58 protein-coding genes (1 of these 58 only partly in view) are annotated in these 56,181 nt (G+C 59.9%); 31 read left to right on the top strand and 27 right to left on the bottom strand.

The features are described from left to right. Positions 1–73 precede the first annotated feature (73 nt). The 5 genes from AWM79_RS11280 to AWM79_RS11260 form a co-directional block, all read right to left on the bottom strand. Entirely contained in the window at positions 74–712 is a 639-nt protein-coding gene (locus AWM79_RS11280) for a LysE family translocator (RefSeq protein ID WP_060782846.1), read from the bottom strand. Positions 713–794: 82 nt separating this feature from the next. Further along, entirely contained in the window at positions 795–1,952 is a 1,158-nt protein-coding gene (locus AWM79_RS11275; RefSeq protein WP_060782845.1) for a phospholipase D-like domain-containing protein, read from the bottom strand. A gap of 1 nt (position 1,953) precedes the next feature. Continuing rightward, positions 1,954–2,532 carry a YceI family protein gene (locus AWM79_RS11270; protein WP_060782844.1) on the bottom strand — a complete coding sequence of 193 codons (579 nt, stop codon included), beginning with the start codon at positions 2,530–2,532 and terminating at the stop codon, positions 1,954–1,956. A gap of 64 nt (positions 2,533–2,596) precedes the next feature. Next, positions 2,597–2,926, bottom strand: coding sequence for a hypothetical protein (locus tag AWM79_RS11265; protein ID WP_026013071.1), 330 nt, complete (start codon positions 2,924–2,926; stop codon positions 2,597–2,599). Then, entirely contained in the window at positions 2,923–4,020 is a 1,098-nt protein-coding gene (locus AWM79_RS11260) for a serine hydrolase domain-containing protein (RefSeq protein ID WP_017131002.1), read from the bottom strand. Before AWM79_RS11260 ends, AWM79_RS11265 begins: the two co-directional genes overlap by 4 nt. Before the next feature lie 228 nt (positions 4,021–4,248). Between AWM79_RS11260 and olsB the strand changes: the two genes are divergently transcribed. Together olsB and AWM79_RS11250 are read left to right on the top strand one after the other, a co-directional pair. Next, a complete protein-coding gene (olsB, locus tag AWM79_RS11255; protein WP_060782843.1) occupies positions 4,249–5,004 on the top strand; it encodes an L-ornithine N(alpha)-acyltransferase in 756 nt (251 codons plus the stop codon). After that, positions 5,004–5,816, top strand: a complete 813-nt coding sequence (locus tag AWM79_RS11250) for a lysophospholipid acyltransferase family protein (RefSeq protein WP_060782842.1) — start codon at positions 5,004–5,006, stop codon at positions 5,814–5,816. Before olsB ends, AWM79_RS11250 begins: the two co-directional genes overlap by 1 nt. Positions 5,817–5,889: 73 nt before the next feature. Here AWM79_RS11250 and AWM79_RS11245 read toward each other — a convergent pair whose 3' ends face one another. Further along, a complete protein-coding gene (locus AWM79_RS11245; protein WP_017131005.1) occupies positions 5,890–6,471 on the bottom strand; it encodes an acyl carrier protein phosphodiesterase in 582 nt (193 codons plus the stop codon). Positions 6,472–6,625: 154 nt separating this feature from the next. On the opposite strand from AWM79_RS11245, the gene AWM79_RS11240 reads away from it, so the two are divergent. The 4 genes from AWM79_RS11240 (at position 6,626) to AWM79_RS11225 (ending at position 9,898) form a co-directional block, all read left to right on the top strand. Beyond that, a complete protein-coding gene (locus tag AWM79_RS11240) occupies positions 6,626–6,928 on the top strand; it encodes an ArsR/SmtB family transcription factor (protein WP_017131006.1) in 303 nt (100 codons plus the stop codon). A gap of 14 nt (positions 6,929–6,942) precedes the next feature. After that, positions 6,943–8,109, top strand: coding sequence for an MFS transporter (locus AWM79_RS11235; protein ID WP_060782841.1), 1,167 nt, complete (start codon positions 6,943–6,945; stop codon positions 8,107–8,109). Between the two features lie 20 nt (positions 8,110–8,129). Further along, the gene (locus tag AWM79_RS11230) at positions 8,130–9,179 is read left to right on the top strand and encodes an alkene reductase (protein WP_060782840.1); all 1,050 of its coding nucleotides are present in this window, start codon (positions 8,130–8,132) and stop codon (positions 9,177–9,179) included. Positions 9,180–9,448: 269 nt separating this feature from the next. Next, the gene (locus AWM79_RS11225) at positions 9,449–9,898 is read left to right on the top strand and encodes a hypothetical protein (RefSeq protein ID WP_060782839.1); all 450 of its coding nucleotides are present in this window, start codon (positions 9,449–9,451) and stop codon (positions 9,896–9,898) included. 346 nt (positions 9,899–10,244) lie between these two features. Here AWM79_RS11225 and AWM79_RS11220 read toward each other — a convergent pair whose 3' ends face one another. Both AWM79_RS11220 and emhR read right to left on the bottom strand, forming a co-directional pair. Next, on the bottom strand, positions 10,245–11,180 hold the full coding sequence (locus AWM79_RS11220; RefSeq protein ID WP_060782838.1) for a DMT family transporter: 936 nt from the start codon (positions 11,178–11,180) through the stop codon (positions 10,245–10,247). Positions 11,181–11,338: 158 nt separating this feature from the next. Beyond that, positions 11,339–11,971, bottom strand: a complete 633-nt coding sequence (gene emhR, locus AWM79_RS11215) for an efflux system transcriptional repressor EmhR (protein ID WP_017131011.1) — start codon at positions 11,969–11,971, stop codon at positions 11,339–11,341. Between the two features lie 253 nt (positions 11,972–12,224). On the opposite strand from emhR, the gene AWM79_RS11210 reads away from it, so the two are divergent. From AWM79_RS11210 to AWM79_RS11200, 3 genes are read left to right on the top strand one after another with little or no spacing between them, the layout of a single operon-like run. After that, on the top strand, positions 12,225–13,385 hold the full coding sequence (locus tag AWM79_RS11210; RefSeq protein ID WP_017131012.1) for an efflux RND transporter periplasmic adaptor subunit: 1,161 nt from the start codon (positions 12,225–12,227) through the stop codon (positions 13,383–13,385). Between the two features lie 3 nt (positions 13,386–13,388). Beyond that, on the top strand, positions 13,389–16,541 hold the full coding sequence (locus AWM79_RS11205) for an efflux RND transporter permease subunit (RefSeq protein WP_060782837.1): 3,153 nt from the start codon (positions 13,389–13,391) through the stop codon (positions 16,539–16,541). Beyond that, complete coding sequence (locus tag AWM79_RS11200) at positions 16,538–17,989, top strand: AdeC/AdeK/OprM family multidrug efflux complex outer membrane factor (protein ID WP_060782836.1); 1,452 nt, start codon at positions 16,538–16,540, stop codon at positions 17,987–17,989. Before AWM79_RS11205 ends, AWM79_RS11200 begins: the two co-directional genes overlap by 4 nt. 249 nt (positions 17,990–18,238) lie before the next feature. On the opposite strand, the gene AWM79_RS11195 is transcribed toward AWM79_RS11200, so the two are convergent. From AWM79_RS11195 to pcaR, 9 genes are all read right to left on the bottom strand, one after another. Then, entirely contained in the window at positions 18,239–19,138 is a 900-nt protein-coding gene (locus AWM79_RS11195) for a polysaccharide deacetylase family protein (protein WP_208599938.1), read from the bottom strand. A 168-nt stretch (positions 19,139–19,306) separates the two neighbouring features. Then, entirely contained in the window at positions 19,307–19,699 is a 393-nt protein-coding gene (gene pcaC, locus AWM79_RS11190) for a 4-carboxymuconolactone decarboxylase (RefSeq protein ID WP_026013073.1), read from the bottom strand. Positions 19,700–19,710: 11 nt separating this feature from the next. Beyond that, positions 19,711–20,505 carry a 3-oxoadipate enol-lactonase gene (gene pcaD, locus AWM79_RS11185; protein WP_060782835.1) on the bottom strand — a complete coding sequence of 265 codons (795 nt, stop codon included), beginning with the start codon at positions 20,503–20,505 and terminating at the stop codon, positions 19,711–19,713. An 11-nt stretch (positions 20,506–20,516) separates the two neighbouring features. Beyond that, positions 20,517–21,875 (bottom strand): 3-carboxy-cis,cis-muconate cycloisomerase, encoded by a 1,359-nt coding sequence (locus AWM79_RS11180; protein WP_060782834.1) that lies wholly within the window; start codon positions 21,873–21,875, stop codon positions 20,517–20,519. Between the two features lie 47 nt (positions 21,876–21,922). Then, on the bottom strand, positions 21,923–23,218 hold the full coding sequence (locus AWM79_RS11175; protein ID WP_060782833.1) for an MFS family transporter: 1,296 nt from the start codon (positions 23,216–23,218) through the stop codon (positions 21,923–21,925). Between the two features lie 126 nt (positions 23,219–23,344). Further along, on the bottom strand, positions 23,345–24,550 hold the full coding sequence (gene pcaF / locus AWM79_RS11170; protein ID WP_176986624.1) for a 3-oxoadipyl-CoA thiolase: 1,206 nt from the start codon (positions 24,548–24,550) through the stop codon (positions 23,345–23,347). Beyond that, positions 24,547–25,329: a CoA-transferase subunit beta gene (locus AWM79_RS11165; RefSeq protein WP_176986623.1), complete on the bottom strand. Its 783-nt coding sequence runs from the start codon at positions 25,327–25,329 to the stop codon at positions 24,547–24,549. Before AWM79_RS11165 ends, pcaF begins: the two co-directional genes overlap by 4 nt. Continuing rightward, positions 25,326–26,183 carry a CoA transferase subunit A gene (locus tag AWM79_RS11160; RefSeq protein ID WP_017131021.1) on the bottom strand — a complete coding sequence of 286 codons (858 nt, stop codon included), beginning with the start codon at positions 26,181–26,183 and terminating at the stop codon, positions 25,326–25,328. Before AWM79_RS11160 ends, AWM79_RS11165 begins: the two co-directional genes overlap by 4 nt. Positions 26,184–26,427: 244 nt before the next feature. After that, positions 26,428–27,270, bottom strand: coding sequence for a pca regulon transcriptional regulator PcaR (gene pcaR / locus AWM79_RS11155; protein ID WP_017131022.1), 843 nt, complete (start codon positions 27,268–27,270; stop codon positions 26,428–26,430). 754 nt (positions 27,271–28,024) lie between these two features. On the opposite strand from pcaR, the gene AWM79_RS11150 reads away from it, so the two are divergent. Continuing rightward, a complete protein-coding gene (locus tag AWM79_RS11150; RefSeq protein ID WP_017131024.1) occupies positions 28,025–28,225 on the top strand; it encodes a hypothetical protein in 201 nt (66 codons plus the stop codon). A 387-nt stretch (positions 28,226–28,612) separates the two neighbouring features. After that, entirely contained in the window at positions 28,613–30,088 is a 1,476-nt protein-coding gene (locus AWM79_RS11145) for an inorganic phosphate transporter (RefSeq protein WP_017131025.1), read from the top strand. Between the two features lie 213 nt (positions 30,089–30,301). Here the strand turns inward: AWM79_RS11145 and ccoM are convergent, their stop codons facing one another. The 3 genes from ccoM to AWM79_RS11140 form a co-directional block, all read right to left on the bottom strand. Beyond that, entirely contained in the window at positions 30,302–30,418 is a 117-nt protein-coding gene (gene ccoM, locus AWM79_RS25885; protein ID WP_017131026.1) for a cytochrome c oxidase subunit CcoM, read from the bottom strand. Between the two features lie 143 nt (positions 30,419–30,561). Next, entirely contained in the window at positions 30,562–30,723 is a 162-nt protein-coding gene (locus AWM79_RS25275) for a hypothetical protein (protein ID WP_017131027.1), read from the bottom strand. 258 nt (positions 30,724–30,981) lie between these two features. Next, on the bottom strand, positions 30,982–31,323 hold the full coding sequence (locus tag AWM79_RS11140; RefSeq protein ID WP_017131028.1) for a hypothetical protein: 342 nt from the start codon (positions 31,321–31,323) through the stop codon (positions 30,982–30,984). A 257-nt stretch (positions 31,324–31,580) separates the two neighbouring features. Between AWM79_RS11140 and rapA the strand changes: the two genes are divergently transcribed. The 3 genes from rapA to AWM79_RS11125 all read left to right on the top strand — a co-directional run bounded on the left by rapA (position 31,581) and on the right by AWM79_RS11125 (position 37,517). Then, a complete protein-coding gene (rapA, locus tag AWM79_RS11135; protein ID WP_017131029.1) occupies positions 31,581–34,427 on the top strand; it encodes an RNA polymerase-associated protein RapA in 2,847 nt (948 codons plus the stop codon). Between the two features lie 235 nt (positions 34,428–34,662). Continuing rightward, positions 34,663–35,031, top strand: a complete 369-nt coding sequence (locus tag AWM79_RS11130) for a YkgJ family cysteine cluster protein (RefSeq protein WP_017131030.1) — start codon at positions 34,663–34,665, stop codon at positions 35,029–35,031. Positions 35,032–35,342: 311 nt separating this feature from the next. Beyond that, positions 35,343–37,517, top strand: coding sequence for a hypothetical protein (locus AWM79_RS11125; protein ID WP_060782831.1), 2,175 nt, complete (start codon positions 35,343–35,345; stop codon positions 37,515–37,517). Between the two features lie 320 nt (positions 37,518–37,837). Here the strand turns inward: AWM79_RS11125 and AWM79_RS11120 are convergent, their stop codons facing one another. Next, a complete protein-coding gene (locus AWM79_RS11120; RefSeq protein WP_060782830.1) occupies positions 37,838–38,143 on the bottom strand; it encodes a DUF2288 domain-containing protein in 306 nt (101 codons plus the stop codon). Positions 38,144–38,490: 347 nt separating this feature from the next. On the opposite strand from AWM79_RS11120, the gene AWM79_RS11115 reads away from it, so the two are divergent. From AWM79_RS11115 to tsaA, 14 genes are all read left to right on the top strand, one after another. Next, positions 38,491–39,609, top strand: coding sequence for a branched-chain amino acid ABC transporter substrate-binding protein (locus AWM79_RS11115; RefSeq protein WP_017131033.1), 1,119 nt, complete (start codon positions 38,491–38,493; stop codon positions 39,607–39,609). Positions 39,610–39,654: 45 nt separating this feature from the next. Then, positions 39,655–39,843, top strand: a complete 189-nt coding sequence (locus AWM79_RS24940) for a hypothetical protein (RefSeq protein WP_156430100.1) — start codon at positions 39,655–39,657, stop codon at positions 39,841–39,843. Further along, the gene (gene livH / locus AWM79_RS11110; RefSeq protein WP_017131034.1) at positions 39,836–40,759 is read left to right on the top strand and encodes a high-affinity branched-chain amino acid ABC transporter permease LivH; all 924 of its coding nucleotides are present in this window, start codon (positions 39,836–39,838) and stop codon (positions 40,757–40,759) included. Before AWM79_RS24940 ends, livH begins: the two co-directional genes overlap by 8 nt. Continuing rightward, the gene (locus AWM79_RS11105) at positions 40,756–42,009 is read left to right on the top strand and encodes a high-affinity branched-chain amino acid ABC transporter permease LivM (protein WP_060782829.1); all 1,254 of its coding nucleotides are present in this window, start codon (positions 40,756–40,758) and stop codon (positions 42,007–42,009) included. Before livH ends, AWM79_RS11105 begins: the two co-directional genes overlap by 4 nt. After that, positions 42,006–42,773 carry a high-affinity branched-chain amino acid ABC transporter ATP-binding protein LivG gene (gene livG, locus AWM79_RS11100; RefSeq protein ID WP_017131036.1) on the top strand — a complete coding sequence of 256 codons (768 nt, stop codon included), beginning with the start codon at positions 42,006–42,008 and terminating at the stop codon, positions 42,771–42,773. Before AWM79_RS11105 ends, livG begins: the two co-directional genes overlap by 4 nt. Beyond that, entirely contained in the window at positions 42,774–43,475 is a 702-nt protein-coding gene (locus AWM79_RS11095; RefSeq protein ID WP_017131037.1) for an ABC transporter ATP-binding protein, read from the top strand. A 226-nt stretch (positions 43,476–43,701) separates the two neighbouring features. Continuing rightward, a complete protein-coding gene (locus tag AWM79_RS11090) occupies positions 43,702–44,001 on the top strand; it encodes a BufA1 family periplasmic bufferin-type metallophore (RefSeq protein ID WP_017131038.1) in 300 nt (99 codons plus the stop codon). A gap of 26 nt (positions 44,002–44,027) precedes the next feature. Beyond that, positions 44,028–44,918 carry an MNIO family bufferin maturase gene (gene bufB, locus AWM79_RS11085; protein WP_017131039.1) on the top strand — a complete coding sequence of 297 codons (891 nt, stop codon included), beginning with the start codon at positions 44,028–44,030 and terminating at the stop codon, positions 44,916–44,918. Further along, a complete protein-coding gene (locus AWM79_RS11080; RefSeq protein ID WP_017131040.1) occupies positions 44,915–45,691 on the top strand; it encodes an HvfC/BufC N-terminal domain-containing protein in 777 nt (258 codons plus the stop codon). The genes bufB and AWM79_RS11080 overlap by 4 nt, the downstream gene beginning before the upstream one ends. Further along, complete coding sequence (locus AWM79_RS11075; protein ID WP_017131041.1) at positions 45,688–45,879, top strand: hypothetical protein; 192 nt, start codon at positions 45,688–45,690, stop codon at positions 45,877–45,879. Before AWM79_RS11080 ends, AWM79_RS11075 begins: the two co-directional genes overlap by 4 nt. A 31-nt stretch (positions 45,880–45,910) precedes the next feature. After that, positions 45,911–46,510: a short chain dehydrogenase gene (locus tag AWM79_RS11070; protein ID WP_060782828.1), complete on the top strand. Its 600-nt coding sequence runs from the start codon at positions 45,911–45,913 to the stop codon at positions 46,508–46,510. Positions 46,511–46,591: 81 nt separating this feature from the next. Beyond that, complete coding sequence (locus AWM79_RS11065; protein WP_060782827.1) at positions 46,592–47,263, top strand: COG3650 family protein; 672 nt, start codon at positions 46,592–46,594, stop codon at positions 47,261–47,263. Positions 47,264–47,371: 108 nt separating this feature from the next. Then, entirely contained in the window at positions 47,372–48,985 is a 1,614-nt protein-coding gene (locus AWM79_RS11060) for an NAD(P)/FAD-dependent oxidoreductase (RefSeq protein ID WP_060782826.1), read from the top strand. Between the two features lie 11 nt (positions 48,986–48,996). After that, the gene (gene tsaA / locus AWM79_RS11055; protein ID WP_017131045.1) at positions 48,997–49,692 is read left to right on the top strand and encodes a tRNA (N6-threonylcarbamoyladenosine(37)-N6)-methyltransferase TrmO; all 696 of its coding nucleotides are present in this window, start codon (positions 48,997–48,999) and stop codon (positions 49,690–49,692) included. Between the two features lie 18 nt (positions 49,693–49,710). Here tsaA and AWM79_RS11050 read toward each other — a convergent pair whose 3' ends face one another. Then, the gene (locus AWM79_RS11050; protein WP_017131046.1) at positions 49,711–50,490 is read right to left on the bottom strand and encodes a ferredoxin--NADP reductase; all 780 of its coding nucleotides are present in this window, start codon (positions 50,488–50,490) and stop codon (positions 49,711–49,713) included. A 136-nt stretch (positions 50,491–50,626) separates the two neighbouring features. Here AWM79_RS11050 and AWM79_RS11045 point away from each other — a divergent pair, with 136 nt between their 5' ends. Further along, positions 50,627–51,553, top strand: coding sequence for a LysR family transcriptional regulator (locus AWM79_RS11045; RefSeq protein WP_017131047.1), 927 nt, complete (start codon positions 50,627–50,629; stop codon positions 51,551–51,553). 86 nt (positions 51,554–51,639) lie between these two features. Here the strand turns inward: AWM79_RS11045 and AWM79_RS11040 are convergent, their stop codons facing one another. The 3 genes from AWM79_RS11040 to AWM79_RS11030 all read right to left on the bottom strand — a co-directional run bounded on the left by AWM79_RS11040 (position 51,640) and on the right by AWM79_RS11030 (position 53,695). Next, positions 51,640–52,005: a diacylglycerol kinase gene (locus AWM79_RS11040; protein ID WP_017131048.1), complete on the bottom strand. Its 366-nt coding sequence runs from the start codon at positions 52,003–52,005 to the stop codon at positions 51,640–51,642. A gap of 77 nt (positions 52,006–52,082) precedes the next feature. Further along, complete coding sequence (erdR, locus tag AWM79_RS11035; protein WP_017131049.1) at positions 52,083–52,730, bottom strand: response regulator transcription factor ErdR; 648 nt, start codon at positions 52,728–52,730, stop codon at positions 52,083–52,085. Between the two features lie 239 nt (positions 52,731–52,969). After that, the gene (locus AWM79_RS11030) at positions 52,970–53,695 is read right to left on the bottom strand and encodes a tRNA-uridine aminocarboxypropyltransferase (protein ID WP_017131050.1); all 726 of its coding nucleotides are present in this window, start codon (positions 53,693–53,695) and stop codon (positions 52,970–52,972) included. Positions 53,696–53,919: 224 nt separating this feature from the next. On the opposite strand from AWM79_RS11030, the gene AWM79_RS11025 reads away from it, so the two are divergent. After that, positions 53,920–54,345, top strand: a complete 426-nt coding sequence (locus tag AWM79_RS11025) for a PA3611 family quorum-sensing-regulated virulence factor (RefSeq protein ID WP_017131051.1) — start codon at positions 53,920–53,922, stop codon at positions 54,343–54,345. Here AWM79_RS11025 and AWM79_RS11020 read toward each other — a convergent pair whose 3' ends face one another. Next, positions 54,346–54,540: a hypothetical protein gene (locus AWM79_RS11020; protein WP_017131052.1), complete on the bottom strand. Its 195-nt coding sequence runs from the start codon at positions 54,538–54,540 to the stop codon at positions 54,346–54,348. Between the two features lie 323 nt (positions 54,541–54,863). Between AWM79_RS11020 and AWM79_RS11015 the strand changes: the two genes are divergently transcribed. Next, positions 54,864–55,982 (top strand): LOG family protein, encoded by a 1,119-nt coding sequence (locus AWM79_RS11015; RefSeq protein WP_017131053.1) that lies wholly within the window; start codon positions 54,864–54,866, stop codon positions 55,980–55,982. Here the strand turns inward: AWM79_RS11015 and recX are convergent, their stop codons facing one another. Further along, a protein-coding gene (gene recX / locus AWM79_RS11010; protein WP_060782825.1) for a recombination regulator RecX crosses the window boundary here: on the bottom strand, positions 55,983–56,181 show its 3' portion. Its footprint extends 269 nt past the window's final position; the window shows 199 of its 468 coding nt (coding positions 270–468); its start codon lies off the right edge, out of view — the gene reads right to left on this strand; its stop codon occupies positions 55,983–55,985.

The raw sequence follows: 56,181 nt of genomic DNA, 5'->3' as shown, positions 1-56,181 counted from the left end.
GATCGCCAGAAAAATTAAGCGTCAGCATCGATCCATGGAAAACCGTGGCTCCCTGCCCCTTCTTGCCGGTGACTCACGCCTTGTTGGGCAGCAACCCCGGTAGCGCGTGAGCCAGAGCATTTATGGCAAAGCCGATGAACATCACACCACACAAACGGGTTATCAGCACTTCGTGCCGTTGATACAGCACCCGAACCCGCTGGGCACCGACAACACCGATGAGAATAGCGTATGCCAGTACGCCGCCAAGGAAACTGAGAAAAATCAACCCCGGCAGCATCGACCAGCTCAGCAACTCGGCGCGGCTGGAGAGCAAGGCGGTAAAAGTCGCGACCGCCACCGGATAGGCCTTGGGGTTGGTCAGGCCGAACAGGATGCCGTGCCAAAACGGTTGCCGGGCCGTGCCCTGGAGTGGTTCATCATTGGCGTGCTGGCGGCGAAGCGCCCGCCAGCCCAACCAGAACAAATAAAGGCCACTGATAACACCCAGAGCATCGAAGGTGGTGCTGCCGATTTCTCGGGCGCCGACAATCGCAATCAACGCCGTGCTGCACCAGACCACATCCCCCAGCAAATGACCGCAGAGAAACCCGGCCCCGGCCCGCCGGCCGTGCGCCGCACCGATGCCGAACACCGCCAGCACGCCGGGACCGGGGGTGATGCCGTAGATAAAGCCCGAGGCAAGCACGGCCATAAGCAACGATGGAGTCATGGACGAATTCCTGAACAGGGAACGAATGGCCTGGAGTCTATCTCAGGCGAACAACGGGCAATACCCTGACATGCGCAATCGATCAGCCACGGCGGTCCAACAGGTTCACCACCAGGCGGTCGACCCAGCCCCATAGTCGCTGCTTCACACGACGCCACCACGGTCGCGCTTTCCAGGCTTCGAGGCTGACTGGCTGGCTAAGGGCGAAATCGGTGATAAAGCTGGCCATCGCCGCCTCGGTCAAAGACGGGTCAAGCGCTTCAAGATTGGCTTCCAGGTTGAAGCGCAGGTTCCAGTGATCAAAATTGCACGAGCCGATGCTGACCCAATCGTCGACCAGCACCATCTTCAAGTGCAGGAAACACGGCTGATACTCGAAGATCCGCACGCCCGCCCTGAGCAGCCGTGGGTAGTAGCGATGGCCAGCGTAACGTACCGAAGGATGATCGGTATGCGGCCCGGTCAGCAGGAGCCGCACGTCGACTCCGCGCCGGGCGGCCCGGCGCAACGAACGGCGAACCTTCCAAGTCGGCAGGAAATACGGGGTCGCCAGCCAGATCCGCTGCTTGGCGCTGTTCAGCGTGCGGACCAACGATTGCAGGATGTCGCGATGTTGCCGGGCATCGGCGTAAGCCACCCGACCCAGGCCCTGCCCTGCCAGCGGTGGCCGTGGCAGGCGCGGCAGACCAAAACGGGCGGCGGGTTTCCAGGCAGCGCGCTGTTCGTTGGCCAACCATTGGCGGTCGAACAGCAACTGCCAGTCGAGCACCAACGGACCCCGGATTTGCACCATGACTTCATGCCATTGGCAACGATTGTCGCTGGGGGTCCAGAACTCATCGGTGACGCCCGTGCCGCCAACCACCGCCATGGACTGGTCTACCAGCAGCAGCTTACGGTGATCGCGGTACAGGTTGCGCAGGCCGCTACGCCAGCGCAGGCGATTATAGAAACGCAGTTCGACACCGGCCTCGATCAACCGTCGACGCAACCCCAGAGTAAAAGCCAGGCTGCCAAAGTCATCAAACAGGCAGCGCACCCGCACTCCACGCTCGGCCGCCTGGATCAGCGCCTGGACCATGGCCTCGGCGCACTCGCCGGCCTCCACCAAATACAGCTCAAGCTCGACCTGACAGTTGGCCCGGGCAATCGCCACCAACATGCGCGGAAAGAAATCCGGACCGTCGATCAGCAGCTCGAAGGTATTGTCGCCGCGCCAGGGAAAGACCGCGCCGGTCATGTCAGCGCGCCGTGAAAATCAGCACCGCGCCCACCGGTACGGATAGGCTGATGGCCGACAGGCCTGCCACCTTGCGCAATGCCGCGAGACTCGACACCCAGTCAAAATCCTCGGCATGTATCACCAACGGCTCAAGGGTCACGACCTGGAAGCGTCGATCATCGAGGCGCGTCGCCAGCAGCTCGGCATTATAACGGTGCTCCTGGCCGTGCAACCGAACCACCAGCGGCAGGCGCAGTTCGAGCTGAGCACCGGGGGCCAGGTCGTTGATCGGTTCCACATTGATGTGCGCGGTGACTCGCGCCTGGGGATAGGTCTTGATCTGGAACAAGTCGCGACGCAGACGCTCATCGCGCAAGGGAATCCCGGTATTGACCGACTCCAGCTCGACCTCAAGGGTCGCCATACCCTGGCGATCGACCTTGCCGTGCAGGGTCAGGAAGCGGTGGACCTCGGCGATATCGGTGTTCTTGGTGGTGACAAACGATAAGCGCGAAGACTCATTGTCCAGGTACCAATTGGCGTGGGCCGGCAGCGCCAGCGCCCCGAGCAGGGCCATGAGAAGGCAAGACCGGTGCATGCGAGCTCCTGATTGAACGTAGGCGCCACCTTAACCGTCCACGGTTGAGGTGGCAAACAACGTCTCAAGGCGCCAGTCGACAGCCTTCCCGCTCACCGACCCAGACTGCCGTGCCGCTGTATCCGAGGCCTTCGGCACTGACCCGGCGCCGACTCGGATCGTCGACAAAGTGGCTGACCGGCACGGTTTGCTTCACATACCCGCGGCAATAGTCGGCGGGGTTATTCATGACATATCGACAGGAACAATACTCCTTGGCGGTATAGGCACTGATGATCCTCGGGAAAGCCCCCAGGGCGACGCGCTCGTGCCAGGCCCAGGCGAGCAGCGCCAACAGCGACAACACCCACAAGCTGATGAACGGGTGACGCCGCACAACGCGCGCGCACCTCATGGCCGCACCCTCGGTGCAAAGGCCAACAGGGCACGCCTGAGCAGCTCGTTGTGACGGTAGCTGCCGTCGCGATCATCGCCGTAGCGCACGATCACCAGGTCGGCGCTGGGGATCACATACAACGCCTGCCCCCAGTGCCCGAGTGCGGCGAAGGTATCGGCTGGCGCGTCCGGCCATGGCTTGGGCGCCCCCTCTATCGGCCGATTGAGCCACCACTGCCCACCCGCCACGGCCTCATCCTGCCCCGGCTTGTAGGCCGCAGCCGGTCGCCGGTTGAAATCGACCCACGCCTCGGGCAGTAATTGACGGTCTCGCCAGCGACCGTTGCGTGCCATCAACAGACCGATCCGAGCCAGATCGCGGGCGGTCATATAGGTATAGGACGATGCCACGAAGGTGCCGCTGCCATCACGCTCCCAGACGGCCCCCCGAATACCCAACGGGTCGAACAGAGCCGTCCAGGGAAAGTCCGGATAACGCTGGGCGCCGACGATCTTTTGCAAGGCCGCCGCCAGCACGTTGCTGTCGCCACTGGAATAACGGAAAGCCTGGCCGGGCTTGCTGTATTCGCCATGGTTGGCGGTGTAACCGGCCATGTCGGCGTGGCCGAGGGTATATAGCATCGCCACCACCGATGATTTCAACGGTGCATATTCATAGTCCTCTTGCCAGTCGATGCCCGAAGCCCAGTTCAACAGGTGTTCCAAAGTGACCTTGGGATGCACCCGAAACGGTGGGTAGAACTTCGCCACCGGGTCATGCAACTGGAACAGCCCTTGGCCATAGGCCACGCCGAGGACCGTGGCCATGATGCTCTTGCTGATCGACCAGGTGAGATGCGGGGTATCGACGCGAGTGGGTCCGGCATACTGCTCGTAGACGATCCGACCCCGCCGGATCACCAGCAGGGCGTCGGTGCGCACACCCGTGCGGGTTGCATCGTCGCGTGTCGTAAAGGCATAGGCCCGCAGGGCCTCGACGGCAGGGCCGGTCATCTGCGGCTCATGGCTCCATTCGCTGTCAGGCCAACTTTCGGCGCGTGCGGTAGAAATGACCAGCAGCAATACCACGAAAAAGGTTGAACCCTTGGGCATGGGGCAAGCTCGGAGAAATAGCCTCGAAAAAGTCTAGCGGGACTTGATGACAGTTCTGCTCGGTCCCCGGCCAAGCTCGGTTCCAACGGCCAATACCCGGCGAGTGTCCTGAAGGTTGTCATGTAAGCATCACCAAAGCTTCATGGCGATGACACCAGGCCTACATAGCCTGACTGAGCACAACAAAGTCGACTGGCCGTAACCCTGGCCGGCAACCGGAGACGCGTTATGACTCAGATCGCCCGCATCAGCGACACCGGCAATGAACGCCGCCTGCAAGCCGAGCGCCTATTGGGCACAGCGGCCTTGCGAGAAGCCCAAACCTTGCGCTTTAACGTTTTCAGCGGCGAATTCAATGCCAAGCTGAAAGGTGCCGAGCTCGGTCTGGATATGGATGATTATGATGTGCACTGCAGCCACATCGGCGTGCGCGACTTGAACAGCGGTCGCCTGGTGGCGACCACGCGTTTGCTCGACCATAAGGCCGCCAACACCCTGGGGCGCTTCTACAGTGAAGAAGAATTCAGCCTGCATGGTCTGGGCCACCTGAAAGGCCCGATCCTGGAAATCGGCCGTACCTGCGTCGACCCGGCCTACCGCAACGGCGGCACCATTGCCGTGCTCTGGGGCGAACTGGCCGAAGTGCTCAACGAAGGCGGCTACAGCTACCTGATGGGTTGCGCAAGCATTCCGATGCAGGACGGTGGGATCCAGGCCCAGGCGATCATGCAGCGTCTGCGTGAACGCTATCTGAGCACCGAACACCTGCGCGCCGAACCGAAGAAACCGCTGCCGCCCCTGGATATCCCCGGCAACGTCATCACCGAAATGCCGCCACTACTCAAGGCTTACATGCGCCTGGGCGCGAAGATCTGCGGCGAGCCGTGCTGGGATGAAGATTTCCAGGTGGCCGACGTCTTCACCCTACTCAAGCGCGACGAGTTATGCCCGCGTTATGCCCGGCACTTCAAGGCGGCAGTGTAATGAGCCGGCTGCGGGTGTATGCCCGAATAGTCCGAGTGCTGTTGGTGGTCTGCCTGGGTATGGGCATGGCCAGTGTATTCGGCCTGTTCGAGCGCCTGGGTATCGCCAATTCGATGGTCCGGCGTCAGCGCTGGTCGCGTTTTTTCATGGCGCGCCTGAGCAATGCCCTGCCCTTTCGCGTGACCCTGCGTGGCACCTTGCCGACGCAACCGATGCTGTGGGTCAGTAATCACGTGTCGTGGACCGATATTGCCCTACTGGGGGCGCTGACTCCGCTGTCCTTCCTGTCCAAGGCCGAAGTCCGCACCTGGCCGGTGGCGGGTTGGCTGGCAGCAAAAGCCGGCTGTTTGTTTATCCGTCGGGGTTCGGGCGATAGCCAATTGGTCCGCAAGCAGATGACCCGTCATCTGGAGCAGCGACATTCCTTGTTGATGTTCCCGGAAGGCACCACCACCGATGGCCGTTCATTGCGCACCTTCCACGGTCGCCTGCTGTCGGCGGCCATTGAGGCGGACGTCTCGTTACAACCCGTGGCCATTCGTTACCTGCGCGATGGGCAACCTGACCTGCTCGCGCCTTTTATTGGCGATGATGATTTGCTTTCGCACCTGATGCGCTTGTTTTCCAACGATCAGGGCGATGTGGAAATCCAGTTGCTGGCGCCGATTGCTTGCAATGGCCAAGAACGCGCGACGCTGGCGTTCCTGGCCCAACAGAAAGTGCAGATGGCGCTGTTTGGCGAAACCGCCGAAGTGACGCGCACAGCGCCACGCCCGGTCGAAATCGACACAGGCCGATCGCAAGCAGCATAAAAAACCTTGTGGCGGGCGGCACTTGCCCCTCGGGGCAAGCCTCCTCGCCACCCAGTCAATGTAGACCCCGTGCTCAAGGTTCTCGTAGCTGCTCCTGCGAAAATGCCCGCAACTCTGGATAGAACAGCCGGAAATCCTCGCTCAGGGGCTCATATAACAGTTCCAGCTCATGCATCGCATGGGCCAGTTCCTCGGGTCGCGACAGGCGTCGGGAAATCCCCCGCAGCACCGGGCGCAGCACCTCGAACTGGCGATATGAACCCAGCCAGTCATCCGCCGCCATATAGGGTGCGACCTGCGCCAGGCGCCCCGGCAGCCGTGGCTCGCTCGCCAGGATGCGATAGACGCCAGCGGTAAAACTGTCCAGCGCGCCCTCGGCATACAATGCCCAGTCCCGTGCCAGACAATGGTCGAAGAACACATCCAGGACGATTCCGGCATAACGCCGTCGGGTCAGGCTGAAACGCGACAGTGCCCGGCCCACCAGAAGATGCCGATCAGTGAACACGTCGATCCGCCGATGCAACCGAATCGCGGCCTCAATCGAAGGCGTGAATTGCCCCTCCACACGCCCCTTGACGAAATCGCCATAGAGGCTGCCGAGCAGTTGTTCCGGGCGCTGGCCGCCCAGATGCAGGTGTGCGAGATAGTTCATGTCACGCAGCTTAGCACTTTTGCTCTCATATCGTTATAACTCGATATAGCGATTTATAGGGAAGTCAGAGCGAAATCATATTTGTATATCGCGAAATATCGATTTATATTTCGCTCCATCGCGATATAGCGTTTTACTACCTTGAGACACCACCATGACCCTTGACCTCGACGAAATAATAAAAGCACTGGCACATCCAGTACGCCGAGACATCCTCAGCTGGTTGAAAGATCCGGAAAACCAATTCCCCGAGCAGCACCATAACCATGAATACGGTATCTGTGCCGGACAGATCGACCAACGCTGCGGCTTGTCGCAGTCGACCGTGTCGGCGCATCTGGCGACACTGCAACGAGCCGGCCTGATCAGCAGCCAGAAGGTCGGCCAGTGGCACTTCTTCAAACGCAACGAGGAAACCATTCAGGCATTCCTCCGCACCATGAGCCAAGAGCTCTAAAAGGACCGCAATCGATGCCTCTCTCGCTACTTATCCTGGCCCTGAGCGCCTTCGCCATCGGTACCACCGAGTTCGTCATCATGGGTCTATTACCCGATGTGGCGACCGACCTTGGGGTCTCGATCCCCGGTGCTGGCTGGCTGGTGACCGGCTACGCACTGGGCGTAGCCATCGGCGCCCCCTTCATGGCCATGGCCACTGCCCGACTGCCACGCAAGGCAGCCTTGGTGGCCCTGATGGGGATCTTCATCGTTGGCAACCTGCTGTGCGCGGTGGCCAGCGACTACAACGTGTTAATGCTCGCCCGTATTGTCACCGCCCTGTGCCATGGCGCCTTCTTCGGCATCGGCTCGGTGGTGGCGGCCAATCTGGTCAGCCCGGACAAGCGCGCCTCGGCCGTGGCCCTGATGTTCACCGGCCTGACTCTGGCCAACGTGCTCGGCGTGCCCCTGGGCACTGCCTTGGGTCAACAGGCCGGCTGGCGTTCGACCTTCTGGGCGGTGACCGTCATCGGCGTGATTGCGCTAATCGGCCTGCTTCGCTTCCTGCCAGCCAAGCGTGACGAAGAAAAACTCGACATGCGCGCCGAACTCGCGGCCCTCAAGGGCGCCGGTCTGTGGTTGTCCCTGAGCATGACCGTGCTGTTCTCAGCCTCGGTATTCGCCCTGTTCACCTACATCGCACCGTTGCTTCGCGACGTCACCGGCGTCTCGCCACGGGGCGTGACCTGGACCCTGATGCTGATGGGCCTGGGCTTGACCGTCGGCAACATCATCGGCGGCAAGCTGGCGGACAAGAGCCTGCCCGCGACGCTGATTGGGGTCTTTATCGCCATGGCGGCACTGGCTACGGTGCTGACCTGGACCAGCCTGATCATGGTTCCGGCCGAAATCACCCTGTTCCTCTGGGCCACTGCCTGCTTCGCCGCCGTACCCGCCTTGCAGGTCAACGTGGTGACTTATGGCCAGGCCGCACCGAACCTGGTCTCGACCTTGAATATCGGCGCCTTCAACCTCGGCAACGCTCTCGGTGCCTGGGTCGGCGGCAGCGTCATTGCCCACGGTTTCGGCCTTACCAGCGTGCCTCCGGCCGCTGCGACACTGGCGGTGCTTGCACTGCTGGTGACCCTGATCACGTTCCGCCAGAACGGCAATGCCGAACTGGTTCCCGCTACCCACTAACCATCAAGAGGATTGTCCACATGGCAACTATTTTCGATCCAATCAAGCTCGGCGAACTCGAATTGCCGAACCGCATCATCATGGCCCCATTGACCCGCTGCCGCGCCGATGAAGGCCGTGTGCCGAACGCTCTGATGGCCGAGTATTACGTCCAGCGCGCCTCCGCCGGCCTGATCCTCAGCGAAGCGACCTCGGTCACCCCAATGGGCGTCGGCTACCCCGACACCCCCGGCATCTGGTCCGACGACCAGGTACGTGGCTGGAGCAACGTTACCAAGGCCGTACACGCCGCCGGTGGCCGGATCTTCCTGCAACTGTGGCACGTCGGCCGGGTTTCCCATACTTCATACCTGAACGGCGAACTGCCAGTCGCCCCGAGCGCCATTCAACCCAAGGGCCACGTCAGCCTGGTCCGTCCACTGGCTGACTTCCCGACGCCGCGGGCACTGGAAACCGCTGAAATCGCCGATATCGTCGACGCCTACCGCCTCGGCGCGAAAAACGCCAAGGCCGCCGGCTTCGATGGCGTGGAAATCCATGGCGCCAACGGCTATCTGCTTGACCAGTTTCTGCAAAGCAGCACCAACCAGCGTACCGATAGCTACGGTGGCTCTCTGGAAAATCGTGCCCGCTTGCTCCTCGAAGTTACCGATGCCGTGGTGGAAATCTGGGGCGCCGGCCGTGTCGGCATGCACCTCGCACCACGTGCGGACTCCCATGACATGGGCGACGCGAACCTCTCGGAAACCTTCACCTATGTCGCTCGCGAGCTGGGTAAGCGCGGTATCGCGTTTATCTGCTCCCGCGAAAAGGAAGCCGCCGACAGTCTCGGCCCACAGCTCAAGGCAGCTTTCGGCGGTCCTTACATCGCCAACGAACGCTTCACCAAGGACAGCGCCAATGCCTGGCTGGCCGGCGGCAAGGCCGATGCAGTGGCCTTCGGTGTACCCTTCATTGCCAACCCGGACCTGCCGGCGCGCCTGAAGGCCGACGCACCGCTGAACGATGCCAATCCTGACACCTTCTACGGCAACGGCGCGGTCGGCTACATCGACTACCCAACGCTGTAAGTGGCGAGCAACACACTAAAGCCGAAAAAGGCCCTGCCTTGAACAGCCCCCAAAAGTTGGACAGCCGTCCTGACTTTTGGGGTGTTTTTTTGTATCTACCGAATTCCGCTACACTACTATCGGAAAACACTCACAGGACAAAGGGCGCTTTGTCGCGGGTATTCCTCGCCACAGTCTGCATACTTACCCGGCGCTTTTCCCTTCTATGGGAAGGCGTGCAGCACCCTGGAATGGTGTTGCTTTCAAGATCCAGCTTAAAAGGAATTAACATGACCCTCCTGCTGCAATCCTTCAGCATTGCGCTGTTTTGCGGAGCCATTTCCGCCCTTCTTTCATTTACCGCCTTCGCTTCCGGCATCGTTACGGCGGTTGAGATCCACAACGATTCCTCGCACCCGCTGGAGCTGTTGGGCACCGGCATCGATCTGAACGGCGCGGCGCCTTCAAGCTTTTCCATTGCCGGCGGCGAACGGCGGGAACTGAAACTCGCCGGGCCGAGGGCCTGGTTCATCTACGGCTGGGGGCCACACAAGTGCCACTTCGCGGCCCAGCACTCCCTGCAGCAACGCTTTGCCCAGTCGCCCCATCACAACTACCTGCCGGTATGGACACGGCAAGCCGAGTCGATCGGCGAACGTCCGGCGTCCTGCAAGGCCCGCTTGAACAAGACACTCAAGGCTCCCCCCTACAGCTATAGCGTGAAGTTCAGCATGAGCTGAGCCCTCCGGGCGTCCGGTGGAGTGCGGTTCACCGGATACACCAGTGTCGCTCCACTCACTGACGGCAATGGAAAATTCCCGCACCACGGGCGAAAATCATTCCTGTTGAGTCCTCTGCTCCAACAGCCGACGCTTATGAGAGCTCCGCGCCACGCGAGGGTCGCTCATGAAACTTAAAATCGGCATAACACTTAAAGCATAAGGACTGCGCTGTATTTTTTCAGGAGGACCGTCATGAAAAAGCTCGAATGGACGTGATAAAAGACAGTGCCCTAGCGGTCTGTACGGTCACTTAAGTTCCGGGGCAAGAAACCCACGGCCAAGACGCTGTGAGCAGTCTGGCCGGCTACCTTTTATCAGCAGAAATCGCCATGGATGAATGCCCGGTCTGGGGTGAACCGCGCTTGCGCTGTCCCCAGGCCACCGCCAATCCACTCAGGCAGATCACCACGATCCCGACCAGGGCGACCATATCCGGCATGTGATCGAAAATCAGGTAACCGTACATCCCCGCGAATAGAATCTGCCCGTAGCTGAACGGCGCCAAGGTCGCTGGGGCGGCATACCGCAAAGCCTGGGTCAGGAGCATATGGCCGAACATGCCGCAGGTCCCCAGGCCGATCATGAACAGGCCGTGGACTAAGGTGGGGACACTCCAGAAAAACGGCAGCAACGCACTCATGATCAGGCTGTTGAGGATGCCGGTCAGAAAGTTGCTGGTGGTCGGGCTGTCAACCCCGCTGAGAGTGCGGGTCAGCAGTTGATAAAAGCCGAAACACAGGGCCGAACCCAACGGTAGCAGGATCGCCGGGGTGAACAATGCCCCGCCCGGTCGTACCACGATCAATACCCCGACAAAGCCTACGATCACCGCCGCCCATTGCCTACGGCTCACTCGTTCGCCCAATAGCGGCACCGACAAGGCGGTCACCAGCAAGGGGGCAAGGAAGTTGACTGAGGTGGCTTCCGCCAGAGGGATATAACGCAGGCCGGTGGTGAAAAACAGGCTGGTGCCGATCAAGCACAAGGCACGCAACACTTGCAACCCCGGACGCCGGGTGCGTACCGCCGCCGAAAAGCCGCCGCGAGGTACGAACACCGCCAGCATCAACAAGGTATGAACCACATAGCGGGCCCAGACCACCATCACGATGGGGTAAAAACCCGACAGATACTTGGACAGGGCGTCATGGCTGGCGAACATCAGCACCGCCCCTGCGACCAGGACAATGCCCTTGAGCGGCTGCTCGGCGCTCTTGTGCATCAAGTTCGATACATTCATTTACACGCTCGCAACAAATTTGCTACAAAATACTTAGGAGACTAACTACCAAGTTTCAGCCCACAGGTATATAAATGTTGCCCATTATCGGCAGCCCAAGTGTTTTTTGTTATTAGCCTTAAATATTGACACAACTAGACTCAATTACGCACTTTGAGTCAATTGCGCAAGCTGGGGCTCAGGAGCAGCATATCCAATCCTGCATCGACCCAGCGTGGAGCATCGTCAGCCAGGTCAAAGCTGTCGGGTGCCAGCAACCATTGATAGAGAATGCCATCGATCCAGGCATGGATACTGATGGCTGCGCGAGCTGTATCGAGGCTCTCGGGAAGCTGTCCTCTATTCACCGCATTACGCAAGGCCAGCTCGATGTGCATATTGCAGTCCGCGCTGGCAGCGCGTCGCTGGCGACGCAGATCACACATTTCATCGGTGAACTCACACTTATGAAACAAAATTTCATTGATGCGCCGGACTTTCGGGTCAAGGGCAACCCGCTGAAAGAAATGCACCAACAACTGACGCATGCAGCCCAATGGATCAAGCTCCTCGCGGTTTTCACTGGCCTTGGCCAGGTCATCCAACGGCTCGCGCAACGAGTCGAGCATCGCCTGCACCAGATCAGCCTTGTTGCTGAAATGCCAGTAGATGGCACCACGTGTCACACCTGCCAGGGTCGCGATATCGGCCAGGGTAGTGCGTGCCACACCACGCTCGTAGAACGCCTTTTCGGCAGCTTCGAGTATCTGGCTCCGGGTTTCCCGGGCTTCCTCTTTGGTGCGACGGACCATGGCGGTAAAACCTCAATCAGGGTGCCTCGGATGGCCCATGGCCTAATCCGAGCTTAACGACGGGCGGCGATTCTTATGCCTTTTCCCGAAATGAATCCAGTGTTTTGTCACGACGGTCATGAAAAGCGCACGTATTTACAAACAACCATGAATGTAAGTATATTCATTAGCAACCTATTTATCCAGCCGGATCACCTTTAATACCCTTCCACTATTCTTGTGCGCATCGTGCGCGCTTGACTCGAGGACCCTCATGCAACGCAAGCCAGCTATTACCACTCTGGTCACCGCCGTCGCCCTGGCATCGCTGCTCAGCGGATGTAAAGAGGAAAAGGCCGCCGCGCCAGCCCCTCCCGCACCTCAGGTCGGTGTCGTTACCCTGCAAACCCAGGCCTTCACCCTGACGTCCGAGCTTCCAGGTCGAACCAGCGCCTATCGCATCGCCGAGGTCCGTCCCCAGGTCAACGGCATCATTCTCAAACGCCTGTTCAAGGAAGGCGGCGACGTCAAAGCCGGTCAGCAGCTTTATCAAATCGATCCCTCGGTCTATGAAGCAACCCTCAAGAGCGCCGAAGCGAACCTGCAATCGACCCGTTCGATTTCCGACCGCTACAAGCAGTTGGTGAACGAACAGGCTGTCAGCCGCCAGGAATACGACACCGCCGTCGCCAATCGCTTGCAATCGGAAGCCGCCCTGCAAAGCGCTCAGATCAACGTGCGCTATACCAAGGTATTGGCGCCGTTGTCTGGGCGTATCGGTCGCTCGTCGGTAACCGAAGGCGCCCTGGTCAGCTCCGGCCAGGCCGAGGCCATGGCGACGATTTCGCAACTCGACCCGATCTACGTCGACGTGACGCAATCCACCGCCGAGCTATTGCAACTGCGCCGCGAGCTGGAAAGCGGGCGCCTGCAGAAGGCTGGCGACAACGCCGCAACGGTCAAGCTGATCCTGGAAGACGGTAGCTCGTACCCGCAGGAAGGCAAGCTGAAATTCTCGGAAGTCACCGTGGATGAAACCACCGGCTCGGTGACCCTGCGCGCGGTGTTCCCGAACCCCGATCACACCCTGCTGCCGGGCATGTTCGTACATGCTCAATTGCAGGCCGGCGTGAACAGTGCCGCCATTCTCGCGCCACAGCAAGGCGTGACCCGTGACCTCAAGGGCACCCCGATCGCGTTGGTGGTCGGTCCGGACAATAAGGTCGAGCTGCGTCGGCTCAAGGCCAGCCGTACCCTGGGCAGTCAATGGCTGATCGAGGAGGGCTTGAACGCCGGCGACCGGGTGATCACCGAAGGTCTCCAGTTCGTGCAGCCCGGCATTGAAGTCCAGCCCACCGAAGCCAGCAATGTGAAGGTAGCCAACCCGCCCCCTGCACCGGCAACAGATAAAGCCGCCGGCAGCAAAGGGGAATAAACCATGTCGAAATTTTTTATCGATCGGCCCATTTTCGCCTGGGTTATCGCCCTGGTGATCATGTTAGTCGGGGCTCTATCGATCCTCAAATTGCCGATCAACCAGTACCCGGCCATCGCACCGCCGGCTATCGCGATTGCCGTGACCTATCCGGGCGCCTCGGCGCAGACCGTGCAGGACACCGTGGTCCAGGTGATCGAGCAACAGCTCAACGGCATCGACAACCTACGTTATGTAGCCTCGGAAAGTAACTCCGACGGCAGCATGACCATTACCGCGACCTTCGAGCAGGGCACCAGCCCGGATACCGCGCAGGTCCAGGTGCAGAACAAGCTGAACCTGGCGACCCCGTTGCTACCGGAAGAAGTGCAACGCCAGGGCATCCGCGTGACCAAATCGGTGAAGAACTTCCTGATGGTCATCGGCGTGGTATCGACCGACGGCAGCATGACCAAGGATGACCTGTCGAACTACATCGTCTCCAACATGCAGGACCCGATCTCGCGAACCTCCGGTGTCGGCGACTTCCAGGTGTTCGGTGCCCAGTACGCGATGCGCATCTGGCTCGACCCGGCCAAGCTGAACAACTACAAGCTGACCCCGGTGGACGTCAAGAACGCCATTGCCGCACAGAACGTCCAAGTGTCCTCCGGGCAACTGGGTGGTCTGCCGGCCATGCCCGGCCAGCAGTTGAACGCGACCATTATCGGCAAGACCCGCCTGCAGACCGCCGAGCAATTCAAGGCGATTCTGCTCAAGGTCAACCAGGACGGTTCACAAGTGCGCCTGGGCGATGTCGCCGACGTCGGCCTCGGGGGTGAAAATTACAGCGTCAGCGCTCAGTTCAACGGTAAACCAGCCTCCGGCATGGCAGTAAAACTCGCCGCCGGAGCCAACGCCCTGGACACCGCTAAGGCCCTGCGCAAGACCATCTCCAACCTTGAACCGTTCTTTCCGCAAGGCGTGAAAGTGGTATTCCCATACGACACCACCCCGGTGGTGACAGAGTCGATCAAGGGGGTGATTGAAACCCTGGTCGAAGCGATCGTACTGGTGTTTCTGGTGATGTTCCTGTTCCTGCAGAATTTCCGCGCCACCATTATCACCACCATGACCGTCCCGGTGGTGTTGCTGGGGACCTTCGGGATCCTCGCGGCGGCCGGTTTCAGCATCAACACCCTGACCATGTTCGCCATGGTGCTCGCCATCGGCCTGCTGGTGGACGATGCCATCGTCGTGGTGGAAAACGTCGAGCGCGTGATGAGCGAGGAAGGCTTGTCGCCCAAGGAAGCCACCAAGAAATCCATGGGGCAGATCCAGGGCGCACTGGTGGGTATCGCCCTGGTGCTTTCGGCGGTACTGCTGCCGATGGCGTTCTTCGGCGGTTCGACCGGGGTGATCTACAAGCAGTTCTCGATCACCATCGTTTCGGCCATGGCTCTGTCGGTGATGGTTGCCCTGATCTTCACCCCGGCACTCTGCGCCACCATGCTCAAGCCGATTGCCAAGGGTGATCACGGCACGGCGAAGCGGGGCTTCTTCGGCTGGTTCAACCGCAATTTCGACCGTGGCGTGCGTGGCTACGAGCGCACGGTGAGCGGCATCCTGCGCCACAAGGCGCCGTACCTGCTGGTCTATGTGATCATCCTTGTCGGCATGATCTGGCTGTTCATGCGCATTCCGACGTCGTTCCTGCCCGAAGAAGACCAGGGCGTGCTCTTTGCCCAAGTCCAGACTCCGGCCGGTTCGAGCGCCGAACGGACCCAGGTAGTGATCGACAAAATGCGCGAGTACCTGCTGACCAAGGAAACCGACACGGTGGCTTCGGTGTTTACCGTAAACGGCTTCAACTTCGCCGGTCGCGGGCAGAGTTCGGCCATGGCCTTCATCATGCTCAGGCCCTGGGACGAGCGCTCCACCGCCAACAATGTGTTCGCCCTGGCGGCCCGTGCCCAGCAGCATTTCTTTTCGTTTCGCGACGCGAAAGTGTTCGCCTTTGCCCCACCGGCGGTATTGGAGTTGGGTAACGCCACCGGTTTCGACGTGTACCTGCAGGACCAGGCCGGTATCGGCCATGACAGACTGATGGCGGCGCGTAACCAGTTCCTCGGCATGGCGGCCCAGAGCAAAGTACTCACGCAAGTACGTCCGAACGGCCTGAACGACGAACCGCAGTACCAGTTGAGCATCGACAACGAACGGGCCAGCGCCCTGGGGGTGTCCCTGGCGGACATCGACAGCAGCCTGTCGATTGCCCTGGGCGGCAACTATATCAATGACTTCATTGATCGTGGTCGGGTGAAGAAGGTCTATGTGCAGGGCCAGCCCAGCGCCCGGATGAGCCCTGAAGACCTACAGAAGTGGTACATACGCAACAGCAAGGGCGAGATGGTGCCCTTCTCCGCCTTCGCCAAGGGCCAGTGGATTTACGGTGCACCGAAGCTGTCGCGCTACAACGGCGTCGAAGCCATGGAGATTCTCGGCTCGCCCGCTCCAGGTTACAGCACCGGCCAGGCTATGGCTGAAGTCGAGGCTATTGCCAAGAAACTTCCGGCAGGCGTGGGTATTTCCTGGACAGGCCTATCATACGAGGAGCGCCTGTCCGGCTCCCAGGCACCGGCGTTGTTCGCCCTATCTTTGCTGATGGTATTCCTGTGTCTTGCCGCACTGTACGAAAGCTGGTCGATTCCGATCGCTGTGATACTGGTGGTGCCGCTGGGGATTGTCGGTGCGCTGCTGGCGACCACTTTGCGCGGGCTGTCCAACGATGTGTACTTCCAGGTGGGCCTGTTGACCACCATCGGGCTGGCAGCGAAAAACGCCATCCTGATCGTGGAGTTCGCCAAGGAACTGCATGAACAGGGCCACAGCTTGATCGATGCAGCAGTGCAAGCCTGCCGCATGCGTCTGCGGCCGATCATCATGACGTCCCTGGCCTTCATCCTCGGCGTGGTGCCACTGGCGATTGCCACCGGCGCCGGCTCGGGCAGCCAACATGCCATCGGCAGCGGCGTAATTGGCGGTATGATCACCGCGACGATTCTGGCGATTTTCTGGGTGCCGTTGTTCTTCGTGACCGTGTCGTCTATCGGCGGCGAGAAGACGCACAAGCAGCCACACACTCCTGAAACTCCAAGCAACGAGGCTGGTCAATGAGCAAGTCCCTTCTTCATATAGCGGTCGCCGCCTTCGTGCTCAGTGGTTGCTCGTTGATTCCTGACTACCAACGCCCGCAAGCTCCGATAGCGCCACAGTACCCGCAAGGACCGGCCTACTCGCCGGACCAGGCGGCGAACGTCGCGGCCGCCGAACAAGGCTGGCGCCAGTTCTTCAACGATCCGGCCTTGCAACAGCTGATCCAGGTCGCCTTGGAAAACAACCGCGACCTGCGCGTCGCGGCGCTGAACATCGAAGCCTACCGTGCCCAATACAGGATCCAGCGTGCCGATCTGTTCCCCGCCATCGACGCCAACGGCAACGGTAGCCGCCAGCGCCTGCCGGCCAACGCATCGTCAAGCGGCAATGCGGGAATCAACAGCCAATACTCGGCGACTCTCGGGGTCAGTTCTTATGAGCTGGACCTGTTTGGGCGTATCCGCAGTTTGAGCGAACAGGCACTGCAGACTTACTTCGCCAGCGAAGAGGCTCGCCGCACCACCCAGATCAGCCTCGTGGCCAGCGTCGCCAATGCCTACCTGACCTGGCAGGCCGACAGGGAACTGCTCAAGCTGACCCAGGACACCCTCGCGGCCTACGAGGAAAGCTACAAGCTGACCACGCGTAGCAATGAAGTCGGCGTCGCCTCTGCCCTGGACCTGAGCCAGTCGCGCACTTCGGTCGAAGGTGCGCGAGTCAAGCTGGCGCAATTCACCCGCCAGATGGCCGAAGACCAGAACAACCTGACCCTGCTGCTGGGAGCCGCCATTCCGGCCAACCTGCCGACGGCCCAACCGCTGTCGGCCGACTTGCTCAGCGAGTTGCCCGCCGGCCTGCCATCGGAGTTGCTGCAACGTCGTCCGGACATTCTTGGCGCCGAGCACCAATTGATGGCCGCCAACGCCAATATCGGCGCGGCCCGGGCCGCCTTCTTCCCGAACATCAGCCTGACCGCCAATGCCGGGACCCTGAGCCCCGACCTCGGCGGCCTGTTCAAGGGCGGCTCGGGGACTTGGTTGTTCTCGCCCAATATCAGTATTCCGATCTTCAACGCCGGCAGTCTGCGAGCCAGCCTGGATTACTCGAAGATCCAGAAGGACATCGGCGTGGCCAACTACGAGAAAGCGATCCAGACCGGCTTCAAGGAAGTCTCCGACGGCCTGGCCGCGCGCCAGACCTTCAACCAACAGTTGCAGGCTCAGCGTGACCTGGTCGCCGCCAACCAGGATTACTACCGCCTGGCCGAGCGTCGCTATCGCATTGGTGTGGACAGCAATTTGACCTTCCTGGATGCCCAGCGCCAGTTGTTCACTGCCCAGCAGTCGCTGATCAGCGACCGCCTGTCGCAACTCACCAGTGAGGTCAACCTGTACAAGGCCCTCGGCGGTGGCTGGAATGAGCAGACTGCTCAAACTCGCCCGATCAACCAAACGGCATCGAAGGGTTGAAGCCTCTGCCGCGACACAACACAACGCCGTCGCAGGCTGTGTGAGAGGCTAGCAATCCACATCGCCATAACGAAAAATGCTCCGTATCGAAAGATACGGAGCATTTTTCGTTATGGCTGATCTCCCACAGGTCAAGCGCGAGACCACACCAGTTTGTTCGCGGCAACGCGTTCGGCGAAAAACGCCTGATCGTCGGCTAGTAGCCTGCCGGCTTCCAAGCTTGAGCTAACGAACTCACCGTCCAAGCCACTAGTGTGAATTGCTGTCCCACCACCAATTCCAGAAGCCGGGCAGTTGCACGGGAACGGAACTGTCGGCCACTGTGCGAGCCATCACCGCCCGCAACAAGGCCGGACGATCTGTATAGAACGGCTGTTCGGCGGTGCGCACGCCGGTGTCCCGCGCACAGTCCATGAGGATCTGCAGATACTCCTGCATATGCCGGGCGGTGTAGCGATTAAGGTCATGGAAGGTCACCACCACCGGGATCACCCCATCGACCGCCGGCATCTCGCCACGGGCGATTTGCTCACGCACCTCGGCCAAGTGCTTGAGCAAGTTGGCCCGGCGCTGCGGGCTGGCGGTAATCCCCCAGACCTTGCCATCATTGGCGCTCAAGTCAGTCAACAGCACCTGCAGGCCATGCTGCTGATAAGCGGCGAAGGTGCGTTTGTCATAATTCCAGAATGGCGGGCGCAGGATGGTCGGCGGTTCTCCGGTGATCGCCGCGATATCGGCACTGCCATCGAGAAGGGATTGCCCCAGTTCCTGCGCACTCAGCGAGCGATGATTGGTGTGCCAGTGGGTTGCGGTGTGAAAGCCCAGGATATGCCCCTCGGCATGCTCGCGCCGCATCAGCGCACGACCGATATCGCTGTTGCCAGCCCTTGGAGCACGGGTCTGGACAAAGAACAACGCCTTGATCCCTGGCTGGATCGGGTTGGCCGCCAAGTCGTCGAGCACTGAAGCGGTCGGGTTGTAGAAACTCGATGCGCTGGGGCCGTCATCGAAAGTCAGCAGGAAACGGATCGGCGCCTGCGTGCGCAGGGCTTGCTCCGTGCCTGGGGTCAAAGGCATCGGCGGGCCGATACAGCCGCTCAGGCCAACAGCAAGCGCGAGCATCGAGAGAACAGCGAAAACCGATTTCATGAGGTTGGCCTGGTCCAGGTCAAGACAGTTGCGCAACCAAGATATCATCAAGCCGTCGCGGCAAGGAACGGAGTAGGACTTGAGATGAGACCGTACCCACTTTCTGCCCTCTCCGTCCCGAAGGGAGAGGGCATCGTGCTCATCACAGCACAGGAACCGCAACGTTGCTCAGGAGCGGGACTCGACACCCAACTCGTCCCACACCGACTCCGCCATATGGAAGGTCGCATTAGCCGCCGGAATCCCACAGTAGATCGCACTCTGCATCAGCACCTCCTTGATCTCCTCGCGGGTTACACCGTTGTTGGCCGCCGCGCGCAGGTGCAGCTTGAGCTCGTCGCCGCGATTCATGCCGATCAACATAGCAATGGTGATCAGGCTGCGGGTGTGCCGGGGTAGCCCCGGTCGCGTCCAGATATCGCCCCAGGCATGGCGGGTAATCATTTCCTGGAACTCCGAATTGAACTCGGTCAGGTTGTTCAGGCTGCGCTCGACATGGGCATCACCCAGCACGGCGCGACGTACTTGCAGACCTTCGGCGTAACGTTGTTTTTCGTCCACGATCATGCTCCTCAAACCTTGGCCAGCAGGAAATCCAATACCCGGCGGCTGAAGTCATCGCTGGCCTGGACATTCGACAGATGGGCGGCATGGACTTCGGCGTGCTTGGCGCCCTTCACCTGCTGCTGGATAAACATCCCGCCCGACGGTGGCGTCACCGCGTCTTCGCTGCCCGAAATCACCAGCAGGGGCACCTGGATTGCACTGACATGCTCGCGGAAATCGGCATCGCGCACTGCATAGCAGTTGGCCGCATAACCTTGCGGCGATGTGGCGGCGAGCATGTCGGTAATCGGCGTGACCCGCTCCGGCTGACGGGCACAGAAGTCCGGCGTGAACCAGCGCGAAATGGCCCCATCGCGCAAGGCACGCATGGCTGCCTCACCGTCGCGCAGCACGGTTTCAATACGCGGGTTCCATATGCTCGCATCACCGATCTTTGCCGCCGTGTTGCACACGATCAGTTTGTTCAGGCGCTCGCCGGCATAAATCCCCAACCACTGGCCGATCAAGCCTCCCATGGACAAACCACAGAAATGTGCGCGTTCGATCTGCAATGCATCGAGCAGCGCCAACACGTCCTGACCCAGTTGCTCAATACTGTATGGCCCTTCGGTGACCAGCGAGCGACCATGGCCACGGGTGTCGTAGCGCAGCACCTGGAAGTGCTCGCAGAACGCCGGTATCTGGGTATCCCACATGCCCAGATCGGTGCCCAGGGAGTTGGATAACACCAGTACCGGAGCACCCTGCGGGCCATCGAGCCGGTAATTCAGTTGGCCTTCGGCCAGTTGTACAAAAGCCACGGTAATCTCCTTCAGGTAAAAGCCAAGTGGTCAGCCACGGCACGTTCGACCCAGGTCCGCGCCTGGCCGAGATAGTGGGCAGGGTCGAGCAGGCGATCCAGTTCGTCGGCGGACAATTGAGCGGTCACTTGCCGTTCATCGCCTAGCACCGCACGCAGGTGGCGCCGTTCAGCGACAGCCCGCTTGCAGCATTGCTCCAACAAGTGGTGGGCGGTGTCGCGGCCCAGTCGCTGAGCCAAGACGATGCTCACCGCCTCGGCCAGCAACAATCCCTGGGTCAGGTCGAGGTTTTCGAGCATTCGCGCCGGGTCGACTTCCAGGCCCTTGCTGACAATCAACGCCTGCTGCAAGGCCCCGGAGAGCAACCGGCAAATCTCCGGCAGGGTCTCCCATTCGGCATGCCACAAGCCGAGACTGCGTTCGTGTTCCTGGGGCATGGCACTGAACAGGGTCGAGAGCAACCCCGGAACCCGAGTCGCCGTCGCGATCAGCACGGCGGCGCCTACTGGGTTGCGCTTGTGCGGCATGGTCGAGGATCCCCCCTTGCCCGGCGCCGACGGTTCGAAGACTTCCGCTGCCTCGGTCTGCATCAGCAGGCTGATATCACGCCCCAGCTTGCCCAGGCTGCCGGCGACCAATCCGAGCACGGCGCCGAACTCCACCAGGCGATCGCGCTGAGTGTGCCAGGGCTGCTCCGGCAGGCCGAGTTGCAGTTCGGCCGCCAGCGCTTCGGCCACCAGCATCGCCTGATCACCCAACGCCGCAAGCGTGCCCGACGCCCCGCCAAATTGCAGGCTGAACAAACGCGGTTGCAGCTCACGCAAACGCTGTCGATGGCGGGTGATGGCTCCCAGCCAGCCGGCGATCTTCATGCCCAGAGTGACCGGGGTCGCCTGTTGCAGCCATGTCCGTCCGGCCAGTGGCGTGGCCGCATAACGCCGAGCCTGGGACACCAGTACTTCACCCAGGCGCTGCAGATCACGGTCAATCAGTTGCCAGGCGCCGCGCAATTGCAATACCAGACCAGTGTCCATCACATCCTGGCTGGTGGCGCCCAGGTGTACATAACGCTCGGCTTCGGCATCGGCGACGGCGATCTGTTTGCCCAGGGCCTTGACCAGCGGGATTGCCGAGTTGCCGGCTGTGGCGATGGCTTCGCCGAGGGCAGAAAAGTCATAGAGTTCGGCCCGACAGGCGGCCTCAATAGGCACAACAGCCGCCTGGGGAATCAGTCCGACCCGCGCCTGCGCACGAGCCAGAGCGGCCTCGAAGTCCAGCATCGCCTGGACTCGGCCCTGATCGGAGAACACCTCACTCATATCGCAGGCGATAAAGTAGGCATCGAACAATTGATTGCTCGGTCGCGGCATAACAAAATCCCTGGTAAATGCGCGCCCGGGGCGGGCGCGCAGGCCAATCAGTGATCGTGGTGCAGGTACGCCGCCTGTTTCGGCAGGCGTAGGCTGAACAGAAAGGCAACGACCATCATCGCCGTCACATACCAATAGAAGGTGTTTTCCATCCCCACTGACTTGAGGTTCAAAGCCACGTATTCCGCCGAGCCGCCAAACAGGGCGTTCGCCACCGCGTAGGCCAGACCGACACCCAGCGCGCGCACCTGCACCGGGAACATCTCGGCTTTGACCAGGCCGCTGATGGACGTGTAGAAGCTGACTATTGCCAGGGCCAAGGTGATCAGTACCAAGGCCAGGAACGGATTGGTCACCGTCTTCAGAGCTAACAGAATCGGCACCGTGCACAAGGTGCCCAGGCCACCGAACCAGAGCATCGACTTACGTCGGCCAATCTTGTCCGAGAGTATGCCGAACAGCGGCTGCATGCACATATAAAGAAAGAGCGCGCCGGTCATGATGTAGCTGGCGGTCTTGACCGTCATCCCCGCAGTGTTCACCAGGTATTTCTGCATATACGTGGTGAAGGTATAGAAAATCAGCGAGCCGCCAGCGGTGTAGCCAAGCACGGTGATAAACGCCGCCTTGTGATCACGGAACAAGGCCCGGATACTGCCGGCGTCTTTGTCCTGGCGAGTTTCCTTGCTGGTGGTTTCCTTCAAGGAGCGACGCAGCAACAATGAGATCACCGCCGCGATGGCGCCGATCACGAACGGTATGCGCCAGCCCCAGGCCTTGAGTTCGGGCTCGGTCAGGAACTGTTGCAAGATCACCACGACCAGCACCGCCAGTAATTGGCCACCAATCAGGGTCACGTACTGGAACGAGGCAAAGAAGCCACGCTGGCCGCGCAACGCCACCTCACTCATGTAGGTTGCGGTAGTGCCGTACTCGCCGCCCACCGACAGCCCCTGGAACAGCCGCGCCATCAGCAGCAGCGCCGGAGCCCAGGCACCGATACTGGCGTAGGTCGGCAGGAAGGCGATGACCAGGGAGCCGGCACACATCATCAGCACCGAGATCATCATCGAATTCTTGCGCCCGTGCTTGTCCGCGACGCGGCCAAACAACCAGCCGCCGATCGGCCGCATCAGAAAGCCAGCGGCAAACACGCCGGCGGTGTTCAGCAGTTGTACCGTCGGGTCGTCGGAAGGGAAAAAGGCCGGGGCGAAATAGATGGCACAGAAGGCATAGACATAGAAGTCAAACCATTCGACCAGATTACCGGAAGACGCACCGACGATGGCAAAGATCCTTTTGCTGCGCTCCTCGCTGGTGTACGGCATCGTTGTTGTTGTCATATTTACTCACTCGTAGGAAGGCTAGTTGCCTAGACATACTTCGCAACACACCTGTTGCGCAAGAACAATCGCCCAAATGACGGTACTTGGCCATCATTCGGGCTTCTGTTCTATTGCCTACGGATCTCAGATCCGCTCAATCGCCAGCGCCAGCCCCTGTCCGACGCCTACGCACATGGTCGCCAGGCCCTTGCTGCCGCCGATCTTTTCCAGTTGATGGAGCGCCGTCAGCACCAGACGCGCACCGCTCATACCCAGGGGATGACCGAGGGCAATCGCCCCGCCGTTCGGATTGACCTGTGGCGCATCATCAGCGATTCCCAGTTCGCGCAGCACCGCTAGCCCCTGACTGGCGAAGGCCTCATTCAACTCGATAACGTCGAAGTCGCTGACCGCCAGCCCCAGGCGTTCGGTCAACTTGCGCACCGCCGGCACCGGACCGATGCCCATGACTCGCGGGGCGACCCCGGCGCTGGCCATGCCGAGCACTCGGGCACGAGCCCTCAGGCCATGTTTTTTCACTGCCTCGGCAGAGGCCAGGATCAGCGCCGCGGAACCATCGTTGACACCGGAAGCATTGCCGGCAGTGACCGTCTTGTCCGCGCCATTGATCGGCTTAAGTCGGCCCAGGGCTTCCAGCGTGGTATCGGCCCGTGGATGCTCATCTTGCTCGACCAGGGTCTCACCCTTTTTATGGGCAATGCGCACCGGCACGATTTCTTCGCCGAAGAAACCGGCGGCCTGGGCCGCCGCCGTGCGTTGCTGGCTGCGCAGAGCGAAGGCATCCTGGTCGGCACGGGATACCTGATAGTCGTCCGCTACGTTGTCGGCGGTCTGCGGCATCGAATCTACACCGTACTGGGCTTTCATCAACGGATTGATAAAGCGCCAGCCGATGGTGGTGTCTTCCAGCTTCATATTGCGGGAAAACGCCGCGTCGGCCTTGCCCATCACGAACGGGGCACGCGACATGGACTCCACACCGCCAGCAATCGCCAACTCCATCTCACCGCTGGCAATGGCGCGGAACGCGGTGCCGATCGCATCCATCCCCGAGGCGCAGAGACGATTGAGCGTCACACCGGGAATGCTCTGCGGCAGACCCGCCAGCAGCAACGCCATGCGCGCGACGTTGCGGTTGTCCTCGCCGGCCTGGTTGGCGCAGCCGAGAAACACTTCATCGACTTCGTTCCAGTTTACCGATGGGTTGCGCTCCATCAGTGCCTTGATCGGCACAGCGGCCAGATCATCGGCGCGCACGCCGGCCAGGCCACCACCGAAACGGCCAATCGGCGTGCGAACGGCATCACAGATAAAGACTTCACGCATCAGGCTTCTCCAGGGGCTTGGCCATGGGCGGCAGCGGTACGGGCTTCCAGATCACGCAAGGCGGCCAGCTCGATTTCGGTTGGAGCCGCGGTACTGTCCACCTGCTCGGCGAAACGCACAGGCCAACCCGTGGCGGCGATCACCTGTTCACGGGTCACACCTGGATGCAGGGCTGTGACGATAAATTCGTGGCTGTGCGCTTCCGGCTCCATGATGCACAGGTCGGTAATGATGCCCACCGGACCGGCACCCGGTAGCCCAAGACGCTTGCGCGAATCGCCGCCTTCGCCGTGGCCGACCGACGTGATGAAGTCCAACTTATCGACGAAGGAGCGGGCCGATTGCTTGAGAATAATCAGTACGCTCTTCGCCGAACCGGCGATCTCCGGTGCTCCGCCGGCCCCTGGCAAGCGGACTTTGGGCGAGAAGTAATCGCCCACTACCGTGGTGTTGATATTGCCAAAACGGTCGACCTGAGCGGCCCCGAGGAAACCGACGTCGATCCGCCCACCTTGCAGCCAATAGCGGAAAATCTCGCCGGTGGGCACCACGGTGTCGGCGGTTTCCGCCAGTTCGCCGTCACCGATGGACAGCGGCAATACGCTGGGCTTGGCACCGATCGGGCCGGATTCGTAGATCAGCACCACATCCGGCGAAGAGGTCAATCGTGCCAGGTTGGCAGCCTTGGACGGTAGGCCGATACCGACAAAGCAGACCGAGCCGTTCTTCAGGCGACGGGCCGCGGCGACGGTCATCATTTCATTGGTGGTGTAGGTCATTATTTTGCCTCCGACGCACGGGCCAGCTTGGCCTGGAACTCGGCGAAGTCCGCCGTGCCATGGATGTATTCAGCGATCCAGGCGGTAAAGGTTTCACGGTCACGGGCAATCGGGTCCCAGGCCTGATAGAAACGGTTGTCGCGCTCGGTGTAGCCATGGGCATAGGACGGATGCGCGCCACCTGGTACATGACAGACCGCGCTCAACGCCCAGGTCGGCAAGACACAGGAGTTCATCGGCGCGTTCAAGTCATCGACAATTTCCTCGACCGTGACGATGCACCGCCTGGCGGCCAGGGCGGCCTCCTTCTGCACCCCGAGAATCCCCCATAGCAGCACATTGCCCTGGCGGTCGGCTTTCTGCGCGTGGATCACCGTGACATCGGGTCGAACCGAAGGCACGGCGGCAAGCACCTCACCGGTGAACGGGCAGGTCACGCTCTTGATCAACGGGTTGACCTTGGGCAGATCGGAACCGGCGTAGGCACGCAGTACCGCGAATGGCAGGCCAGAAGCACCCGCAACGTAGGCATTGGCCAGGTCGGCGTGGCTGTGCTCTTCGATTTCCAGATCATGGGGCCAGTGTTTCTCGACCGCATCGCGCAGGCGATGCAGGGAACCGACACCTGGGTTGCCACCCCAGGAGAAGATCAGCTTGCGGGCGCAACCGGCACCGATCAACTGGTCGTAGATCAGGTCGGGGGTCATCCGCACCAGTGTCAGGTCTTTCTTGCCCTGACGAATGATTTCATGACCTGCTGCGGTCGGAATCAGATGAGTGAAGCCTTCAAGAGCGACGGTGTCACCGTCGTTGACGAACTGCTTCACCGCTTCATGCAGCGAAAGGATTTCAGCCATGGATGCAGACTCCCGGTTTCAACAAGCCAGCGTGGAAGAAAAAGGCGCGAGGTTCAGCGCCGGAGTGAAACCAGATTAAGTCGGGGCTGGGGGGCAAACAAGCCGATAACCGACTAAGTGTTCGATTATCGAACCGATTGTTTGCAAGCTATCAATATAGAACGAATGACGCTCAGGCAAACCGCTTCAGTGTAAACGGCAGCAGCGGGAGAGCACTTTTGAAGAGAGTGCTCATGCGGGACATTCAGGCAAACACTTGGGCGCTGAGGTCACGACTGGCACTGAGCATGTTCGGCAGGAACCGCTGCTCCAGCTCACTGCGGCTGACGTGTCCGGCATGAGTGCTCACGTTCAGGGCCGCCAGCACCTGGCCCGAGGCGTCATAGATCGGCACGGCGATTGAGCGCAGACCCGGTTCAAGCTCCTGGTCGACGATGCACCAGCCTTGCTGGCGAACTTGCAACAGACATTCGAGCAAGGCTTCGGGGGTGCGCAGGGTACGGCTGGTTTTGGCTGGCAGGTCGACATGGTCGAGGTATTCCTGCAGCGATGCATCGTCCAATGCGGCCAGTAGGATCCGGCCCATGGAGGTACAATAGGCCGGCAGCCGCCCGCCCACGGAAAGATCGACCGAGATCAGCCGCTGGGTCGTGGCCGAGCGGGCAATATAGAGGATGTCATCGCCCTCCAGCGTGGCCATGTTGCAGGCTTCGTGGAGTTGTTCGCTCATGCGATCCAGATAAGGCTGGGCCGACACAGCCAGCGGAGTCGAAGACAAATAGGCATGACCCAGAGTCAAGACCTTGGGCAACAGCGAATAGGTACGTCCATCGGTAGTGGCATAGCCGAGTTTGATCAGCGTATGCAGGCAACGGCGCACGGACGCCCGGGGAATCTCCGTGCGATGGCTGATCTGCGCGATGGTCAAGTGCCGCTTGCGCTCCTGGAACGCTTGCACCACCGCCAGGCCCCGGGCCAGCGAGGTCATGAAATCCGGATCACCGGTAAAGGCCTGGATCCGCTTGGCGGGCGAGGCGACGATAGGCGGCGCCACGAAGTTAAAGACAGTACGCAGTGGGTCGTTCATTCCAGATCCTTGTTCACGCGGTCGGCGGCTCTTACCGGCAGACATCGGCCTGAGCGATAAGCCGGCCAGAGTCGACATTGGGCGATTATCGAACATGGACTCGATAATCGCAATTGCTTCTCAAGTCCTGAAACTTATAACGTCGCCTTGTCGCCCGGTTAATTGCGATACTGGTCAGCTACCTGGCGGAATATCCACCGGTACAGCCTCCCCATGAAATGAGATCGTTGTCCCGACTTGCGGCGAACCGCCGATACATGACACTGCCCTCAATATAGAGCAGGCCCTGCATTTTCAATTAGTACTGCCCGCGCAAAACTTGCTGGGTTAAATTTTCGCCAAAAAACAGGCAGCATCCCGCCAAGTCCTCAAGTTACAGTTCATAACTCCTACGCAACAAAACTCACACACAAAGTTGACGGGCCATCCCTACTTCGCGATAGTATTATTCAAACCGGTCGTTATACTCCGCATATGACATTCGAACCGTCTGGTTCTGTCGTGGTGTCGAGAGCCTTGCTCTCCAGCCCGAGACCAATGTTGAACGTGGATGGCTGCGTTTTGTGGAACCGGGAAACGCTTATCATGACGGTGCTTTCCCTGTCGATCTCGCTCTGGTGCATAGCGCTGCTGTTCTGCCGAAACGTTGTCCAGAGCCAACGACTATAAACCGTTCCGATACGTCACCGGAGTTCGTGGAACTGCCGTATTACGTATCGCCGGGAAACCTTATCAACTCAAATTAGGTAACACAGTGACAAAAGACGAACTGCGCGCGGAACTTGAGCGCCAGGAGCAACGTTACAAGGATGTTTACGGCGGGGAAATTACCACCTACGCTGCACAACCCGAACCAGAACGCAAACCCTGGCGCAAACGAGCCAGCCTCCTGGATCTGGCATTTACCCAGGAACTGCAAAAAATGGAAAAGGAACTCAAAGTCGAAGAGCCTTAAGCACTGCGGTTTTGAACCTTGTGAGGCTTGCCCTTTGCAACTGGTCTCGCTTATCCGGGTTAAGTCAGGCTTATGGACGGCAGCAGCTTGCGCTACCCGCGCCGCCCCCGGCTTCGAACGCCCCATCGGGTTGGATGATGCCCCGGCAGGCCCTCACGCAGAAATTTCACACAATGGTTTCGGCCTTTCATTTCCTCGTCGAAGCCTGATACTCATTGGATATCCTCAATGAAATCATACAGTTGATAAACACACAAAAAAATTGAGGTTTAACGCCTTCCTACTTTTTTTTTCATTGAAGAATGTTACCGGTGAGCAGCTAGTGCATCGATTAACGGGCTTTTCTGGCATAATCGCGCCCCCTTATGACCGGGTCAGAAAACCTTCATGATTGATTTATTCAGCGGACTGGATGCTTGGGTTCTTTTGAGCCTGTTGCTTGCCCTCGCCTTTGTCCTCAGCTTCGAGTTCATCAACGGCTTTCATGACACCGCTAACGCGGTTGCCACAGTGATTTACACCAAAGCCATGCCGCCGCATCTCGCGGTGTTCTCTTCCGGTGTATTCAACTTCTTCGGCGTCTTGCTCGGCGGTGTCGGTGTCGCCTATGCCATCGTGCATCTGCTGCCGGTGGAACTGCTGATCAACGTCAATACAGGCCACGGCCTGGCGATGGTGTTCTCGCTACTGGCCGCTGCCATTACCTGGAACCTGGGTACCTGGTACTTCGGCATCCCGGCGTCGAGCTCCCATACCCTGATCGGCTCGATCTTAGGTGTCGGCCTGGCCAACGCCCTGCTCAACGATATTCCGCTGGCTGACGGGGTCAACTGGCAGAAGGCAATCGATATCGGGGCCTCGCTGGTCTTCTCGCCGCTGGCCGGCATGCTGGTCGCCGGCCTGGTACTGATAGGCCTGAAGTGGTGGCGCCCGTTGTCGAAAATGCATAAAACCCCGGAACAGCGCCGCAAGATCGACGACAAAAAGCATCCGCCCTTCTGGAATCGCCTGGTGCTGGTGGTTTCCGCCATGGCCGTGAGCTTCGTGCACGGTTCCAACGATGGCCAGAAAGGTATCGGGCTGATCATGCTCGTGCTGATCGGTATCGTACCGGCACAGTTCGTCCTCGACCTGAGCACCACGACCTACCAGATCGAGCGTACCCGTGACGCGACATTGCACTTGAGCCAGTTCTATCAGCGCAACAACGCGACCCTGAGCGAGTTCCTGGCCCTGGGCAAAAGCGTGCAGAATGACCTACCGGGCAAGTTCCGTTGCAACCCGCAGCAGACCGAACCGACGATTGCCGCCCTGCTGAACAATCTCAAGGGTGTGACCGACTACCATTCGCTGTCGCCGGAAACGCGCATCGAAGTCCGTCGTTACCTGCTTTGCCTGGATGACACCGCGAAAAAAGTCGGCAAGCTGCCTGGCCTGGATAAGCGTGAGAAGGCGGATCTGGAGAAACTGCGCAAAGACCTGACCACCACCACCGAATACGCGCCGTTCTGGGTGATTCTGGCGGTAGCCCTGGCCCTCGGCCTGGGCACGATGGTCGGCTGGAAGCGGGTGGTGCTGACCATTGGCGAGAAGATCGGCAAGCAGGGCATGACCTATGCCCAAGGCATGTCGGCACAGATCACCACCGCTTGCATGATCGGCCTGGCGAATATTTTCGCCTTGCCGGTCTCGACCACTCACGTGTTGTCGTCGGGTGTCGCGGGTACTATGGTGGCGAACAAGAGCGGACTGCAAAGCAGCACGATCAAGACCATCCTGCTGGCCTGGGTGCTGACCTTACCGGCGACCGTAGGGCTGTCCGCCGGATTGTTCTGGCTCGCCTCGAAGCTGCTCGGCAGCTGAGTCGTTTTCAGTGACACAAAAAAGGTGTGATCTTTGGATTGCACCTTTTTTATGGCTTCCAGTTCCAGACTACACCGGCCAGAACAAGGCCAACATTCACCAGCTCAACGACTACCCTCCAGACATCTGTTTCTAACAATCAGAAACGATAAGGTAAAAAAAAGGCGACCGAAGTCGCCCAAAATGCCTTGCGTGCTCGTCCCCTGGAAAAACCTAGGGCGCTTTGCGCTTATGTGAGTCTTTCCAGATAAAAAAACCGAACCCTGCGAGGAACATCACCATGAGGCTCACCGTCAGTACCCCGGCAATGACCACGTTATCGAAAAACATGACTGACCTCCCGCCTTTATGCTGTTGCGCTAGGGCTAAGTTAGCCAAACCGGCACGGAAGAAAATTGACCGAAGTCAATGCCGCCCGGAATCGGGCGGGGGGAAACAAATTAACTGACGTGCATCAAGTTTCAGCACGACTATCAGCGTTTTTTCGGCTTGTTCTTCGGTTTTTTCTTGGCCTTGCCCAAAGGCAGCGCCTGCTCGAACGCCTGGCGAACTTCATTCAGGCGCTTCTCGTTGAGATCATGGACACGTTTGGTCCGCTCGGTATTCAGGTCGATCAGCTTGTCGTCTTGGCTCATGATCACTGCATCGCTATCTGTCGAATTCAGCCGAAGCCATTCACTTCGACTCGCCTAATCACCTAATAATGAAGGCAAGCGCCTGCGCTGACCAGTCGTGAAACCCGCTCATTGCCGATTAAAATGTGTCCGCACGGGCCAATCGCCGCGTCCGAATGGCTGCCGAGGATCGTAGATATAGGACCTTCCTGCGCTGATGATCTGGGAGGAGATCGGCCTGCCGCCACAGCTCCTACGTCAATTGCCCGCGAAAGGATTTCAGACCTCGACATCGACCAACAGGCCCTGACGCGGCTGTTCTTCCATCAGCGCCACCACCGGCACAGTATGATCGGTGTTCAATTCGTCGCCCGGCACCGCCAGGTGACGCTCAGGATCATCGTCGGCCTCGCGCCGGCGCTGCTGCCGTTCCTGCTGGCGCCGCTGCTCTTCACGCAGCAGCCATGCGGCCTCTTCAGGGTCGCGCTTTTGCAAGTCGATGGTACTTTCGCGGGAGCTTTCCTGAACCGGCACCACGGGCGGGATATCCGGTCGCGGCCGGATAGGGTCCTGCTGGGAAGTCACCGGCAGGACGCTCAAGGGTAGCAGCGGTGGCAGCATGGTTTTTCTCTCCTGTCGGCAGGCTGTCGGCCGCGAGATCGGCGACTTGAGCCGTCGGTCGCGAAACTGTGACCTGAGTATCGTTCAAGGGCGCCATGCGTCCCGACGAACGTCATCGTGGCGACTGTGAGTCTTGTGCTGTGCGGTTTCTCAACAGGGGCCCCATTCGTTGATTGACCACAGATCAATGAGCCTTTGGCCTGAAAGCGTCGATTCCGTTAAGATACTGGGCTTTTTCAAGGCGGGAGTCAGGCAGCATGGCGCAGCACTATCAACCGGGGCAACGCTGGATCAGTGACAGCGAAGCCGAGCTGGGTTTGGGCACCGTTCTGGCACAGGACGGCCGCTTGTTGACCGTGCTCTATCCGGCCACTGGCGACACTCGCCAGTACGCGCTGAGGAATGCGCCTCTCACCCGTGTGCGTTTCTCGCCCGGTGACACCATTACCCACTTCGAAGGCTGGAAGATGACCGTGCGTGAAGTCGACGATGTCGACGGACTGCTGGTCTACCACGGCCTCAACGCGCAGAACGAAGTCGTCACGCTGCCGGAAACCCAGTTGTCGAACTTCATCCAGTTCCGCCTGCCCAGCGACCGCCTGTTCGCCGGGCAGATCGACCCATTGGCGTGGTTCTCCCTGCGCTACCACACCCTGGAACACACCAGCCGCCAGTTGCAGTCTTCGCTCTGGGGCCTGGGCGGTGTCCGTGCGCAACCCATCGCGCACCAGTTACACATCGCCCGGGAAGTCGCCGACCGCATCGCGCCCCGGGTCCTGCTGGCGGACGAGGTCGGCCTGGGCAAGACCATCGAGGCCGGCCTGGTGATCCATCGTCAGTTGCTCAGCGGTCGCGCCAGCCGCGTACTGATCCTGGTACCGGAGAATCTCCAGCACCAGTGGCTGGTGGAAATGCGTCGGCGCTTCAACCTGCAGGTCGCACTGTTCGATGCCGAGCGCTTTATCGAAAGCGATGCCAGCAATCCGTTCGAAGACACCCAACTAGCCCTGGTCGCCCTAGAGTGGCTGGTCGAAGACGAGAAGGCCCAGGATGCGCTGTTCGCCGCCGGCTGGGATCTACTGGTGGTCGACGAGGCCCACCATCTGGTCTGGCATGAAGAGCGGGCAAGCCCGGAATACGTCCTGGTCGAACAGTTGGCCGAGACCATTCCCGGCGTCCTGTTGCTGACCGCCACCCCCGAGCAACTGGGCCAGGACAGCCACTTCGCCCGTCTGCGCCTGCTCGACCCGAATCGTTTCCACGACCTGGCGACCTTCCGCGCCGAAAGCGAAAACTATCGCCCAGTGGCCGAAGCGGTGCAGGAACTGCTGGATCAAGGTCGCCTGTCTCCCGCCGCGCACAAGACCATTCAAGGTTTCCTCGGTGACGAAGGCGAAGCGCTGCTCACCGCCGTCAACGCCGGCGATAGCGAAGCCAGCGCCCGTTTGGTCCGCGAACTGCTGGACCGCCATGGCACCGGCCGCGTGCTATTTCGCAACACCCGCGCCGCCGTCCGGGGTTTCCCAGAGCGCAAGCTGCACGCCTATCCACTGCCAACCCCGGACGAATACCTGGAACTGCCGCTGGGCGAACACGCCGAACTGTACCCGGAAGTCAGCTTCCAGTCCCAGCCGGACGCCAACGAAGAACAACGCTGGTGGCGCTTCGATCCGCGCGTCGAGTGGCTGATCGATCAGTTGAAAATGCTCAAGCGCACCAAAGTACTGGTGATCTGCGCCCACGCCGAAACCGCCATGGACCTGGAGGATGCCCTGCGCGTGCGTTCCGGTATTCCGGCCACAGTGTTCCACGAGGGCATGAACATCCTCGAGCGTGACCGCGCCGCGGCCTATTTCGCCGACGAGGAATTCGGCGCCCAGGTGCTGATCTGCTCGGAAATCGGCAGTGAAGGTCGCAACTTCCAGTTCTCCCATCATCTGGTGTTGTTCGATCTGCCGTCGCACCCTGACCTGCTGGAACAGCGGATCGGTCGTCTTGACCGGATCGGCCAGAAACACGTGATCGAACTGCATGTACCGTACCTGGAGACCAGCCCGCAAGAGCGCCTGTTCCAGTGGTATCACCAGGCGCTGAACGCTTTCCTCAACACCTGCCCGACCGGCAACGCCCTACAGCACCAGTTCGGCCCGCGCCTGCTGCCGCTGCTCGAAGGCGGCGACGATGGCGAATGGCAAGCACTGGTTGACGAAGCCCGGACCGAGCGCGAGCGCCTGGAAGCCGAACTGCACACCGGTCGCGACCGTCTGCTTGAACTCAACTCCGGCGGTGCCGGCGAAGGCGACGCGCTGGTCGAGGCGATCCATGAGCAGGATGACCAGTTCGCTCTGCCGATCTACATGGAAACTCTATTCGACGCCTTTGGCATCGACAGCGAAGACCACTCGGAAAACGCCCTGATCCTCAAGCCGAGCGAGAAGATGCTCGACGCCAGCTTCCCACTGGGCGACGATGAAGGCGTGACCATCACCTACGATCGCAACCAAGCGCTGTCGCGCGAAGACATGCAGTTCATCACCTGGGAACACCCGATGGTGCAGGGCGGCATGGATCTGGTGCTGTCCGGCTCGATGGGCAACACCGCCGTGGCGCTGATCAAGAACAAGGCGCTGAAGCCGGGCACCGTGCTGCTGGAGCTGCTGTATGTCAGCGAGGTGGTCGCCCCGCGCTCGCTGCAATTGGGTCGCTACCTGCCACCGGCCGCCCTGCGCTGCCTGCTGGATGCCAATGGCAACGACCTGTCGACCCGCGTCGCCTTCGAGACCCTGAACGACCAGTTGGAAAGTGTGCCACGGGCCAGCGCCAACAAGTTCATCCAGGCCCAGCGCGACAACCTGACGCCGAAGATCAACGCCGGGGAAGCGAAGATTGCCCCCCGTCACGCCGAGCGCGTGGCCGAAGCACAACGTCGCCTGGCTGCCGATACCGATGAAGAGCTGGCGCGCCTGACCGCGTTGCAGGCGGTTAACCCGACCGTGCGCGACAGCGAGCTGGTGGCGCTGCGTCAGCAACGCGAGCAGGGCCTGGCGATGCTTGAAAAAGCCGCGCTGCGCCTGGAGGCAATTCGGGTGCTGGTCGCCGGTTAAGCTCATTCATCACTGCGGGAGTCGGTGCTTTGCGTCCCTTTGCGGGCGACTCGGTCTCAAACGGCCACAAGCACCGCCTCCCGCTCATCGGCCAGCATTCGCACCGCCGATACTGAGTTCCGAGGGCGCTGTCTCAGCGCCTGAAAAATATTTGTAACACCTCCTTACAAAGTCACGACCGAAGCCTAGAATGGCGCGGGATTACCCCCTTCCCTTCTTCCTTCGTTGAGCTTCCATGCCTGATGCTAATCCGTGTCTGAATTGCGGTGCCTGCTGTGCCTATTTTCGCGTGTCGTTCTACTGGGGTGAGTGCGTCTCGGGTGGCGGCCTGGTGCCCGACGAACTGGTCACCCAAATCAGCCCAAGCCGCGTCGCCATGCTCGGAACCGAAGCGCGTAAGCCGCGTTGCACCGCGCTTAAGGGCGAAGTCGGGGAGCAAGTCAGTTGCTCGATCTATCATCAGCGCTCCAGCCCCTGCCGTGAATTCGCAGCCGCCTGGGTCGATGACGAACCCAACGAGCGCTGCGACGCCGCTCGGGCCGCCTTCGGCCTGGCGCCACTGGAACCTGAACAGAAAGCCACTTTAGTCCCCATCGCTGTTTAGGACTCCTAAAACATGGGCGGTATCCCGCCATCAACCTCTACTGCTATGAGTGACACGCGATACGCCAACGCGTGGATCTCAACCAATACTCGGAGAAAGTAATACAAAATTCACAAAAAGTTCCCCGTCAATTAAAGAACGTCAATGATTGGCCGATTCAACGGTATTCGAGCAAGGATCGCCCTCGCTGAGCCTGGGATAAAACCCTATCGCTCAAGCCAATATCGCGCGGTAAAGTCGCGACCTCTCATTCCGTGATGGCGCGTTGACATCCTCTCGACCGCCCAACCAGACCAGGTATATGGCGCACAATGACCTCTAAAAACCACCCGGCCAACCCAGTATCCGATCTGATAGTGCCCACGGTCGCGGAAAAACCTTCCAAGGTCCATTCCACACCGCGTCCATTGGCGACGCAGCAGTACCTTTATTTCACTGAAACCAATACGGATCGTATTCTCGACAACCTCGACGGCTTGCGCGACATGGTCTTCCCCAGCTCAGCGCATCCGGAGGGTGAAAACGAAGCGCGCCGCGAGCAGCAATTTCCTTCCGTATGCCTGATCGGCCTGGGTCGCTGCGGTTCGAACATTGCGCTGGACGTCGCCGAACTGGTGTACAACGCTCGCAAGTTCTACCTCAACGAGTTCAACAACGAGGACACCACCACCGACAAGGGCTATCGCCCTGCCCAGTGGATTCGCCACAACCTGCGCCTGGGGCAGAACAAATCCGCCAAGCCGGTGTTCCTGGTCGAACCGCTGGTGATGCTCGGCGATCTGGACAAAGACATCGCCGGACGTATCCGCTTCTCCCGCAAAGGTGAGAAAAGCGGCTTTATCCGCGACTACAGCAAGATGAAGATCATGGATCTGTCGGAAGTCCATGCCGGTGGCGCCGGTAACGCGCCGATCCTCGGCCAGTACCTGGCCAAGATCATCCTGAACAAAGACACCCAGCGTTTCTCCAGCCCCGACTGGAAGATGATCCATTCGTACCTGATCGACTCTTGTGGCATCAAAGCCAATCAGTCGCGCCTGTACTTCTCGATCTTCAGCGCCGGCGGCGGTACTGGATCGGGCATGGCCTCGGAGTTCGGCCTGGCTCAACAGTATTCGTACATGAACAAGACGTTCGACACCAAGCCGATGGACGAGCACGACAGCAAGAGCGGCCACGCCTTTGTCTTCGAGCCGATCTTCACCAGCGGCATCTGCGTACTGCCGAATATTTCCGATCATCGCAGCGAAATGTCCGAGGCCTTGCACATCAACGCCGGTCGCCTGCTCTGTAAGTACCTGTCCGAAGAATGGGACTTCTCGTACAACTTCGACAATGAGGACAGCAGCGAAGCCAGCGTCATGGGCCGCATCCGCCCCTGGAACGCGATGATGCTGATCTCCAACGACATCATGCGTTATGCCGAAGAGAACGATGACGGCAATATCCAGAACATTGATGTCAATGCCATGGAGAAACACGCCAACCAGTACATCTCCCAGCAGATTTTCAATATTCTCACCGCCCAAGCGGTGACCACCGACTACGACCAGAACTATTTCCGGCGTGCCGGCATCGACATCGGCGAGACTATTCGCCTGGATGCCAATGACCTGTTCATGAGCCTGGCCGGTCCGGTGGCCATCGCCTACGCGGAATCGGTGGTACCGGAACAACCAGTGCCCACCGGCGATAAATTCAAAGTGTTCGAGAAAGAACCGCAGCGTCTGAACATCGATGACCTGTTCTTCCGCTCCATCGACCTGCCACACTTTAACAAGGTCACCCAGGCGATCGAGGGCATCAGTCTGCTACCGATCGAATCCAAGCGTTACCGCGCGGCCCTGGAGCAGTACAAAGCCTCGGGTTACGACGCGGCGGCCCTGCACGACTTGCACTTCTTCAAGAACTGCTCGTCGGTAGTGTCGATTGTCTCGCTGCCCAAGGACTACAAACTGTCCTACATGGACCTCAACCGACTCAAGACCCACCTCAATAGCCTGTTCCCCAACACCACGCTCAAGCGCTACGCACTGGTGATCGGCGCTTCGGCCAACCTGTCGCTGACTACCCTGATCGCCAAGAGCCCGTGCCTGTCGGACGATTTCCTGACCCTGATCGTGGCCTTCATCAAGCGCTGCTTCGCCCGTAACCCGTACCGTTTCGACGATACGCTGGACAACTCGATGCTCGACTTCATCACCCGTGACGAGTTCGACGAAGGGCATATCGACGATCTGCTCAACGAGTTCGAGAACCCGGCGAAGATCCTCGATACCAACTGGTATGCGATCAAACCGATGTACGAGAAGAAGTACCGTGAACTGATCAACGACAAGGACAAGTTCGTCTCGATCAACGATATTCGCCTGTCCCGCGATTGCGTAAAAAAGGCCATCAAGTACCTGCGCGAGATCTACCGGCATCGGATCGGCAAGACCCGGGTCATTTCGTTGAATAACCACACCGGCAAAACCGAGTATTAGGTGCTGTAGGAAATATTTTCGAGCGAAGGCCAAGCGAGGACTGACCGGGGTCGCAGGCAACTTTACGGGTTGTAAATGAGCCTGCTTTCAACGCAACATCGGCAAGCGCAAATACATTTCGTACAGCGTCTGGGCACGATCCCGCGGCAGCTGGCTGACGGTTCCCGCAATACGGCGCCTGACTTGAGACAGTTCCGGGGTTCAGAAGACTGTGGATTTTCTCCACGAGCAAACTGCCACTACTGCTCTGGGCGGTTACTGGCCTACACACTCATAGGCCATAAACGCATAAGGCATATGCACCATTGCAGTGCGCTAAATTATTTTTCTACCCGTTCCTGGGTCATTACCCAAGGCGACACCACCACCGCCCACAGGTCAGGATCTCGCTCGAAAAGGTCCTGCGCCCGCGTTTCAGACACCTTGGCAAGCTCCCCGGCGGCCAGCCAGCCCGCCACTTTGTCAGCCTGGTTGGCGGCCATGGCCTCGGCGACCGCGATCAAATCCAGCGAAGGCTCGACCCACAGTAGTGCACCCCGGGCGAAGAACGGTTGCAGCTCTTCCCAGCGGATCGCTGCAGTTTCACCAAGCAGCTTGGCATAGAGGGTGCTAGGTTGTTCAATCATGGGTTTCTACCTGAGAAAAAATCAGCGCAATCATAACGTCGCGACTCAGGCAGAAAAACCCGGATGCAATGGTTGGGATGAAAGAGGAATCAGGGGAGCCAGGGATCGCCGTGTGGGATCAGCAACATCCAGATAACAATCTGCAGGGCAATCCGCCGCCATTCTGTCTTTTTCTTTCATTTAAGCGACACTCCCCGATTTTGCCCTCGGCTGCCCGCTATTCAAGCGATTAACGGGCGCTCTAAACTGTATCGGTACAGTTGCCGGGGAAACCGGGGTTCGCAAACCCGGTTCTGCTGCCTTGGCGTCAGGACTATAAAAATTACAACAGTAAGAGTGGAGCACTAATGACTAAGCAGATTTCCAAACTGTTCGCCGCTATGGTTCTGGCCGGGATTGCCAGCCATTCGTTCGCCGCAGACACCCTCAAGATCGGCATTGCCGGCCCGAAAACCGGCCCAGTGACCCAGTACGGCGACATGCAATTCATGGGTGCGAAACAGGCCATCAAGGACATCAACGCCAAGGGCGGCGTCGACGGCAAGATGCTCGAAGCCAAGGAGTACGACGATGCCTGCGACCCTAAACAGGCCGTAGCCGTGGCCAACAAAGTGGTCAACGATGGCGTCAAGTTCGTGATCGGCCACCTCTGCTCCAGCTCCACCCAACCAGCTTCGGACATCTACGAAGACGAAGGCGTGATCATGATCACGCCGGCCGCCACCAGCCCGGAAATCACCGCTCGCGGCTACAAGATGATCTTCCGCACCATCGGCCTGGACAGTGCCCAGGGCCCTGCCGCCGGTAACTACATCGCCGACCACGTCAAGCCGAAAGTGGTTGCCGTGCTGCACGACAAGCAGCAATACGGCGAAGGCATCGCCACCGCGGTCAAGCAGACCCTCGAGAGCAAAGAGATAAAGGTTGCCGTCTTCGAAGGCCTGAACGCCGGTGACAAGGATTTCTCCTCGATCATCCAGAAACTCAAGCAAGCCAAGGTCGACTTCGTCTACTACGGCGGCTACCATCCTGAGCTGGGTCTGATCCTGCGCCAGTCCAAGGAAAAAGGCCTGAACGCCAAGTTCATGGGGCCGGAAGGCGTCGGTAACGACTCCATCTCGCAGATCGCCCAGGACGCTTCCGAAGGTCTGCTGGTGACCTTGCCCAAATCCTTCGATGCGGCCCCGGAAAACAAAGCCATCGTTGACGCCATCAAGGCCGATGGCAAGGACCCGAGCGGCCCGTTCGTATTCCCGGCCTACTCAGCGGTCCAAGTCATCGCCGAAGGCATCAAGTCGGCAAAGAGCGAAGACACCGCCAAGGTGGCAGCCGCCATCCACGCCGGTACCTTCAAGACCCCGACCGGCGACCTGAGCTTCGACGCCAAAGGCGACCTGAAGGACTTCAAGTTCGTGGTTTACCAGTGGCACTTCGGCAAACCGAAAACCGAAGTCTCCCCTCAGTAAGTCAGGCCTGAAAGGTCAAGAAGCCCACTGTGCAAGCAGTGGGCTTTGTTTTACGAGGTTTATGGGCCCGACACCCGCGATCCGGGAGCTGGCTCACCTGAAAATCTTAAAACCGTCACCAGCGGTTCGCTGGCAAAAGTTCGTGCCGACATGACCACAGACCACGGCGCCGGGCTGGAACATGACTCCACCAGTGAAATGCGTATCGGGTTTTTAGGAGCGTGTAATGCCTGAGATCTATCACTTCTTCCAACAGCTGGTTAATGGCCTGACCATTGGCAGCACCTATGCCTTGATAGCCATTGGCTACACAATGGTTTACGGCATTATTGGAATGATCAACTTCGCCCATGGCGAGGTGTACATGATTGGTTCCTACGTGGCCTTCATCGCCCTCGCCGGGCTGGCCATGCTGGGTATCCACTCACTGCCGCTGTTAATGACCGCCGCGTTCATCGCGACAATCGTCGTGACCAGTGCCTATGGCTACAGTATCGAGCGCGTCGCCTACCGTCCCCTGCGCGGCAGCAACCGACTGATTCCGCTGATTTCCGCCATCGGCATGTCGATTTTCCTGCAGAACACCGTGTTGCTGTCCCAGGATTCCAAGGACAAGTCCATCCCCAACCTGATCCCGGGGAGTTTCTCCTTTGGTCCGGGCGGCGCGGAGGAAGTACTGATTTCCTATATGCAGATACTGGTATTCATCGTCACCCTGGTGGCCATGACCGGGCTGACCCTGTTCATTTCCCGTTCACGCCTTGGCCGCGCCTGTCGCGCCTGCGCCGAAGATATCAAGATGGCCAATCTGCTAGGCATCAATACCAACAACATCATCGCCCTAACCTTCGTCATCGGCGCTGCCCTCGCAGCGATCGCCGCCGTGCTGCTGAGCATGCAATACGGCGTGATCAACCCCAACGCTGGCTTCCTGGTAGGCCTGAAGGCCTTCACCGCGGCAGTTCTGGGCGGCATTGGCAGCATTCCGGGCGCCATGCTCGGCGGGCTGGTGCTGGGGGTGGCCGAAGCCTTTGGCGCCGATGTGTTCGGCGACCAGTACAAGGACGTGGTGGCGTTCGGTCTTTTGGTTCTGGTGCTGTTGTTCCGGCCGACCGGCATTCTGGGCCGTCCGGAGGTTGAGAAAGTATGAACAGATATCTCAAATCGGCGTTCTTCAGCGCCTTGCTGGTATGGGCCGTGGCCTTTCCGGTGCTCGGCCTCAAGTTGAGCATCGTCGGGATCAACCTCCAAGTGCATGGCACCGGGCCGGTGACCCTGAGCATCATCGCCCTCTGCTCGGTGCTGATGTTCCTGCGTGTACTGTTCAGCGAACAATTCAATGCGATGTTCAAGTCGTCCCGAGGCCCGCTGGTCTCGCCCAAAGTCGGCCAGTTCCTGACCCTGCCGCGTACCCAGCGCTGGATCACCATCGGCCTGATCGTCGCCGCGCTGATCTGGCCGTTCTTCGGCTCACGCGGCGCGGTCGACATCGCCACCCTGATCCTGATCTATGTGCTGCTGGGCCTGGGCCTGAACATCGTGGTCGGCCTGGCCGGCCTGCTCGATCTGGGCTATGTGGGTTTCTACGCCGTGGGCGCTTACAGCTATGCGCTGCTGTCACACTACTTCGGCTGGAGCTTCTGGATCTGCCTGCCGATCGCCGGCCTGATGGCCGCCACCTTCGGCTTCCTCCTGGGTTTTCCGGTGCTGCGTTTGCGTGGCGACTACCTGGCCATCGTGACCCTGGGTTTCGGGGAAATCATCCGGCTGTTCCTGCGTAATCTCACCGACCTCACCGGCGGTCCCAACGGCATCAGCAACATTCCCAAGCCGACCTTCTTCGGACTGTCGTTCGACCGTACCGCCGCCGAAGGCATGCAGACCTTCCACGCATTCTTCGGGCTGGACTACAACCCGGTGAGCAAGGTGGTGTTCCTGTACCTGGTGGCCCTGGTGCTGGCGTTGTTCGCCCTGTTTGTGATCAACCGCCTGCTACGCATGCCCATCGGCCGTGCCTGGGAAGCGCTGCGTGAAGATGAGATCGCCTGCCGGGCGCTGGGTTTGAATCCGACAGTGATCAAGCTGTCGGCCTTTACTCTCGGTGCCGCGTTTGCCGGTTTCGCCGGCAGCTTCTTTGCCGCGCGCCAGGGACTGGTGACGCCGGAGTCGTTCACCTTCATCGAGTCGGCGATCATCCTCGCCATCGTCGTATTGGGTGGCATGGGCTCGCAACTGGGCGTAATCCTGGCGGCCATCGTGATGATTCTGCTGCCGGAAATGATGCGTGAGTTCAGTGAATACCGCATGTTGATGTTCGGCGCCTTGATGGTGCTGATGATGATCTGGCGGCCGCAAGGCTTGCTGCCCATGCAACGTCCACACATGGAGCTGCGCAAATGAGCCGCGAGATCCTTAAAGTAGAAAACCTGAGCATGCGCTTCGGCGGCCTGCTGGCGGTCAACCGCGTGGCCCTGACCGTCCAGGAGAAACAAGTGGTGGCGCTGATCGGCCCGAACGGCGCCGGCAAGACCACGGTGTTCAACTGCCTGACCGGTTTTTACAAGCCGAGCGCCGGTAGCATCCTGCTCGACGGCCAGCCGATCCAGGGCCTGGCCGGCCATCAAATTGCCCGCAAGGGCGTGGTACGGACCTTCCAGAACGTGCGCCTGTTCAAGGACATGACGGCGCTCGAAAACCTGTTGATCGCCCAGCACCGGCACCTTAACACCAATTTCCTGGCCGGGCTGTTCAAGACCCCGTCGTTCCGCAAGAGCGAGCGCCAAGCCATGGAGTACGCCGGGTACTGGTTGGAGCAAGTCAACCTGACCGAGTTCGCCAACCGCCCGGCCGGCACCTTGGCCTATGGTCAGCAGCGTCGCCTGGAAATCGCCCGTTGCATGATGACCCGCCCGCGGATCCTGATGCTCGACGAACCGGCGGCCGGCCTCAACCCACGGGAAACCGACGACCTCAAGGCGCTGATCAGCGTGCTGCGCGAGGAGCACAACGTCACGGTCCTGTTGATCGAGCACGACATGAAATTGGTCATGAGCATTTCCGATCACATCGTCGTGATCAACCAGGGCACACCGTTGGCCAACGGCACGCCACAACAGATCCGCGACAATCCCGAAGTGATCAAAGCCTATCTGGGGGAAGCGTAAATGCTGCAATTCGAAAACGTTTCCACCTTCTACGGCAAGATTCAGGCCCTGCACAGTGTCAACGTGGAGATTCGCCAAGGCGAAATCGTCACCCTGATCGGTGCCAACGGCGCGGGTAAGTCGACCCTGTTGATGACCCTCTGCGGCTCGCCAAGGGCCCATGCCGGCAGCATCCGTTACTTGGGCGAGGAATTGGTGGGGCAGGAATGCTCGCAGATCATGCGCAAGAGCATCGCGGTAGTGCCGGAAGGTCGTCGCGTGTTCTCGCGACTGACCGTGGAAGAGAACCTCGCCATGGGTGGTTTCTTTACCGACAAGGGCGATTATCAGGCGCAAATGGACAAGGTCCTGGAACTGTTCCCACGGCTCAAGGAGCGCTTCAGCCAGCGTGGCGGCACCATGTCCGGCGGCGAACAACAGATGCTCGCCATTGGCCGGGCACTGATGAGCAAGCCCAAGCTATTGCTGCTCGACGAGCCTTCGCTGGGCCTGGCGCCGATCATCATCCAGCAGATCTTCGATATTATCGAACAACTGCGCAAGGACGGTGTAACGGTGTTCCTGGTGGAGCAGAACGCCAACCAGGCGCTGAAAATCGCCGACCGCGCCTATGTACTGGAAAACGGTCGGGTGGTGATGGAAGGCAGTGGCGACGACCTGCTGACCGATCCCAAGGTACGCGAAGCGTATTTGGGCGGTTGATCTACCACGCAGCCAGCATCCGCTGCTTGAAAGCCTGACGGAAAGCCTCGATTTCGGGGCTTTCCTTTATCCATCAAAACACCAGGAGGGCGAGCTTGGTAGCCTCCCGAAAAATAATCGATTATTTTTGCACCCCGAGGTAGCAAGCCTCGCCCTCGCCGCTCAATTAAGGCGGCTACGCGATGCAATCCCTGCTTCCACCACTGATAGCCATCGGAGATCGACCATGAGCACTACTTCCCGCGCCCTATCTGCCACTACCCTCGCCCTGACCCTGGGTTCTGCCCTGAGCATCGCCGCGTTGCCGATGACCGTGCATGCCGACGATGCCGCAAAAATGGAAAAATGCTACGGCGTGGCCCTCAAAGGCCAGAACGATTGCGCCGCGGGTGCCGGCACCAGTTGCGCTGGGACTTCGTCCAAGGACTATCAAGCCAATGCCTGGAAACTCGTGCCGGCAGGCACTTGCGAGACCACCAAGACCCCGAACGGCATGGGTAGCCTGAAACAAGGCCCAGCAGCCTGATCGCTTCACTTGCCTGAGCAGCAAAAATGTCCACGGCACGGCAACCCGCTACCCGTCATCGCGCTCCGGTCGTTGGCCTTGAGCTTCCACCCCGCGCCGGGCTGGGGCTCAAGGCCGAACACTTCCAGGTGATCCTGGAAACCCGCCCCGACCTGGGTTTCTTCGAGGTCCATGCCGAAAACTATATGGTCGCCGGCGGACCGTTTCACCATTACCTGGGCTTGATCCGCGAACAGTATCCGCTGTCGCTGCATGGCGTCGGCCTATCCATCGGCGCCGAAGGCCCGCTGGACAAGCAGCACCTCAAGCGTCTGGCGCTGCTGATCGAGCGTTATCAACCCTATGCCTTTTCCGAACACCTGGCCTGGTCGAGCCACGGCCCGGTGTTTCTCAACGACCTGCTGCCGTTGGCCTATGACCAGGCGACCTTGCAGCGGGTTTGCGAGCATGTCGACCAGGTACAAAGCACCTTGAAACAGCCGATGCTGCTGGAGAACCCGGCCACCTACCTGCAATTGGAGCGCTCAACCCTGGACGAGGCGGATTTTATCAGCGAGGTCGTCCGCCGTACCGGCTGCGGGTTGCTGCTGGACGTGAACAACGTCTATGTCTCCAGCATCAACCACCAGCGCGATGCGCTGACCTATATCGAGGCACTGCCACTGCACACGGTGGGAGAAATCCACCTGGCCGGATTCGCCGAAGACGCCGACAACCTGGGTGACCGGCTGCTGATCGACGATCACGGCGCACCCATCGACCAGGCGGTCTGGACCCTGTATCAACAGGTACTGACGAAGATCGGCGCGATGCCGACCCTGATTGAACGCGACAACCGCGTCCCCGACTTTGCCGTGCTCCTTGCCGAATCCGCTCAGGCCCAATCACTGCTGGATCGAGTCGAGCGCTACCGATGAGCGAGCAGGCCCGCTTCAGCGCCGCGCTGCTCGACCCGCGACAGCCTTGCCCACCCGGTTTGTGCAGCGCCAATGGAGCTGACCCTGCCAGTCGTTTCGCGGTGTACCGCAACAATGTCCAGAGTTCGCTGATCAATGCCCTGGCGGACAGCTATCCGGTGGTCAGGCAATTGGTCGGCGAAGCGTTCTTCCGGGCCATGGCCGGTGTCTATGTCCAGCATTACCCGCCCAGCAGTCCGATCCTCAGCCACTATGGCGAGGATTTCGGTGGTTTTATCCAGGGTTTTGCACCGGCGGCGAGCGTGCCGTACCTGGCCGACGTCGCCCGCCTGGAGCGATTGCGGATCAACGCCTATCACGCCGCCGATGCAACGCCAGTGAGCCCGGAACAGATCGGCCATTACCTGGGGGATCCCGAATCCCTGATGACTTTACGGATTCACCTGCATCCCAGTCTCGCGGCACTCGCTTCACCCCATGCCGTGGTATCGCTATGGCAAGCCCATCAAGGCGAAGGCCAACTGAACCAGGTCGATCCGACACAAGGCGAAGCCGCGCTGGTCTTGCGCCAGCACTGGCAAGTCCAGGTGTTCAGAATCGACAGGGGCACCCTGGCATTTATCCACAGCCTGCGAAACCAAACGCCGCTGGAACGGGCCATTACCCGCGCAGGTGATGCCTGTGCCGAGTTCGATCCAAGCCAGGCGCTCGCCCTGCTGATTCGTCACGGCGCCATCATTCACCTGCAACCAGAAGAAAAGCGCCAACCATGAAACTGCGCAAGCCTGTCGTGCGCCCGATGGTGAGGATAGTCCGGTTGTTCAAGAAGCTCCCTTACCGCTTGATTGTCTTTGTCGCCCGTTTCTCCATCGCCGCCGTATTCTGGAAATCCGAGCAGACCAAGGGCCCAGGGTGTGACCTATTCGCGCGTCTACCTGCAGGAAAATCCGCTCTAGACTGAGGATTCAACCTCACGCTGGAGCAACCACAGGATGAAAATTCTTTTGATCGGCGCCCTGGGCACCATCGGTTCGGCCATCGAGAAAGAACTGGCCCCACGCCACGAAATCATCAAGATCGGTCGCACCCACGGCGACCTGCACGCGGATATCAGCGACGGCGCATCGATTCGCCAGTTGTTCGAACAGACCGGTCAGTTCGATGCGCTGATCTGCGCCGCCGGTAATGTCAATTTCATGCCCCTGGCCGACATGAGCGAAAAGGACTTTGCACTGGGCTTGCAAGACAAGTTGATGGGTCAGGTCAATCTGGTGTTGATCGGTCGCAAATACGCCAATGACGGTGCTTCGTTCACCCTCACCTCCGGTATCCTGAGCCACGACCCGATTCGCTACGGCGTCTCGGCCAGCCTGGTCAACGGTGCGATCGACAGCTTCGTCAGGGCAGCGGCCATTGAGTTGCCTCGTGGCCTGCGGGTGAACTCGGTGAGCCCGAACCTGCTGGTCGAAGCCGTGGACCGCCACGGGCCTTACTTTCGCGGCTTCAAACCGGTGCCGGCGGTGGATGTGGCATTGGCCTACGCCAAGAGCGTGGAAGGCTTGCAGACCGGCCAGACCTACCGCGTCGGTTGAATGGTGCCCTACCGTGGCAAGCGGGCTTGTGGTGCTCGCCCAGCCTGAGTAACGTGGCGGCACTTGTCAGGAGAGCCCACGATGCATGCTGCCCGTTCTTTCATGTTCCTTGCCCTGCTGCCGCTGTTCGCCGGCTGCCAGATGCTCGCCCAGAAACCCTCGAACCCCACTGCCGGCCTGAGCCGGATGCAAGGCGAGCTCAGCCGCATCGACGACAAACTAGTGTTCCAGGCGTGCCAGGAACAACGGCGCTTTGTCGTCAAGGATAGTGGCAATACTGGCATCGCCCAGGAGGCCGCCAGCCTGTCGAGCCAGCCAGGCAAACTGTTCGTCGACCTGCGCGGCAGTTTTTCCGCGAGCACGGCCGACGGTTCCGATGGTCAGATGAACCTGCAACAGATCTATCGTCTGGAACGTGGCACCGGCACCTGCGGCGATCCGGACTTCAAGCGCCAGACAGTGATCGCCAACGGCCATGGTCCAGACTGGTCGTTCAAGGCCACCAGCACCGGCCTGGTGCTCAAGCGCGACCAGCAACCGGCCATCGTCCTACCGTACCTGGAAGAACAACTAGGCGATGGTCGCTTCAGTCTCAGTACCGAAGGCAACAACCAGCATATCGAGCTGTGGGTGGTCCCCCAGCGCTGCGTCGACAGCGTCACCGCCAGCGTGCAGAGCCTGAGCGCCGAGTTGCGGGTCAATGGCCAGGTCCAACGCGGCTGCGGCGTATTCGGCGGCGCACGTAACGACTGATTCGACGAACCGTCATTCAAGCCTCACGGAAAACCGCCGTTGGGGCTTATAATCACTGGTTTGTCGTAAAGCCGGCGCGCCTGCGTGGCCCGCACACTGGACCTTGTCATGCTACGAATCACCGAACTCAAGCTGCCGATCGACCATCCCGATGAAGACCTGCGGCCCGCCATTGTGCAGCGTCTGGGCATCGCCAGCACTGACCTGCTCGATTTCACCCTGTTCAAGCGCAGCTACGATGCCCGCAAGAAATCGTCCGAGCTGTGCTTCATCTACACCATCGACCTCTCGGTTCGGGGTGAGGACGCCCTGCTGAAGAAATTCGCCGAGGACCGCAACGTCAATCAGGCGCCCGACGTCAGCTATCAAGTGGTCGGCCAGGCACCGGCCGAGCTCGGCGCGCGCCCGATCGTGGTGGGCTTCGGTCCCTGCGGGATTTTCGCCGGCCTGCTGCTGGCGCAAATGGGCTTCAAGCCGATCATCCTCGAACGCGGCAAGGAAGTGCGCCAGCGCACCAAGGACACCTGGGGCCTGTGGCGCAAAAGCGTGCTCAATCCCGAGTCTAACGTGCAATTTGGCGAGGGCGGTGCCGGGACCTTCTCCGATGGCAAGCTCTACAGCCAAATCAAGGACCCCAAACACCACGGTCGCAAGGTCCTGCACGAGTTCGTCAAGGCCGGTGCGCCGGAAGAAATCCTCTACGTCAGCAAACCGCATATCGGCACCTTCCGCCTGACGGGCGTGGTCGAGAACATGCGCCAGCAGATCGAAGCCCTGGGCGGTGAAGTACGCTTCGAGCAACGGGTCACCGATGTGCTGATCGACGACGGCCAGTTGACCGGCGTCGTGCTCGACAGCGGCGAACGGTTGGACTCGCGCCATGTGATCCTGGCGCTCGGTCATAGCGCCCGCGACACCTTCCGCATGCTCCACCGCCGTGGCGTGTATATGGAAGCCAAGCCGTTCTCGGTGGGTTTTCGCATCGAGCACCCGCAGTCACTGATCGACAGTGCCCGCCTGGGCAAATACGCCGGGCACCCAAAACTGGGCGCCGCCGATTACAAGCTCGTGCATCACGCCAAGAACGGTCGTTCGGTCTACAGCTTCTGTATGTGCCCCGGCGGCACCGTCGTAGCCGCTACCTCGGAACCCAATCGAGTGGTGACCAACGGTATGAGCCAGTATTCGCGCAACGAGCGTAATGCCAACTCCGGTATTGTCGTCGGCATCACTCCTGAAGTGGATTATCCGGGCGGACCACTGGCCGGTATCGAGCTACAAGAGCGCCTGGAGTCCCACGCCTTCGTGCTCGGCGGCAGCAACTACGAGGCGCCAGCACAACTGGTCGGTGACTTCATCGCCGGCAAACCCTCCACCGCGCTAGGCAGCGTCGAGCCGTCCTACAAGCCGGGCGTGGCCCTGGGTGACTTGGCACTGGCCTTACCGGACTTCGCCATCGAAGCCATTCGCGAGGCCCTGCCGGCGTTCGAACGTCAGATCAAGGGCTATTCGCTACACGATGCGGTCCTGACCGGGATCGAAACCCGCACTTCATCACCGCTGCGCATCACCCGCAACGAATCGATGCAAAGCCTCAACGTCAAGGGCCTGTTCCCCGCTGGCGAAGGTGCCGGTTATGCCGGTGGCATCCTCTCGGCCGGGGTCGACGGCATCCGTATTGCCGAAGCCGTAGCCAGGGATATTCTGGGAATCGGCGCCTGAGGCCGACCGTCATGACCTATAGCGTCTCGCCCATCGGTTTCGTCCGCTCCTGCTTCAAGGAGAAATTCGCCATCCCGCGCCAGCCACAACTGGCGCCGGCGGCACGGGGCATACTGGAGCTGGTGGCGCCGTTCGACCGGGGCGATGCGGTGCAGGGACTGGAGCAGGTCAGCCATGTCTGGTTGCTGTTTCTGTTCCACCAGGCTTTGGAAGACAAGCCGCGACTCAAGGTCCGCCCACCACGCCTGGGGGGCAACCAATCCATCGGCGTGTTCGCTACCCGTGCGACCCATCGGCCAAATGGAATCGGCCAGTCCGTGGTCAAGCTGGATAAGGTCGAAGGCCATCGACTGTGGGTCTCGGGCATCGATCTGCTGGACGGCACGCCGATTCTCGATATCAAGCCCTACGTGCCCTACGCCGACCACGTCAGCGGTGCCGTCAACGGCATCGCCAGCGCGGCGCCGCCGTTGATTCCGGTACAGTGGACGGACGACGCCTTGCAACAGGCCCGGGACCACGCCTTGCGCCTGCAGGAGCCGTTGATTGCACTGATCGAGCAATGCCTGGCACAGGACCCGCGTCCGGCCTACCAGACGCCGACGCCCGAGCGCGAGTACGGCGCCCGGTTCTGGGACTTGAACGTGCGCTGGCATTACCCGCAAACGGCGGTGATTCGCGTGCTGGAAGTAACTCCCACCCGTTAAAAACCGTGGCGAGCGGGCCTATTTTTCGACAAACGCCCGCTCGATCAGGTAGTCACCCGGTTCGCGCATCCGTGGCGAAACAGTCAGGCCGAAGCTGTTGAGCACTTCGCTGGTCTCGTCGAGCATGCTCGGACTGCCGCACAACATGGCTCGGTCGTCCTGCGGGTTGATCGGTGGCAGGCCGATATCGCTGAACAGCTTGCCGCTACGCATCAGGTCGGTCAGGCGACCTTCGTTCTCGAACGGTTCACGGGTCACGGTCGGGTAGTAGATCAGTTTGTCACGCAGCGCCTCGCCGAAGAATTCGTTCTGCGGTAGGTGCTCGGTGATGAACTCGCGGTAGGCGACTTCGTTGACGTAACGCACGCCATGGCACAGGATCACCTTGTCGAAACGCTCGTAGGTTTCCGGGTCCTGGATCACGCTCATGAACGGTGCCAGGCCAGTACCGGTGCTTAGCAGATACAGGTGTTTGCCCGGCTTGAGGTCGTCGAGTACCAGGGTGCCTGTAGGCTTCTTGCTGATGATAATCTCATCGCCTTCCTTCAGGTGCTGCAACTGGGAGGTCAAAGGACCGTCCGGCACCTTGATGCTGAAGAATTCAAGATGTTCTTCCCAGTTCGGGCTGGCGATCGAATAAGCACGCATCAGCGGTCGACCGTTAGGCTGTTGCAGGCCGATCATCACGAACTGACCGTTTTCGAAGCGCAGGCCCGGGTCGCGGGTACACTTGAAGCTGAACAGAGTGTCATTCCAGTGGTGAACACTGAGGACGCGCTCGTGATTCATGTTGCTCATTGGGGTGTGACTCCTGGAAATTAGCTCTGCGCTGTCAGTAAACAGCTATCAAGACGCGCGATTGCATAGCATTCTAATGCCGGCGACAATATCTGTTAAATTAATTATCAAGATAAGGGTTATCGGTTATATAGATATGAGATTTACTCTCCGCCAACTTCAGGTATTCGTCACGGTCGCCCAACAGGAAAGCGTATCACGCGCCGCCGGGCTGCTGGCTCTTTCCCAATCAGCCGCGAGCACCTCGATCACCGAGCTCGAGCGGCAATCGAGCTGCCAGTTATTCGACCGTGCCGGCAAGCGCCTGAGCCTCAACGCCCTGGGCAAGCAGTTGCTGCCGCAAGCCGTGGCGTTGCTGGACCAGGCCAAGGACATCGAAGACCTGCTCAATGGCAAGTCCGGCTTCGGTTCACTGGCAGTGGGCGCCACCCTGACCATTGGTAATTACCTGGCGACGCTGTTGATCGGCAGCTTCATGCAACTGCACCCGGAGAGCCAGGTGAAACTGCATGTGCAGAACACGGCGAACATTGTGCAACAGGTCGCCCATTACGAAATTGACCTGGGTCTGATCGAAGGTGACTGCAGCCACCCGGATATCGAAGTGCAGACCTGGGTCGAAGACGAACTGGTGGTGTTTTGCGCCCCACAGCATCCGCTGGCAAAACGCGGTCGCACGACCTTGGCAGAGCTGACCCAGGAGGCCTGGATCCTGCGCGAGCAGGGCTCGGGGACGCGGCTGACCTTCGACCAGGCCATGCGGCATCACCGCAACGCGCTGAATGTCCGTCTGGAACTGGAACATACCGAAGCCATCAAGCGGGCGGTGGAATCGGGGCTGGGAATCGGCTGCATCTCGCGCCTGGCTTTGCGTGACGCGTTCCGCCGGGGCAGCCTGGTGCCGGTGGAAACGCCGGACCTGGACCTGGCGCGGCAATTCTACTTTATCTGGCACAAGCAGAAGTACCAGACCTCGGCCATGCGCGAATTCCTCGACCTGTGCCGCAACCTCACCGCCGGCGTCCAGCGTAGCGATGAGATCGTGTTGCCAACGATCGCCTAGGCTCCACAAAAAACCACCGAGCGGCGATCAAGCGAGCCGGTTTTTACCGCAGCACGATCGTCGCGTGGGCAGTTTTCGTGCAGCGCTTACAGAAGGATGACGGCCCAGACCAGGGCAATCATGCTCAGGGCGATGAACTGGGCGGCACTGCCCATGTCCTTGGCATTTTTCGACAACGGATGCCGGTCGAGAGAAATCCGGTCGATGGCCGCTTCCACCGCCGAGTTGAGCAACTCGACGATCAGCGCCAGCAGGCACACGGCAATCAATAGTGCGCGCTCGACCCGACCGACGTTGAGAACGAACGCCAGCGGGATCAACACCACGTTCAGCAGCACCAACTGACGAAACGCCGCCTCACCGGTGAACGCGGCGCGCAGGCCATCGAGGGAATATCCCGATGCGTTGAGGATACGTTTGAAACCGGTTTGACCTTTAAAAGGCGAAGACATAAGTAGGCAACTGAGCGAAAAGAGGTAGGAAAGCTAATTCAACAAAAGTCAAAAAAGCGTGAATAGTCGGTATTCTATCAGCTCGAAATTGATTCGAGCTGTTGCAGGAGCAAGGCAGCCTGGGTACGGGTCCGCACGCCCAGCTTGCGGAAGATCGCCGTGACGTGAGCCTTGATCGTCGCCTCGGACACACTCAGCTCATGGGCGATCTGTTTGTTCAGCAGCCCTTCGCAAACCCTGGTCAGCACCCGGAACTGCTGGGGTGTCAGACTGGCCAGACCGGCGCTGGCGGCCTTGGCCTCCTCGGAGACGCTGACAGCTTCGAAGGCCTGCGGTGGCCACCAGACATCGCCGTCGAGCACTGTGCGCACAGCCCTTTGAATCACCTCCAGGGAGCTGGATTTGGGGATAAAGCCACTGGCGCCGAATTCGCGGGAACGTACCACCACCGAGGCCTCTTCCTGAGCCGAGACCATGACTACCGGAATCTGCGGGTATTGGCCGCGCAGCAACACCAGACCGGAGAAACCGTAGGCGCCGGGCATGTTCAGGTCCAGCAGGACCAGGTCCCAATCGGCTTTCTCGGTCAGGCGGGTTTCCAGCTCGGCAATGCTCGCCACCTCCACCAGCCGTACATCGGGCCCAAGCCCAAGAGTCACCGCCTGATGCAATGCACTGCGAAAAAGAGGGTGGTCGTCGGCGATCAGGATTTCGTATGTGGTCATTTTCCCAATGATCCTGTTATTAGGCGAGCGTCGATCGGTTGGCGACTCGCCGAAACCTGTCAAAGCGACAACTTGCAAAAGCTGTGTACCACGAGGACAGGTTCCACGCTAAAAGCCCGGAACACCGGCCTGTCAACACTCTGGCGCAGGCGAATCGGCGCCAAGCATGACCAGCGCAGCCAAGGTGGTCAAGTTCGATACGTTACGGCACAGCCATCGACTGGCCAATAACAGTGCCATCATGCACATGGCACTGGAAGAAAAGACTTGAGTCGCCGATGGGCCTCATCATCCAGATCGAGCGGCAACTGGAATTTGGCGCCCAGGTAATGGGCAGTAAAGACCTCCAGCAAGGCACTCACCGCCTCGCCGGCACGGGTATCGCCCGCCAGCTCCAGGCACAAGGCGCCCACCTCCGCGGTGCAGAAGTGGTCGTCGCGTTTGGAGCGGCGCAATTTGTAGCGCGACAACTGCTCAAACTCCAGGCTCAGCACCGGGAAGCGCTCAAGATAAGGGCTTTTACGAAACATCTTGCGTGCCTCGGTCCAGGTCGCGTCTAGCAAGATAAACAACGGTCGCCTACCGTCTACCCGCTGTACCTGGGTTACCACCCGCTCCGGTGCCACGAATTCTCCCGGGAACACGATAAACGGTTGCCATTGAGGGTCGGCCAGCAAGGCCAGCAATTGCGGATCAACCTCGGTGCGCGACCAACTGAAGGCCGTGGTATCGGCGATCACATCGGCGATCAACCAACCGGTATTGCTCGGCTTCATCGGTTCGACATCGTGCATCAGCAGACATATCGCCGACTGCGCCGCGACCCGGGGGCGCCAGCCACACAGGCAATACTGCGCAATCACACGACAGCCCTCACAACGCTCGGCCCTTGAGCCCCGCGCGGTGAACGGCGCTTTGGCGCGGGCCAGGCGCTGGGCGCGCAGACGGGAAACCGCGTGGCTCATAAGCTGCAACGCTGACAAAAAGAAGGGCTGAACACGAAAATACGACTCACAGCGATAAAAAGTACGGGAAGTTTAACAGAGGCAATGGCGCCGTTTGAGCAGCGGCCCGTCGATACTGCCTTCAGCCCCTAGTAGGGCCTACAACTGCCCTCTATACTTCGCGACCACTGAACGCACAGTCCGGTAGCGGGTCGAAGCACCCGTGACCCCATCAGGAGAGTTTCATGCTGCGCCTTATCGTACCGTCCATCGCCCTTTTGCTGGCGTTGCCCTTCAGTGCCCAAGCGGCCTCGCTGAAGGATTTCGAACTGAACAAAATGCTGCAGGACGTCGCGCACAAGAGCAACCAAACCCTGCCTCGCGAACTCGACAACAATATCCTCGAAGTTGCCTACACGGTGGAAGGCAACCAGTTAATCGACCATCTCAGCGTGCAATCGGACTATGCCCAAAGCATGCGAGCCAATCCAAAGGCGGTCTACCTGCAACTGGGCGCCAGCGTTTGCCGTAACCCCAACTATCGAAAGCTGATGGCTCAGGGCGCGGTGATGCGCTACGAATTCACCGAGAACAAGAGCAACCGTCCCGTCGCCTCCGCACACTTCGTGGAAAGCGACTGCCCGAAAGCGACGCCGCCGAAGAAAAACTAATCACTGGCACGCCTGGCGTCGTTGTTCATCATCGGCGCGCAGCTCCGCCACCAGCGCTTGCATGTAGCGCGAGTGCCGTCTCGCGCCCTCCAGCCGTCGGCGACATTCATCCTCCAGGCTGAGTTGGTTGCTCAGTGCAGCCATCTGCAACAATTGATACAGCTCGTTATCGACTTCTAGCGTTATCCTCTCCATCACCCGCCTCCTTGTCATCCCGGTACAGATCCTACCACCTGAAAACACCGGCCTGGACCTGTCACACCGATGAAACGCTTCAGGCCAGCTTGTAATGTAAGTCAATCAGAGTAAGAAGTCGCGGGCACAACTTCTGACGAGCGGTGCACGTCATCCGCAACGCTACAACAAGCTGTTGCCAGACAAGACTTTATAGGCCCATGATCAATTCGCCAGGTCTCATGCAAAGACATTGAGCTGGCTATACAGCGGCGCATGCAGTCTCGCGGCAACGGTGAATATTTCGACCGTGCCAGAAGTTCTGTATATGAAGGAGAAGTTGAATGCCTTACCAATCGGATGACTTGCTGTCCCGTCATTTCCAGAGCAACGGTGTCGACCTGACCAGCAAGGTCGAAGAACAACTCAAGTGGGTTGCACCTGACAGCCCGAACCTCCCGCTTTATCGCGATATGATGCTGACCGTCCTGCGCATGGCCCAGGATGACCGCAATCGCTGGAACGCCAAGATCGTGCTGCAGGCCCTGCGTGAACTGGAGCATGCTTTTCGAGTGCTGGACCAGTTCAAGGGCCGCCGCAAGGTCACGGTGTTCGGCTCCGCCCGCACTCCCCTCGAACACCCACTGTACGCCCAAGCCAAGGAACTGGGCGCCGCCCTCGCCCACTCCGACCTGATGGTCATTACCGGTGGCGGTGGCGGTATCATGGCCGCCGCCCATGCCGGCGCCGGCCTAGAACACAGCCTGGGCTTTAATATCACCCTGCCCTTCGAACAGCAGGCGAATCCAACGGTCGACGGCACTGTTCACCTGCTGTCCTTCCATTTCTTCTTTACTCGCAAGCTGTTCTTCGTCAAGGAAGCTGACGCGCTGGTGCTGTGCCCAGGCGGATTCGGCACCCTCGATGAAGCGCTGGAAGTGCTGACCCTGATCCAGACCGGCAAAAGCCCGCTGGTGCCGGTGGTGTTGCTGGATACGCCTGGCGGCAGCTTCTGGAAAGGCGCCCTCGACTTCATCCGCAATCAGCTGGAGGCCAATCACTACATCCTGCCAAAGGACCTGAAGCTGGCCCGTCTGGTGTATAGCGCCGATGAGGCAGTGAAGGAAATCAACCAGTTCTACAGCAACTTCCACTCAAGCCGCTGGCTGAAGAATCAGTTCGTAATCCGCATGAACCATCCTCTCAACGAACAGGCACTGACGCAATTGGACGAGCAGTTCACCGACCTGTGTGTCAGCGGCGGTTTTCATCAGCATGCGTACACTGGCCAGGATCAGGACGAACCGCAATTCAGCCACCTGTCGCGGCTAGCGTTTCATTTTACCGCGCGGGACCAAGGGCGTTTGCGCGAGCTGGTGGACTTCATCAACCTGCCGGAAAACTGGAGCAAGGCCTGGATACCCGAGCAACAACAAGCCAGGGAGCCGATCAAAGTCTCGTGATCAGTCGTCCATGCCTCGGCCGCTGAACAAGCGACCGATCATTTCCATAGAATAACCCCGATAACTCAGGAAGCGTCCCTGCCGGGCACGCTCACGGGCGTCGACCGGCAGTTGCCCGGCAAACTTGCGCCGCCAGGTGTCTTCCAGTTGCGCCTGCCAATCCAGGCCACTTTCACGCAGGGCCTGCTCGATATCGCTG

This window comes from Pseudomonas agarici (assembly GCF_001543125.1).
GTDB lineage: Bacteria > Pseudomonadota > Gammaproteobacteria > Pseudomonadales > Pseudomonadaceae > Aquipseudomonas > Aquipseudomonas agarici.
This window is presented reverse-complemented; position numbering and strand designations above follow the sequence as displayed.

Coding starts and splice junctions, on each gene's coding strand:
- AWM79_RS11280 (WP_060782846.1), bottom strand. CDS start 712: ATGACTCCATCGTTGCTTATGGCCGTGCTTGCCTCGGGCTTTATCTAC.
- AWM79_RS11275 (WP_060782845.1), bottom strand. CDS start 1,952: ATGACCGGCGCGGTCTTTCCCTGGCGCGGCGACAATACCTTCGAGCTG.
- AWM79_RS11270 (WP_060782844.1), bottom strand. CDS start 2,532: ATGCACCGGTCTTGCCTTCTCATGGCCCTGCTCGGGGCGCTGGCGCTG.
- AWM79_RS11265 (WP_026013071.1), bottom strand. CDS start 2,926: ATGAGGTGCGCGCGCGTTGTGCGGCGTCACCCGTTCATCAGCTTGTGG.
- AWM79_RS11260 (WP_017131002.1), bottom strand. CDS start 4,020: ATGCCCAAGGGTTCAACCTTTTTCGTGGTATTGCTGCTGGTCATTTCT.
- olsB (WP_060782843.1), top strand. CDS start 4,249: ATGACTCAGATCGCCCGCATCAGCGACACCGGCAATGAACGCCGCCTG.
- AWM79_RS11250 (WP_060782842.1), top strand. CDS start 5,004: ATGAGCCGGCTGCGGGTGTATGCCCGAATAGTCCGAGTGCTGTTGGTG.
- AWM79_RS11245 (WP_017131005.1), bottom strand. CDS start 6,471: ATGAACTATCTCGCACACCTGCATCTGGGCGGCCAGCGCCCGGAACAA.
- AWM79_RS11240 (WP_017131006.1), top strand. CDS start 6,626: ATGACCCTTGACCTCGACGAAATAATAAAAGCACTGGCACATCCAGTA.
- AWM79_RS11235 (WP_060782841.1), top strand. CDS start 6,943: ATGCCTCTCTCGCTACTTATCCTGGCCCTGAGCGCCTTCGCCATCGGT.
- AWM79_RS11230 (WP_060782840.1), top strand. CDS start 8,130: ATGGCAACTATTTTCGATCCAATCAAGCTCGGCGAACTCGAATTGCCG.
- AWM79_RS11225 (WP_060782839.1), top strand. CDS start 9,449: ATGACCCTCCTGCTGCAATCCTTCAGCATTGCGCTGTTTTGCGGAGCC.
- AWM79_RS11220 (WP_060782838.1), bottom strand. CDS start 11,180: ATGAATGTATCGAACTTGATGCACAAGAGCGCCGAGCAGCCGCTCAAG.
- emhR (WP_017131011.1), bottom strand. CDS start 11,971: ATGGTCCGTCGCACCAAAGAGGAAGCCCGGGAAACCCGGAGCCAGATA.
- AWM79_RS11210 (WP_017131012.1), top strand. CDS start 12,225: ATGCAACGCAAGCCAGCTATTACCACTCTGGTCACCGCCGTCGCCCTG.
- AWM79_RS11205 (WP_060782837.1), top strand. CDS start 13,389: ATGTCGAAATTTTTTATCGATCGGCCCATTTTCGCCTGGGTTATCGCC.
- AWM79_RS11200 (WP_060782836.1), top strand. CDS start 16,538: ATGAGCAAGTCCCTTCTTCATATAGCGGTCGCCGCCTTCGTGCTCAGT.
- AWM79_RS11195 (WP_208599938.1), bottom strand. CDS start 19,138: ATGAAATCGGTTTTCGCTGTTCTCTCGATGCTCGCGCTTGCTGTTGGC.
- AWM79_RS11180 (WP_060782834.1), bottom strand. CDS start 21,875: ATGCCGCGACCGAGCAATCAATTGTTCGATGCCTACTTTATCGCCTGC.
- AWM79_RS11175 (WP_060782833.1), bottom strand. CDS start 23,218: ATGACAACAACAACGATGCCGTACACCAGCGAGGAGCGCAGCAAAAGG.
- AWM79_RS11160 (WP_017131021.1), bottom strand. CDS start 26,183: ATGGCTGAAATCCTTTCGCTGCATGAAGCGGTGAAGCAGTTCGTCAAC.
- pcaR (WP_017131022.1), bottom strand. CDS start 27,270: ATGAACGACCCACTGCGTACTGTCTTTAACTTCGTGGCGCCGCCTATC.
- AWM79_RS11145 (WP_017131025.1), top strand. CDS start 28,613: ATGATTGATTTATTCAGCGGACTGGATGCTTGGGTTCTTTTGAGCCTG.
- ccoM (WP_017131026.1), bottom strand. CDS start 30,418: ATGTTTTTCGATAACGTGGTCATTGCCGGGGTACTGACGGTGAGCCTC.
- AWM79_RS25275 (WP_017131027.1), bottom strand. CDS start 30,723: ATGAGCCAAGACGACAAGCTGATCGACCTGAATACCGAGCGGACCAAA.
- AWM79_RS11140 (WP_017131028.1), bottom strand. CDS start 31,323: ATGCTGCCACCGCTGCTACCCTTGAGCGTCCTGCCGGTGACTTCCCAG.
- rapA (WP_017131029.1), top strand. CDS start 31,581: ATGGCGCAGCACTATCAACCGGGGCAACGCTGGATCAGTGACAGCGAA.
- AWM79_RS11130 (WP_017131030.1), top strand. CDS start 34,663: ATGCCTGATGCTAATCCGTGTCTGAATTGCGGTGCCTGCTGTGCCTAT.
- AWM79_RS11125 (WP_060782831.1), top strand. CDS start 35,343: ATGACCTCTAAAAACCACCCGGCCAACCCAGTATCCGATCTGATAGTG.
- AWM79_RS11120 (WP_060782830.1), bottom strand. CDS start 38,143: ATGATTGAACAACCTAGCACCCTCTATGCCAAGCTGCTTGGTGAAACT.
- AWM79_RS11115 (WP_017131033.1), top strand. CDS start 38,491: ATGACTAAGCAGATTTCCAAACTGTTCGCCGCTATGGTTCTGGCCGGG.
- livH (WP_017131034.1), top strand. CDS start 39,836: ATGCCTGAGATCTATCACTTCTTCCAACAGCTGGTTAATGGCCTGACC.
- AWM79_RS11105 (WP_060782829.1), top strand. CDS start 40,756: ATGAACAGATATCTCAAATCGGCGTTCTTCAGCGCCTTGCTGGTATGG.
- livG (WP_017131036.1), top strand. CDS start 42,006: ATGAGCCGCGAGATCCTTAAAGTAGAAAACCTGAGCATGCGCTTCGGC.
- AWM79_RS11095 (WP_017131037.1), top strand. CDS start 42,774: ATGCTGCAATTCGAAAACGTTTCCACCTTCTACGGCAAGATTCAGGCC.
- AWM79_RS11090 (WP_017131038.1), top strand. CDS start 43,702: ATGAGCACTACTTCCCGCGCCCTATCTGCCACTACCCTCGCCCTGACC.
- bufB (WP_017131039.1), top strand. CDS start 44,028: ATGTCCACGGCACGGCAACCCGCTACCCGTCATCGCGCTCCGGTCGTT.
- AWM79_RS11080 (WP_017131040.1), top strand. CDS start 44,915: ATGAGCGAGCAGGCCCGCTTCAGCGCCGCGCTGCTCGACCCGCGACAG.
- AWM79_RS11075 (WP_017131041.1), top strand. CDS start 45,688: ATGAAACTGCGCAAGCCTGTCGTGCGCCCGATGGTGAGGATAGTCCGG.
- AWM79_RS11070 (WP_060782828.1), top strand. CDS start 45,911: ATGAAAATTCTTTTGATCGGCGCCCTGGGCACCATCGGTTCGGCCATC.
- AWM79_RS11065 (WP_060782827.1), top strand. CDS start 46,592: ATGCATGCTGCCCGTTCTTTCATGTTCCTTGCCCTGCTGCCGCTGTTC.
- AWM79_RS11060 (WP_060782826.1), top strand. CDS start 47,372: ATGCTACGAATCACCGAACTCAAGCTGCCGATCGACCATCCCGATGAA.
- tsaA (WP_017131045.1), top strand. CDS start 48,997: ATGACCTATAGCGTCTCGCCCATCGGTTTCGTCCGCTCCTGCTTCAAG.
- AWM79_RS11050 (WP_017131046.1), bottom strand. CDS start 50,490: ATGAGCAACATGAATCACGAGCGCGTCCTCAGTGTTCACCACTGGAAT.
- AWM79_RS11045 (WP_017131047.1), top strand. CDS start 50,627: ATGAGATTTACTCTCCGCCAACTTCAGGTATTCGTCACGGTCGCCCAA.
- AWM79_RS11040 (WP_017131048.1), bottom strand. CDS start 52,005: ATGTCTTCGCCTTTTAAAGGTCAAACCGGTTTCAAACGTATCCTCAAC.
- erdR (WP_017131049.1), bottom strand. CDS start 52,730: ATGACCACATACGAAATCCTGATCGCCGACGACCACCCTCTTTTTCGC.
- AWM79_RS11030 (WP_017131050.1), bottom strand. CDS start 53,695: ATGAGCCACGCGGTTTCCCGTCTGCGCGCCCAGCGCCTGGCCCGCGCC.
- AWM79_RS11025 (WP_017131051.1), top strand. CDS start 53,920: ATGCTGCGCCTTATCGTACCGTCCATCGCCCTTTTGCTGGCGTTGCCC.
- AWM79_RS11020 (WP_017131052.1), bottom strand. CDS start 54,540: ATGGAGAGGATAACGCTAGAAGTCGATAACGAGCTGTATCAATTGTTG.
- AWM79_RS11015 (WP_017131053.1), top strand. CDS start 54,864: ATGCCTTACCAATCGGATGACTTGCTGTCCCGTCATTTCCAGAGCAAC.